We start from the raw sequence: 57,265 nt of genomic DNA, 5'->3' as shown, positions 1-57,265 counted from the left end.
GGCGAGGAGGAGTACCGCCCGGTCCACGACGCGCTGTGGAGCGCGGAGCGCCGCGTCGCCGAGATGGACGCGCTGGGCGTCGATGTCCAGGCCGTCTCCTCCACTCCGCTGCTGTTCGGCTACGCGGCGAGCGCGGAGCGGGGCGTCGAGTGGTGCGAGCTGATCAACTCCCGCATCCTGGAGTTCTGTTCGCAGGCCCCCGACCGGCTGCTGCCCGTGTGCCAGGTGCCGCTCCAGGACGCGGAGGCGGCATGCGAGGCGGCCTCCAAGGCGCACGCCGCAGGGCACAGGGGCGTGCACATCGGCAACCACATCGGGCTGCGCAACCTCGACGACGAGGGCGTGCTCGCCTTCCTCGCACACTGCGCCGAGATCGGCATGCCCGTACTCGTGCACCCGTGGGACATGCTCGGCGGGGAGCGGATGACCCGCCATATGCTGCCGTGGCTGGTCGGAATGCCCGCCGAGACGCAGCTGTCGATCCTCGGCATGATCCTGGCGGGCGCCTTCGAGCGGCTGCCGAAGTCGCTGAAGCTGTGCTTCTGTCACGGCGGCGGCAGCTTCGCCTTCCTGCTGGGCCGCGCCGACAACGCCTGGCACAACCGGGACATCGTGCGCGCCGACTCGCCGCACCCGCCGTCCTCGTACGTGCGCCGCTTCTACGTCGACTCCGCCGTGTTCGACCCCAAGGCGCTGCGGCTGCTGGTGGACGTGATGGGCGCCGACCGCGTGATGCTGGGCACCGACTTCCCCTTCCCGCTGGGCGAGATGGAGCCGGGTTCCGTCGTGCGCGAGTGCGCCGGGCTGACCGAGGCCGACAGGAAGCTGATGCTCGGCGGGAACGCCGCCGAGTTCTTCGCGATCCGTGGGGAGAGCTGATCCATGGCAGAGGCGGACATGACACAGGAGCGCACGGCACGGCAACGCGTGGCCATCATCGGTTCGGGCAACATCGGAACCGACCTGATGATCAAGGTGCTGCGGACGTCAGAGGTGCTGGAGATGGGCGCCATGGTCGGCATCGACCCGGACTCGGACGGCCTGGCACGGGCCCGCAGGATGGGCGTACCGACCACGCACGAGGGCGTCGAGGGCCTGCTCGCGATGGACGGGTTCGACGACATCGGCATCGTCTTCGACGCCACATCGGCGGGCGCGCACAAGCACCACGCCGAGGCGCTGCTGCCGCACGGCAAGCGGCTGATCGACCTGACACCCGCCGCGCTCGGCCCGTACGTCGTGCCCGCGGTGAACATCGAGGCGCACCTGGAGGCGCCCGACGTCAACATGGTCACCTGCGGCGGCCAGGCCACCGTGCCCGTCGTGGCGGCCGTCTCGGCCGTGACGCCGGTGCGCTACGCCGAGATCGTCGCGTCCATCTCCTCGCGCTCCGCCGGCCCGGGAACCCGCGCCAACATCGACGAGTTCACCGAGACCACCACCCGCGCGCTGGAGGAGGTCGGCGGCGCCAGGACCGGCAAGGCGATCATCGTCCTCAACCCCGCCGAACCGCCGCTGATCATGCGGGACACCGTCTACTGCGTCGTCGGCGCCGACGCCGATCCGGAGGCGGTACGCGAGTCGGTGACCAAGACGGTCGCCGACGTGGCCGCCTACGTACCGGGCTACCGCCTCAAGCAGGAGGTCCAGATACGCCCGCTGACGGCGGACGACCCCCTGGCCTCGCTGGGCACGCACAGCGGCGAGGGCTCCGGGGAAGTGGGGCCTGCCCAACTGGTGTCCGTGTTCCTGGAAGTGGAAGGCGCCGCGCACTACCTCCCCGCCTACGCGGGCAACCTCGACATCATGACGTCCGCCGCGCTGCGGGTAGCGGAAAGGCTGGCCACGCGATGACCTCTCCCCAGACACCGGACCAGGCCCCGGGCCAGACATCGGACCAGGCCCCGGACCAGACGCCGGGCCGGACATCGGGCGGCCGGACGCCGGATCGGACGCCGGAGCTGTACCTCCAGGACGTCACCCTGCGGGACGGCATGCACGCGATCCGGCACCAGTACACGACGGACCAGGTCCGCCGGATCGCGGGCGCGCTCGATGCCGCCGGGATCGACGCCATCGAGGTCGCGCACGGTGACGGCCTCGCGGGCTCCAGCGTCAACTACGGCGCCGGCGCGCACCTCGACGAGGAGTGGATCGCGGCGGCAGCCGAGGTCGTCACCCGCGCCAAGCTCACCACCCTCCTCCTCCCCGGCATCGGCACCGTCACCGAACTGCGCCGCGCCTACGACCTGGGCGTGCGCTCCGTACGCGTGGCAACCCACTGCACCGAGGCCGACATCTCAGCCCAACACATCGCGGCTGCGCGGGAGTTGGGCATGGACGTCGCCGGGTTCCTGATGATGTCCCACATGGCGCCGGCCCAGGAACTGGCCCGGCAGGCCAAGCTCATGGAGTCCTACGGCGCGCACTGCGTGTACGTCACCGACTCGGGCGGCCGGCTGACCATGGACGGCGTGCGTGACCGCGTACGTGCCTACCGCGACGAACTGGACGACGCCACGGGCATCGGCATCCACGCGCACCACAACCTCGGCCTGGGCGTGGCCAATTCGGTGGTCGCCGTGGAGAACGGCGTCACCCGCGTCGACGCCTCGCTGGCCGGGATGGGCGCGGGAGCGGGCAACTGCCCCCTGGAGGCGTTCACCGCCGTCGCCGACCTGATGGGCTGGAAGCACGGCGCCGACACGTTCCAACTCATGGACGCCGCCGACGACATCGTGCGTCCCCTCCAGGAACGCCCGGTACGCGTCGACCGCGAGACCCTCACGCTCGGCTACGCGGGCGTGTACTCCAGCTTCCTGCGGCACGCGGAGGACGCGGCGGCCCGCTACGGCCTGGACACCCGTTCCATCCTGGTCGAGGTGGGGCGCAGGGGCATGGTCGGCGGACAGGAAGACATGATCACCGACATCGCCCTCGACCTACGCGCCGCGGGGCACTGACGCGGGGAGCTGGCGGGAGGGCGCGGGAGGGAGGGCTTGGCCACGGGGCGCTGGTGCGGGGTGCTGACGCGGAGGGGGCGCGCGGCCGGTTGTGGGCGGCACGCGAGGTGCCGCAGCCGGTACACGTCCGTCCGCGCGGTGCACGCCGTCCACGGCGCTCAGGCGCGGGCGATCTCCATCTCGTGGTCGGAGTCGATGACGTGCCCGGTCGGTATGAAGCCGAACTTCCGGTAGAACCCGGCGGCGCGCGGATTGTTCTTGTGGACGAACAGCCGGACCCGGCCGACCAGGGGCTCTTCCAGGGACCAGGCCCACTCCATGCCGGCCCGGAAGAGCCGCTCGGTCAGGCCACCGCCGCGGTGTTCGGGGCGGACGAAAACGTTCACCAACTGCGCCTGCGGGGTGTGGACCGGGTTCCCGAAGAAGTCGTCCTCTCCCGCGCGTTCCACCAGAACCACCACGGTGCCGGCCCAGCGTCCCTCGGCGTCTTCCGCGATGAACTGCCGGGTGGAGCCTCCGAGTGAGGCGTCCTTCGTTCGTTCCTGCCAGTGGGAGTCGGGGCGCTCGGCCGCCCATTCCAGCGTGTCGAGGAACGCGACGGGCGCGGCCGGATCGGCCAGCGCGGCAAGCCTCAGCTCTTTGACCTGTGACCACTCATCGGCGTTCACAGGACGGATCTGGTAGGTCATCCGCCAATGCTCGCCGGGCCGCTCACCGCACCGCAACACGTTTTACGCGCCGCCGGACCCTCGCCCGAACGCCCTCACACCCCGAACGACCTCACATCCCGTAGGACCTCACACCTGTGGTCGGGCCTGGAGGAGGCGGGTGATGCCGTCCGGGCTGAAGGTGTCGCGGGCCGCGAGGGCGACGGCGCCCACCAGGCCAGGCTCCGAACCGGGTTCGGTGGTGGTGATGGTCAGCCTGCGGGTGGCAAGAGGCAGCGCGCGCTGGTAGACGACAGCGCGCACACCGGAGAGCAGTTCGTCGCGCTGCTCGCTCATGGGCCCTCCGAGCACCAGCGTGCGGGGGTTGTACATGTGCACCAGCATGGCGACGACTTCGCCGATCTCGGTCGCTGCCTGCCGTATGCGGTAGAGCGCCTTGGGGTCACCGTTGGCGAGGGCTTCGGCGAGCAGCCGTGAGCCGTCGCCCGCGCCCGAGTTCCCGGTGCGGAAGCCGAGGTCGCGCAGTACGGCACTGTGGGAGGCAACGGCCTCCACACAGCCGGTCTTACCGCAGCTGCACAGCGTGTCGGAGTGGCTGGAAGCCCGCAGATGGCCGATGTCGCCGGCCGCACCGTCCGCCCCGCGGTGGACGCGCCCCTCAGCGGTGATGATGCCGGCGCCGATGCCCGCGCCGATCTTGACGGCGAGGAGCGGAGGGTCGACGTCGTCGCGCTCGGCCTCGCCCAGCGCCATGAGGTTCACGTCGTTGTCCACCACGACGGGGGCGTGGAAGCGCTCTTGCAGATGGGCGCCGACCGGGTAGGCGTCCCAGCCGGGCATGATCGGCGGCCGTACGGCGCAACGGTGCTGGAAGTCCACGGGTCCCGGCAGCCCGACGACGACCTCGCGCACGGGAGCGCCGTCCCTGCCGTGCTCGCCGAGGAGTTCACGCAGCCGGGTGGTGACGGCGCCGAGCACGGCCGCCGGGCCGTCCTCGACCGGAACGGGGACGACGTCGCGGGCCAGGATCCGGCGGCTGAGGTCGGCGATGACGACCCGGGTCTCGCTGACGTCCACGTCCGCGACGGCGAGCGTGCCCGCAAGCGGGCTGATCGACAGAACTCTCGGCGGGCGGCCCCGCACCGAGGCTCCGACCTCGGTCTCGCTCAGGATGCCGCGCCGCAGGAGGTGGTCGACCTGCTGTCCGACGGTGGAGCGGGCCAGCGAGGTGCGGCGCGCGATCTCCGCGCGGCTGGTGGCCTCACCCGAGGCCACAGCGGCGAGGATCCGGCGCAGTGCGACGGTCGCTGAGTTCATGGCCGAACCGGTAGGGGGATCAAGGGCCTCATTGCCACCGTCTTTATGCACAACAGAAAACTAAAAGTGGCTTCTTGTGTTTGTCAACGGGCTGAACGAGGCTGGAATGCGTCGGTCGGCGGAGAACAATCGGCCGCCCGACGGAACGAAAGCAACAGGAAGGTCCCCACATGACCCGCGGGTGCAAGGGAGCAGCCATAGTCGGCACCGGCATGATCGCCGGTGTCCATGCCCAGGCGGTACGCGCCACGGGCGGGAGAGTGCGCGGGGTGGTCGCCTCGTCGCCCGAGCGCGGCACACAGGTGGCCAAGGAGTGGGAACTCCCGCGCGGTTACCCGGATCTCGAAGCGGCGCTGGCTGACGACAGCGTGGACATGGTCCACATCTGCACCCCGAACGGGCTGCACGCAGCGCAGGCCGAAGCAGCGCTGCGCGCGGGCAAGCATGTGATCTGCGAGAAGCCGCTCGCCACCTCCGCCGCTGACGCCGCCCACCTGGCGGCCGTGGCCGAGGAGACGCAACGCCTGCTGGCCGTGCCGTTCGTCTACCGTTACCACCCGCTCGTACGGGAGATACGGGCACGCGTACAGGCAGGCGAGTTCGGCGCCTGGCAGCTGCTGCACGGCAGCTACCTCCAGGACTGGATGCTCGACACCGATGCCGCGGGCTGGCGCACCGATCCCGAACGCGGCGGCCCTTCCCGCGCTTTCGCCGACATCGGCTCGCACTGGTGCGACCTGGTCGAATGGGTCGCAGGTGTGCGGTTCGCCGAGGTGTCGGCGCGGCTGGCGACCACGATCCCCGAACGCCCGGCCGGCGCGGCGCCCGACGCACCCCGCGTGCCCGTACGTACGGAGGACGCGGCGGCGGTGCTTCTGCGCACGGCGGAGGGGGTGTTGGGCACGCTCACCGTCTCGCAGGTCTCGGCGGGGCGGAAGAACCGCCTCTGGTTCGAACTCGACGGTGCCGAGGGCAGCGCCGTCTTCGACCAGGAACAGCCGGAGACCGTATGGCTCGGCACCTCCGAGGGAGCCACGGTGCTGGCGCGCGATCCCGGGCGCGGCAGCCCGGAACAGCGGCGGCTGTCGACGCTGCCCGCCGGGCACCCACAGGGTTACGCGGACTGTTTCCGCGCTTTCGTCGCCGACGCCTACGCGGCGGCCGGGGGCGCGAAGCCCGAGGGGCTGCCGGTCGCGGCCGACGGAGTGCGTTCGGCCCGGCTGGTCGAGGCGGCCCTGGACTCCTCCCGTTCGCTGGCGTGGACCGCGGTGGACACCGCGACCGGCGGGGCAACGGCAACGGCGACCACCACGCCCGCCACCGGCACCGGCACCGGCACCGGCACCGGCACCACAGTCGCCGGCACCGACATCGCAGCCGCCGGCACCACAGCCACCGATGCCGCCGCGACCGGCGCGGGACCCGCGACCTCGAAGGAGTACGTCTCATGAAGCTCGGAATGCTGACCGCCTGTCTGCCGCAGCTCTCTCTGGAACAGATCGCCGAATGGGCCGCGGCACGGGGGTACGAGGCCCTGGAAGTCGCCGTCTGGCCCGGTACGGGAGGGCGCGACTTCGAGGCGGCGCACCTGTCGGTTGCCGGGTTCGGACAGCGGGAGGCCGACGCCACGCGCGCGCTGTTCCAGCAACACGGCCTGGAACTCTCGGCGTTGGCGTACTACGAGAACAACCTGCACCCCGACCCGGAACGGCGCGAGGAGATCCGCACCCATCTGCGGCACGCGATCGACGCGGCGGCGGCGCTGGACGTGCCGTACGTGGGGACGTTCATCGGCCGCGACTGGAACCGCTCCGTCGCGCAGAACCTCGCCGAGGCCGAACGGGTCATCCCGCCGCTGGTCGAGTACGCCGGCGAACGCGGCGTGAAGCTCCTCATCGAGAACTGCGTCATGGAGGGCTGGCACCCCGACGGCTACCCGGGCAACCTCGCCTACTCGCCCGAGCTGTGGGAGTGGATGTTCTCCCTCGACCTCTACCTCAACTGGGACCCCTCGCACCTCACCTGGATCGGGATCGACCCGGTGGAGACCATCGCGCCCTACGCGGAGCGCATCGTGCACGCACAGGCCAAGGACGTGGAACTGCGCCCGCGCGACCGCACCCGCTGGGGCCACTTCGGACCGGCCGTCGACCGCAGCGGCAACCCCTGGGACATGGGCTGGTGGCGCTACCGCGTGCCGGGCCTCGGCCAGGTCGACTGGCCGCACGTGGTGGACAGGCTCTACGAGGCGGGCTTCACCGGAACGCTCTCCGTCGAGCACGAGGACCCCGTATGGGGCGGCGACGAGACCCGGGTCAAGCAGGGCCTGGACATCGCCTACCGCACACTGCGTCCGCTGCTCGTCGGCTGAAGACGGTATACACACGCCGCCTGCACGGCACGTGGCACCCGGCACGGGCTCCGGCACCGGAACCGGCACCGGCACCGGCACGCCGACTACGGCTCGCCGGTCGGCAGTCACCGATCTGCGGTCGGCAGTCACCAATCGACAGTTACCAGTCGACAGTTACCGATCGGCAGTCAGCGGTCGCCCGCATATCGCATACCAAATCCCGCACACCGCATCCGGCACACCGGATCCCGCACCCACATCCCGGCCCCGGCACATCGCATCCCCCATACCGCACACCGGATCCCGAATCCGGCACACCACATACCGCGCACCGCACACCGGTCCGGCACACCACATACCGCGCACCGCGCACCGGTCCGGCACACCGCATCCCACGCACCGCATACAGGATCCCGGATCCGGCACACCGCACACCGCACACCGCACACCGCACACCGCACACCGCACACCGCACCATGGAGCGCCAAGTGACCTTCTCCCCCTCCGCACCTGCCCGTGTCGGCATCATCGGCACCGGCAACATCTTCGACAGGTACGTCAACGGCATGGCGCGCTTCCCGCGCCTGCGGATAGCCGGTTGCGCCGACCTGGACCACTCCCGCGCGGTCAAGGCGGCGGCCGACCACGGGATCGCGGCGTACGACTCCGTCGAGGCGCTGCTCTCCGACCCCGACGTGGACATCGTCGTCAACATCACCCCGCCCGTCGCGCACGCCGCCGTCTCGGCGCAGGCGATCAGGGCGGGCAAGCACGTCTACGTCGAGAAGCCCGTCGCCGCGACCGTCGCCGAGGCGGCGCCGCTGACCGGACTGGCACGGGAGCACGGCGTCCTGTTCGGCTCGGCCCCCGACACTTTCCTCGGCAGCGCGGCCCAGACGGCGCGCAAGGCGCTCGACGACGGCGTCATCGGGGAGCCGGTGGGCGCGACGGCGTTCGTCACGCACAGCAAGGCCGAGACATGGCACCCGAATCCCGGCTTCCTCTTCGCCCCCGGTGGCGGCCCCGGGCTCGATCTGGGCCCGTACTACCTGACGAGCCTGGTCAATCTGCTCGGTCCGATCGCCACGGTCTCCGGGCTGAGCCGGGTCGGCGCCGCCGTTCGCGAGGTGACCAGCCCCGACCGCACGGTCGACCGTATACAGGTCACCACGCCCACCCACGCTGCGGCCGTCCTCGGCTTCGCCTCCGGCGTCATCGGCTCGCTGCAGATGAGCTTCGACGTCTGGAACCATCACCTGCCGTTCCTGGAGATCTACGGCACAGCGGGGACGTTGACGATCCCCGACCCGAACGGCTTCGACGGCGACGTGCAGGTACGGGGCAACCACGATTCCGAGTGGACCACGCTGCCGCCGGTCTTCCCGGCGTCGGGCTCCCTCGACATGGCCGTCCAGATGCTGCGCGGCAAGGGCGTCGACGACCTGGCGGGTGCCGTGGACGGGGCACCGCACCGCGCCACGGCCGAACTCGCCTTCCACGTACTGGAGGCGCTCGAAGCCGTGGAGACCTCCAGCACCACCCGCCAGGTCGTGGAACTCACCTCGACCGTGGAGCGCCCCGCGCCCGCGGCGCAGTAACCGGCCCACCCAGACGCGGTAGCCGGCCCGCCCCACAACAGGCCGGACGGCCCGGGGGCGGCACGCCAGGCAGCACGGCGAACCGCCAGGACAAGCGACACAGCACGACAGGCAACGCAGCACGCAGCCACGACAGCAATACAGCGCACAGCGCACAGCGCACAGCGCACAGCGCACAGCGCACAGCACATAACCGAGGAGCAGGACCGTATGAGCACCACCCGACCCAAGTTCGGCGTCGATCTGATCACCTTCTACAACCCGTCGTTCTGGGGCCTCCCCGACGAGGCGGCGATCCAGGAACTCTCCGACCGCGACCCCGACGCGATCTGGCGCAAGATCCTCGACTCGGCGGCAGCCGCCGGCATCACCAGCCTTGAGGTCACGTTCGGCCCGGCGAACGTGGACAGTATCCGCAGGGCCTTCGGCGGGGCCAAGGAGTTCAAGAAGGAACTCGACGGCCGGGGCATGGAGTTGAAGAGCGCCTTCTACCTGGAGGGCAGTTGGGACCCGGCGGCGGACCGCGGGGCGATAGCCGACAGCGCTGCCGCCTACGCCCGGTTCATCAAGGAGGCGGGCGGGGACGTCCTCGTGGCCTCCCCGCCGATGCGTACGACGTGGAACGCGCAGCCGCCGCAGTTCAACGACTTCGACTTCCTCAAGAACGTCGCGGACATCGCCCATGTGGTCGGCCACGCCAGTCTCCAGGAGGGCGTGACCACCGCGCTGCACACCGAGGCGCACTCCTCCTTCTGCACGGCACGCGATGTCGACCTGCTGATGGCCCTCACCGACCCGCTGTTCGTCAGCCTCTGCCCCGACACCGGGCACCTGGCGCTGTCAGGGGGCGAGCCCACGCACATCGTCTCGCGCCACCGGGAGCGCGTGGTCATCTCGCACTGGAAGGACGCCACGGGCCCCGCCCCGCTCCGGGTTCCCATCGACGAGACGATCCACGACACGCACCGCGAGTACTTCCGCAGGGTCGGCGCCGGCTCCATCGACTGGTTCTCCTGGGGCCGTCTGATGCGCGAGATCGGCTTCACCGAGCTGGCGCTGCTGGAGCTGGACGCGGTCGCCGACCCGGTTACGGAGATCACCGCGGCCCGCGAGTTCATCGAGCGGTCCCTGGCGCCCGTCTTCCCGTAGGCCCAGGCTCCACCCCGGAGGACCCGGCCCTCGCATAAAGGCCGGCCAGCCCCGGTCCTCCCGCGAGCCCTCGTCCTCCCGCAGGTCCCGGCCCCCGTACGAGGACACCCCCGTCCTCCCCCGAGGGCCCTCCTCCCCCGGAGGACACCCACCTCCTCGCGAGTCCCCCGCGAAGACGCCTTGTCCTCCTCGCGGGGGCAGCGACAGCACCTCCCGTGCCGGGCGGCGGTACACCCCACCGTCCCCGCGCTCTCCTCACAGTCGGCGCCCCCTCCCCTCTTTCCCCTCCTTCCACACCCCACGGCTCCCCTTCCGCTTTCCCCCGCGAGCCGTGCCGGGAGGGGCGCCGCGCCAGATTCCACCGTTGACGAGCCCGTGCCCGGCTCCCGCCGCGTACCCGCCGTCTCGGCCTGTCGAAAGGCGCATCCATGAGTGACAGAGTCGTCAACTCACCGGAGAAGTCCGGGGAACTTCCACCTCCGACCACCACCACCGCACCCACGCCCGCGTCGGCAACCACGCCCGCGTCCGCATCGACATCGGCATCGGCAACCACGCCCGCGGCCACATCCGTGGCAGGGCCGGGTGCCGAGCCCGCCCGTGCGAGCGCCGCCTTCATCGCGATCTACATCCTGGCGCTCTTCGGCAGTTACGTCGCGATCATCACGCCGTCCGTCGTCTCGCTGGCGCTGAAGATCCAGCAGATCGACCCCGACGGCAAGGTCGGCTCGCTCTCGCTGGTGCTCAGCGTGGGCGCGCTGTGCGCCGTGCTCGCGAACCCCCTGTTCGGAAAGCTCAGCGACCGCACGACCTCGCGGTTCGGTATGCGGCGCCCGTGGATGATCGCGGGCCTGATCGGCGGAGGTGCCGGGCTCGCGATGGTGGCGGGCGCGGTGAACACCGGCATGGTTCTCATCGGCTGGTGCGTGGCCCAGACCTTCTTCAACGCCCTGCTGGCCCCGCTCGTCGCGGTCCTCCCCGACCAGATACCGCCGCGCCAGCGCGGCGTGGTCGGCGGCCTGATGGGCATCTGCTACCCGGTCGGCCTGATCCTCGGTACGTGGATCGCGCAGCGTATGGCCGCCAGCGCGCCGCAGGCGATGATCCTGGCCCCGATGGTCATCGCCGCTGCGACCGTGCTGCTCCTGTGCGTGAAGCTCAAGGACCGGCGACTGGACCCGGCGGACCAGCAGCCGTGGAACCTACGGGAGTTCCTGCGTACCTTCTGGTTCAACCCCCGTAAGAACCCCGACTTCGGCTGGGCGATCCTCAGCATTCTGCTGGTCTCCACGGCGATCATGACGTTCGTGACCTACCAGGTCTACTACCTCTCGGACTATCTCCACATCGGCGAATCCCGGCTGCCGGCGCTGACGTTCGTCCTCACCCTCGTCGTCAACGGGACCAGCGCGCTCACCGCACTCGTGTCCGGCTGGCTGTCCGACCGCTACCACCGGCGGAAGTTCTCCATGGTCTTCGCCGCGGTGCTGGCCATCGCCGGTTTCGTCATACTCATCTCCACCCGCTCGCTGCCCGGCATGTTCGTCGGCGCGACGGTGCTCGGCCTGGGCAACGGCTTCTTCTACAGCGGGCACTACACCCTGCCCAGCTCCGTCCTCCCCAGCGAGCAGGACTCGGCGAAGGACATGGGTGTCGCCAACATCGCGGTCACGCTGCCCAGTTCACTCGTACCGATCTACGCGCCCACACTGCTCGGCCTCGGCGGCGGCGACAGCTACCCGGCACTCTTCGTCTCCGGAATCGTGCTCGCCCTGCTGGGCATTCCCGTGGTGAAGCGGGTACGGGGCGTGTCCTGACGGGGTCCACGGGTCCACGGGTCCACGTCGCACGGTCAGCGAGCACCGACAGCTCACAGTACCGTCGGTCGAGCCCCGACAGTCGAGCACCGACAGTCGAACACCGACAGCCGAGCACCGTCAGTCGAGGACGGCGGCGACCGCCTCGATCTCCACGAGCTGAGCCTCGTAGCCGAGCACGGTGACCCCCATCAGCGTGCTGGGCACCTCGTGGGTACCGAGCGCGTCGCGGTAGACCTCCCATGCGGTCACCAGGTCCTCCTGGCGGCTGGAGGCCACCAGCACGCGGGTGCTGATCAGGTCCTCCAGTGAGGCACCCGCCTCCTTCAGCGCCACCCGCATGTTCTCCACGGCCTTCGCCGCCTGCCCCGCGTAGTCGCCGACGGCTGCGGTCGAACCGTCGTCGTTCAAGGGGCAGGCGCCCGCCAGAAAGACCAGGCGTGCCTCGGCGGGCGCGGTCGCCGCGTAGGCGTACTCCGCCACGTCGGACAGCGACTGGGAACGGATCAGGGTCACGGCGCGCGCCACGGAATCTCCTGGGGTCACGGAAGCGGGGTTCCGTGAAGGGGTTCACGGAACAGGGGTAACGGACCAGCGAAGTCCCAGCACACAGCCGCTCCCGCCCCACCGCAACCCGTTTTCCGCACGGCAGGAGCATCAGGTCTCTCCGCCCGGCACGCGCCGCATTCCCGCCCGGCACGCGTCACATCTCCGCCCGGCACACGCCGCATCTCCGCCCGGCACACCTCACATCTCTCTCCACCCGGCACGCGCCGCGTTTCCACCGTGGCGGACCTCAGGCGGGCGCCAACTTCCGTATGCGGTCGGCGAGTTCATCGCGGTAGAACTCGATGAACCCCATCGGGTCGGGGCCCGCGTTGAGCAGCACCAGCCGGTCGAAGCCGGCGTCGGCGAAGGGCAGGGCTACCTCCATCGCACGTGCCGGGTCCGAGCCGCAGGCGAAGCGGTCGCGGATGTCGTCCTCGCGTACGGTGGCGGTCGCGGCCTCGAAGTTGACCGTGTTGGGCAGTTCGCTCATCACCTTCCAGCCGGTCACGGCCCACCGGAAGTCCTGCCATGCGGCGCGCACCGCGGTGGCCTCGTCGGGCGCCCACGCCATCGGCACCTCCGCGTACCTGGGCCCCTTGCCGCCCGCCTCGCGGTAGTGCCGCACGATCTCGGGCTTCTCCTCCGTCGCGAAGAGCCCGTCGCCCAGCTCGGCCGCGATCCGGGAGGAGACGGCGCCGCTGGCGGCGACGGCGAGCAGCGGTGCCCGCTCGGGCAGGTCGAAGACGCGCGCGTCCTCCAGCCGCAGATGACGCCCGTCGTAGGAGCGGTAACCGCCCTGCCACAGCAGCCTGATGATCTCCAGCGCCTCCCGGAACATCGCCTGCCGCTCCCGTACGCCGGGAACGCCCCTGCCCACGATGTGTTCGTTGAGCCGCTCGCCCGAGCCGACTCCGAGGACGAAGCGGCCGTCGGACAGCAGCGCGAGTGTCGCGGCGGCCTGGGCGATGACGGCGGGGTGGTAGCGGATGGTCGGGCAGGTCACGCCGGTGACCAGCTCGATGCGCTCGGTCTTCGCCGCGATGGCGGCCAGTACGGAGAACACGAACGACGAGTGTCCCTGGCGGTCCAGCCAGGGGTGGAAGTGGTCGCTCATCTCCACGAAGTCGAACCCGGCGGCCTCGGCCGCCACGGCCTGCCGGACGAGGTCGTCGGGACCGTACTGCTCGGCCATGAGCTTGTAGCCGATCTGCATGATCTCCTCGCTCTCTGCTCGCCTGCACGTCCTCCCGTCCACGGTGAACCTTTCTCCGCCGTCCCACACCTCCGGCCGCTCCCTGCCAGGTCGCCGCCGTGTGTGGGGCGGCCGAACATGGGAACCGGGGGAATGTCCGAGTGGCCCGATGCACCGGAGAGCCGGCAGCGCCGGAGGGCCGGCCGAGCGGAAACAGCGGAAGCCGGAGGGAAGGATTCCCATGCGCCACCTCAACGACCTGTCCGTGCTGGTCACTGGCGGCTCCCGGGGGCTGGGGCTGCTGCTCGCGCGACAGTGCGTCGAACGCGGCTGGAACGTCACCATCACCGCCCGTGACCAGGAGGAGCTGGACCGCGCCGCCGCCCTGCTGCGCCGCAGGGCCGGGCGGCGCGGTACGACGGTCGCGGCGCGCGTCTGCGACGTACGGGACAAGTACGCCGTCCGCGATGTGGTGGCGCGTACCGCCGAGGACCAGCGGGGCCTGGACGTGGTGCTGGGCAACGCCGGGATCATCCAGGTCGGCCCGGCCGAGGCGACCGGCGAGGAAGGGTTCCGCGGCGCGATGGAGACGATGTTCTTCGGCGCCCTGCACACCTCGCTGGAGTCCCTGCCGCATCTGCGCAAGAGCTCCGTCGGCGGGCGGCTGGGACTGATCGGGTCCGTCGGCGGGCTGCTGCCCGTACCGCATCTCCTGCCGTACGCGTGCGCGAAGTCCGCGATCGGCGCGCTGGCCGAGGGGCTGCGCGCCGAGCAGGCTGAGTACGGGGTCAGCGTGACGGCGGCGCACCCCGGGCTGATGCGGACCGGCTCGCACCTCCAGGCGGAGTTCGGCGGCGATGCCGCGCGCGAGTACGCGTGGTTCGCGACGCTGGCCGGGATGCCGCTGGTGACGATGAGCGCGCCGCGCGCAGCCGAGCGCATCGTCGACGCGGTCGAGCGCCGCAGGACGCGGGTGGTGCTGACCCCCGCCGCGCGGCTCGGTGCCACGGCGTACGGGATGGCGCCGACGCTGGTGACCCGCGCCAACTGCCTCGTCGCCCGGCTGCTGCCCGACTCGCAGGAGAAGGAGGGCGCCACCGTCAAGGGGCACGGCCTCGCGCAGGACGAGAACGCGGCACGTCCGCGCTGGCAGTCGGCGATCAGCGCGCTCAACGAGCGCGCCTCGCGCCGCTTCAACGAAACCGCACGACAGGGCACGTGAGGGATGGGCACCCGGTGAAGGACGGGCACCCCGTGGAGGAGCTGACATGAGGGCACTGACCTGGCAGGGAAAGCGCGACGTGCGCGTGGAGACCGTCCCCGACCCGGAGTTGAGGGAGCCGACCGATGTGCTCGTGCGTGTCACCTCCACCGGCATCTGCGGCTCCGACCTGCATCTGTACGAGGTGCTCGGGCCGTTCATGACGCCCGGTGATGTCCTCGGGCACGAGCCGATGGGCATCGTCGAGGAGGTCGGCTCCGCCGTGACCCGGCTGGCGCCCGGTGACCGCGTGGTGGTGCCGTTCAACGTCTCCTGCGGCACCTGCTGGATGTGCGAGCGCGGTCTGCACTCGCAGTGCGAGACCACGCAGGTCACCGAGCGCGGCACGGGCGCAGCGCTGTTCGGCTACAGCAAGCTGTACGGGCAGGTGCCGGGCGGGCAGGCGGAGTTCCTGCGCGTACCGTTCGGCGACACCCTGCCCGTCAAGGTGCCGCAGGGGCCGCCCGACGACAGGTTCGTCTACCTCTCCGACGTACTGCCCACCGCCTGGCAGGCCGTGGCCTACGCCAACATCCCGCGGGGCGGCAGCGTCACCGTGCTCGGCCTCGGCCCCATCGGTGACATGGCCGCCCGGATCGCACAGCACCAGGGCGCCGAGCTGGTCGTCGGCGTCGACCTGGTGCCCGAACGCCTCGCGCGCGCACGCGCACACGGTGTCCGCACCCTCGATCTGCGGGAACACGGCGACCATCTCCCTTCCGTCGTACGGGAGTTGACCGACGGGCGGGGAACCGACGCGGCGATCGACGCGGTCGGCATGGAGGCGCACGGCGCCCCGCTGGCCCGCGCGGCGCACCAGGCCGTCGGCCTGCTTCCCAGCGGCTTCGCCGAGAAGCTGATGGAACGCGCTGGTGTGGACCGGCTCGCCGCGCTGAGCGCCGCCATCGAGGTCGTACGGCGCGGCGGCACCGTCTCGATCTCCGGCGTCTACGGAGGCAGCCTCGACCCGCTGCCGATGATGACGATGTTCGACAAGCAGCTTCAGCTCCGCATGGGCCAGGCCAATGTGCGGCACTGGACCGACGAGATCCTCCCCCTCCTGACCGACGACGACCCGCTGGGCGTCGACGGCTTCGCCACCCACCATCTGCCCCTGGACGAGGGGCCGGCCGCGTACGGCACCTTCCAACGCAAGGAGGACGGCATGATCAAGACCGTCCTCAACCCGTGAGCCTGACCGTGTGCCTGGCCGTGGGCCGGGCGTGATCCGGGAGGGCCGGGAGGGCCGGGAGGAGAGGCCGGAGGGAGCGGAGCCGAGGGGGCCCGAGGGCGGCCGGACGGGCGCGGTCCGGGGCCCGCGCGACAGGTCAGCCCCAGCGGGCCAGGAGGGCGCCGCAGTAGGTGTCGACTCCCATGAAGGGAGCGGGCGGCACGGCGGGCTGGATGGTGCGTACCAGTTCGGGCAGCTGGGCCGCCCACCCGCCGAGGGGCAGCCACGCGGCGACATGGGCCTGTTCGCGGTCGGTACCCGGCCTGCCGTCGCCACCGACGTCGTGCCGCATCCGCCAGCTGCGCCCCTCGCGCGCGACGACGTGCCGGGAGAAGGCGGCGGCCACGGCCCGCATGTCGGCGTCGGTGAAGACGAGGGGGAGCCCGGGCGTGCGGTGGTAGAGCTGGAGGAAGTCGAGGTCGATGAGGGCGTGCGTCACATCCTCCGGCACGGTGACGGCGCCGTAGGAGGGCCGGTGGAGGGAGCCGTCGGTCGCGACGGAACCCGTGGCCGACCAGCCGTTGTAGACGCGCCCGAAGCGCGGCCAGTACGGCCATACGGCGACCCCGGTACGCACCACGAAGTCGTCCCGCAGGGCGCGCGCCATCGCCGCTGCCCGTTCGGCGTACGCCTCCTCGCCCGTGACGGCGGCCAGTTGGACCAGTGTGCGGCCCACGGCCAGGAACTCGTTGGTGGGCAGTTCGGCCCCCGCGAAGGAGACCGGTTCATCGCGCAGCCACCGGTAGCAGCCGCGTCCGCCCTCGACGGGCTGCCACTGTTCCTCGTGCGCGCCGACGGCCCGCCGTACGAGGTCGAGCCAGCCCTCCAGGCGTGCCCTGACCGAGGCCGGTACCGCGTCCTCGCGCTCCCGTGCGAGCCGCGCGAGCCCGGCGATCGGATAGGTGATCATCCCGGTCTGCGCGGCGAGCGCCACCCGCGCCGGCCGCACCGCGTACTGACCGGCGCGCACCCGCCGCCGCTCACCGCCTCTGTCACCCCGGGCACCTCTGCCACTGGCGCCCGCGCCACCCCCGCCGTCACCGGCGCCGGGCAGCGGTACGAGCCGCGCGGTGATGCCGCTGCGCTGCTCGTACGCCTCGTAGAGCAGGTGATCGGCGCGGCGTGGGTCGCGCGGGTCGAGGCTGAGCCCGTGCGCGGCGAAGGAAGGCCGGCCCTTGCCGGTGACGGTGAGCCCGAAGCGGCCGTCCTTCTCGGGCACGACACCGACGACGGCGTGCACCGAGCGGGGCGGACAGACCGTCACCTCCAGCGCGGCCCGGCCCTCCTCGTCCTCGACGACGGCCGTGGCAGCGGTGAACTTCCCCGCCGTGCTCCACACCGGCCCGCTGCGCCCCCTGTGGTCGGTGATCCCGCGCTCCTCGTCACGGGCTGCGAGCACCCCCTCGATCAGTTCGGCGAGCCGCACCGCGTACGCGGGGTCACCGGTCCGCTCCCCCATCAGCACATAGCCCTGCATACGCCAGGAGGTGCCCCAGCCGATCACCCCCGTCTCGTTGTCCTCGGGGACGCCGGGCCCTGAGACCCCGGTCAGCCCGTTCTCGACGTGGTGGAAGTACCGCGCTCCGGCCCGGAACGCCCGGGTGCGGACCTTGGAACGGGTCAGGACCTGAGTGATCATTTCGCGCATAACGGGATTATGCGCGGAAATACGCTCAGGACGAGGGCGCCCCGCGCAGGTCCTTGATCCGGCGGAACTTGCCCGCCGACCGTTCGATCGTGCCCGGGTCCACGACCTGTACGTCGACGGTGACGCCGATGCCGTCCTTGATGCCCTGGAGGATGGCGGCGGCCGAGCCACCGCGCAGGGCCGTGTCCGCTTCGGGGCGTGCCTCGACGAGCACGGTGAGGTGGTCCATCCGGCCGCGCCGGCTCAGCTGGAGCTGGAAGTGCGGCGCCACGGCAGGGACCCGCAGCACGATCTCCTCGATCTGGCTGGGGAAGACGTTGACCCCGCGCAGGATGAGCATGTCGTCGCTGCGTCCGGTGATCTTCTGGATGCGGCGGAACGAGGAGCGTGCCGTCCCCGGCAGCAGGCGCGTCAGATCGCGGGTGCGGTAGCGGATGACGGGCAGCGCCTCCTTGGTGAGCGTGGTCAGCACCAACTCGCCCTCTGCCGCCGCCTCTTCACCGAGCGGGTCCACGATCTCCGGGTAGATGTGGTCCTCCCACACATGCAGCCCGTCCTTGGTCTCCACGCACTCCTGTGCCACACCGGGGCCCATGACCTCGGACAGGCCGTAGATGTCCACGGCGTGCAGGTCGAGCCGGTCCTCGATCTCGCGGCGCATCTCCTCCGTCCACGGCTCGGCCCCGAAGATGCCGACACGCAGCGAGGTGGAACGCGGGTCGATGCCCTGCCGTTCGAACTCGTCCAGCAGCGTGAGCATGTAGGTCGGGGTGACCATGATGATCTCGGGCCGGAAGTCCTGGATGAGCTGGACCTGACGCGCCGTCATTCCGCTGGAGGCGGGAATCACGGTGCACCCCGCGCGCTCGGCGCCGTAGTGCGCACCGAGCCCTCCGGTGAACAGCCCGTAACCGTACGAGACATGGACCTTGTGCCCCGCGCGGCCCCCCGCGGCCCGTATGCAGCGCGCGACGAGTGCGGCCCACACGTCCAGGTCGCCCTGCGTGTAACCGACCACCGTGGGCCGCCCCGTCGAGCCGCTGGAGGCGTGGATACGGCGCACGCTCTCCATCGGCACACCGAACATCCCGAACGGGTACGTGTCGCGCAGGTCGGCCTTCGTCGTGAACGGGAAGCGCGCCAGGTCCTCCAGCGTGCGGCAGTCCTCCGGGCGCACACCCGCGGCGTCGAACTTCGCGCGGTACAGCTCCACGTCGTCGTACGCGTGCCGCAGCGTGGCCCGCAGCCGCGTGAGCTGGAGCTGACGCAGCTCATCGGGGCTCAACCGCTCCCCCTCGTCGAGCAGTTCACCGGGAAGGGGCTCGCCCAGCCTGCGTGCTGAACCGGCATCCGGGGTGACGACATCGGGGCTCATACTCTGGCTCTCCTTCACTGGGCCGGTGCGGCGGCTCACTGGGCCGGTACGGACTCACTAGGCCGGTACGGACTCTCCTGGCCGGTGCGCTCACCTGACCGGTGCGGACTCACCTGGCCGGTGCGGTGGGTGCTCACCTGGCCGGTGTGGTGCGGCTCCGGCCGCGGAACTCGGCGACGACCTGCTCGCCGCGCAGCACGGTCACGTCGTAGATGCCGCTGCGCCCGAACCGCGTGCGCTCGGCGGCCGTCGCACACAGCACGTCGCCCTCCCAGGCGGGCGCGACGAACGTGATGTCCGCGCCGGCGGCGACGGTCACGGGCCCGTGGCTGTTGCAGGCGCAGGCGAACGCCGTGTCGGCGAAGAGGAAGAGATAGCCGCCGTGCGCCGTACCGTGCCCGTTGACCATGGCACCGGTGACGGCCATCCGCAGCCTCGCGAACCCCTCGCCGCTCTCGACCAGTTCGATCCCGAGCGCGTTCGAGGCCCGGTCGGCCGCGAGCATCGCCTCCACAGGACCGTCGCCCGCCGCCCCCGCCTCCACACCGTCCCGCACCCTTATGCCTCCCGCCCGCCGACCGACCATTCGGTGAATCGTCAGTAATCCAGCCCCGCCGCGGGGCTGTCAAGAGATCACCCCGCACAGCCGTCTGCGCCGGGCGGTGCACGGTTCAGCGCACCCCCTCGGCCACCCGCCGACAGCGCCGCCACCATCAGTCGCTCCAGCGCCTCCCGCAGCGCACGTTCCGCGTCCCGGCCGTCCTCCGTCACGAGCATGAAGCCCAGTTCCCGTGCTACCAGGAGGCGTTCACCCAGACCATGTACTCGACCCGTGTACTCGACGGGCCGCCGCGTGCCGCCTCCCTTCGGCCGGTGCCCGGGAAGCCCAAGGGGCCTCCCGGGCACGCGCGTTCGCGCCGCCGTGGTGGGCCGGTTCAGCGGGTGAGCGGTGCGCCGGTTCAGCGGGTGAGGAGTGCGCGCAGGGCCTTGGCGACCTCGGCCGGGGCCTCCTCGGCCATGAAGTGGCCGTGGTTGACGGAGAGATGGCGCAGGTCCGGCGCCCAGGCACGCCACAGCGCCGTTGCTTCGTAGCCGAGGGCCGCGCCCCAGTCCTGCTGGAGGACGGTGACCGGCATCCGCAGGGTGTTACCTGCGTCGCGGTCCGCCTGGTCGTGTTCGACGTCGATGCCTGCTGAGGCGCGGTAGTCGGCGACGATCGAGGGGACGGCGGCGCGGCAGGCGTCCAGGTAGGCGGCGCGTACGTCGGCGGGGATCGCGTCGGGGTCGTTGGCCCAGATGTCGAGGAAGTGGCCGAAGAAAGCGTCGGCGCTGGCCTCGATCATCTGCTCGGGCAGCCCAGGCGGCTGCGCCATCAGATACAGGTGGAAACCGACGGCCGCCGTCGTGCCGTGCATGACGTCCCACATGTCGAGGGTGGGCAGCACATCGAGGCAGGCCAGATGCGTGATGGTCTCGGGGTGGTCGAGTCCGGCGCGGAAGGCGACGAGTGCACCCCTGTCGTGCCCGGCCAGCGCGAAGCGCTCGTACCCGAGGTGCCGGGCCATCGCCACGATGTCGTCGGCCATCGTGCGCTTGGAGTAGGTACCGGGCCCGTCCTCGGCCGGCTTGTCGCTGGCGCCGTAGCCGCGCAGGTCGGGGCAGATCACGGTGTGGTCGGCGGCGAGGTCGGCCGCGACGTGCCGCCACATCAGATGGGTCTGGGGGAAGCCGTGCAGCAGGACGACGGGGCTGCCGCTGCCTCCGAGTGACACGTTCAGGGACACGCCGTCCGCGACGGGGACGCTCCGTTGGTCGAAGCCGGTGAGCGCAGGTGTCATCGTTCGTTCTCTTTCCGTGGTGAAGCGGGTTGACCAGGTGCTTCCAGCGTGCTGGCCCCGGATGAGCAACAGGTCAGCGCCCTATACCGTGGCGGGGCGGGCGAGGGCCCGGGAGAGGTGGTCACGGGTGCGGGTCGAGTTCGGGGTGCTGGGGCCGGTGACGGCCTGGGACGGCGAGGGGAACCCGATCGCGCTGAAGGGGCCACGGCACCGCGCGGTGCTGGCGAGGCTGATCCTGGCGCGGCGCCGCGTCGTCCCCGTCGCCCGCCTGGTCGACGACCTGTGGGCCGAGGACCCTCCGGCGGGCGCCGTGAGCGCCGTACGCACCTTCGTCGGCGCGCTGCGGCGGGCACTGGAGCCGGAACGGGCACCGCACACCCCGGCCGGGCTGCTGGTCACGGAGGGCCCCGGATACGCGCTGCGCGCCGGCCCTGACGCGGTGGACGCCTGGCGCTTCGAGCGGGCCGTCGCCGCGACGCCGCCACCGGCTGAGGCGCTCGCACGGCTGGAGGAGGCCCTGGGCTGGTGGCGCGGCCCCGCTTACGCGGACTTCGCCGGGGAACCCTGGGCCCGTACCGAGCGCTCGCGGCTGGCCGAGCTGCGGCTGCGCGCCGTCGAACGGCACTCCGAGGCGCGGCTCGCCCTGGGGCTGGCGGCCGAGGCGGTACCCGACCTGGACGCGCATGTGGCCGAGCATCCCTGGCGCGAGGACGCCTGGCGACTGCTCGCGCTCGCGCTGTACCGCGCGGGGCGCCAGGGCGACGCGCTCGCGGTGCTGCGCAGGGCCCGGACGATGCTGGTCGAGGAACTGGGCCTGGACCCGGGACCCGGTCTGCGCCGCCTGGAGGCGGACGTCCTCGACCAGGCGCGACATCTGGAGCTGGAGCCGGGACCTGGCCAGGGTGGGGAGCCGGGCCCAGGCCGGGAGCCGAGTCCTGGCCCGGAGCCGAGTCCTGGCCGGGAGCCAGAGGACCCGGGGGACTCGGAGGGCCCGGGGGACGCCGCTGAACGGGTGTGGGCGCGGGCCGCCGCCGCGTACGACCGCACCGTCGCCTCCGGTGCGCGTGCACGGCTGGAGTCGACGGTGAGCCTGCTGCGCAACCTCGCGGTGACGGGGGCCGGCGGCCTGGAGGCGGCACGGCAGCACCGGCTGGCCGCGGTCACGGCGGCCGAGGAACTGGGCGATCCCGAGCTGACGGCCCGGGTGATCGGCACCTATGACGTGCCCGCGATCTGGACCCGTTCGGACGACCCCGAACAGGCAGCACACCTCGTGGCCGCTGCCGAACGGACCCTCGCCGCGCTGCCGCCGGGCGCCCACGAACCGGCGCGCGCCCGGCTGCTGGCGACGGTCGCCCTGGAGTCACGGGGCACGAACGCGGCGCGCGGGCTCCAGGCCGCACGGCAGGCGGAGGAGACCGCACGCGGTCTGGACGATCCCGCGCTGCTGGCTTTCGCGCTCAACGCCCTGTACATGCAGATGTTCCACCGCACGGGACTCGCGCCCGAACGGGACGCGATCGGGGCCGAACTGATCGCCCTCTCCCTGCGGCACGGACTGGTCGCGTACGAGATCGTCGGCCGCCTCATCCGCGTCCAGGCGCTCAGCGCCCTGGGTGACTTCGCCACGGCCGACGAGCACGCGCACGCGGCGGACCGCCTGGCGGCACGCCACGAACGCCCGCTGGTGAGCGTGTTCACGCAGCTGTACCGCGCCCTGCGCCTCGCCGCGACCAGCACCCCGCCGAAACCCGGCACCCCGCCAGGGCCAGGTACGCCAGCGCCACCGGCGCCAGGTACACCGCCGGGGCCGGGCACATCGCCGGGGCGGTACACCTCGCCCGCCGAGGCGGAGGCGGCGTATCTCGTCGCCGCCGCTCCGCTGTCCGTCTCGGGCATGCCCGGTCTGGAACACGGGCTGCTCCCGCTCGCCCTGCTCTCCCTCCGCCTCCTGCACGGTCTCCCCGCCCAGACGGAGACGACCGACTGGGGTCCGTACGAGCCATGGGCCCGCCCTCTCGTTCTACTGGCCCAGAACCGCGAAGCGGAGGCCGCCGCAACGCTGCGCGCCGTCCCCGATCCGCCCGGCGACCTGCTGCTGGAGGCACTGTGGTGCCTGACGGCGCGGGCGGCGCTCGCGGTCGGTGACCGCGAGGTGATGGAGCGGGCACATCGCGAACTCGCCCCGGCGGGAGGGGAGTTGGCGGGCGCGGGCAGCGGCGTGCTGACGCTGGGACCGGTCGCGGGGTACCTCCAGGCGCTGACCGCGGGCTGAAGTTCCCGTCACATGAACCTCCGTACGCCGTACGGCACTTCACGCGCGAGCCGGGGCCGAGCCGGAGCGGCGCCAGTGCCGGAGCCGCACCAGCGCCGGAGCCGGAGCAGTACCGGAGCCGAGGCCGGAGCAGGGCAGGGGTCGAAGGCAACCGTGCGGCCTGAGGCGGCGTCCGTGTGCGCGGGGCCGAAAATTTGTTCAGGCCAGGACCGATGAGTTTCCACCGCGGCCGTTGTCTACTTCTGTGCGAGACCGGAAACCGAGATAACGGGAGAAATCGCCATGCCCCAGCAAATGATCTTCGTCAACCTGCCCGTGAAGGACCTGGAGGTCTCCAAGAAGTTCTTCACGGAGCTGGGCTTCTCGTTCAACCCGCAGTTCACCGACGACAGCTGCGCCTGTCTCGTCATCAGCGACACCATCTTCTCGATGCTGCTGGACGAGAAGCGGTTCGCGGACTTCGCGACCAAGCCGCTTCCTGACCGCGCCGCCACCACGGGGGCACTGCTGTGCCTGAGCGCCGAGAGCCGCGAGAAGGTGGACGAGCTGGCGGATGCCGCGCTGGCTGCGGGCGGCAGCACGGCGAAGGAGCCGCAGGACCACGGGATGATGTACGGCCGCTCCTTCCTGGACCCGGACGGCCACCACTGGGAGGTCATGTGGATGGACCCGGCCGCCATAGAGGGCTGAGTCGTGGCCGTCACGCGGGGGGCCATGACGGACGAGCAGCGCAAGTCCGTCGCGCTGGAGTACCTGAAGGCTTTCGACAACGGCGGCACCACGAGCACGGGGGCGCCGATCCTCGATCTGTTCGCCGAGGACGCACAGGTGTACTTCCCCAAGTGGGGCCTGGCCGAAGGCAGTTCACAGATCGGCGCCCTGTTCGCGGAGGTCGGCGGAACGCTGCGCGGCATCAAGCACCACTACGCGTCGTTCAACTGGCACTTCACGGGCGGCGACACCCTCGTCGTCGAGGGCACCAGTCACGGCGAGCACCGCGACGGGCCCTGGCGGGCGGGGGTGCCCGAGTGGGGCGCGGGGCGGTGGTGCGACGTGTTCGAGATCCGCGACTTCCTCGTACAACGTCTCTTCATCTACCTCGACCCCGACTACGCGGGCCGCGACACGGCACGCTACCCGTGGCTGCCCGAACCACACTGAGGGACGACGGTTCAGGGGCAACGCTTCACGGAGAACGGTTCACGGACGCAGGGCTTCGTGAACGGGCGGGGCTTCCGGGGGACGTACGGAGTAGCCGGGGGACGTACACGGCCTCCCGAGAAGTACACGGCCCCGGGGACGTACGCGGCTTCCGCGGACGTACGGCTGAGGCGCCCGGCGCGAACTGCCGTGCGGGCAAAGGGCGTACGTGGCACCGCGCGACATGGCGGGCGTACGCGTGCGGCGTTCTGAGGCGCCCTTGCGCCGGGCGTCCGCATGTAGTCGGCTGAGCCCCATGGGGAAGAGGAGCGTTGCCACACTGATCGCCGCCGTTGTCGCGGGATCCCTTCTCACGGGCGCGCCGGGCCCGCGTGCCGAGGCCGCCGAAGCGGGCGCGGGTGGCGCGTCGCCGCCCGGCTCGCCCGCGGGCCCTGGGGTCGATCTCGACACGGTGACGATTCCGGAGCTGCAGGCCCGTATGGCGGACGGCGCACTGACCCCGACGGCGCTGACGCGGGCCTATCTGCGGCGGATCAAGGCCGTGGACCCGAAGATCAACGCGGTGTTGCGCACCGACCCGAAGGCCCTGCGCCAGGCGGCTGCCAGCGATGCCAGACACCGGAACGGCACGGTACGCGGCCCCCTGGACGGCATACCCGTACTCCTCAAGGACAACGTGAACACCCGGGACCTGCCGACGACGGCCGGGTCGCTGGCGCTGAAGGGGACCCCGCCGGACAGCGACGCGGAGCTGGTGACCCGGCTGCGGCACGCCGGCGCCGTGATCCTCGGCAAGGCCAACCTGTCCGAGTGGGCGAACTTCCGCGCGGCGAAGCCGACCTCGGGGTGGTCGGCCGTGGGCGGCCAGACCAAGAACCCGTACGTACTGGACCGGAACCCCTGCGGCTCGTCAGCGGGTTCGGGCGCGGCGCTCGCCGCCTCGCTCGCGCAGGTGGCCATCGGTACCGAGACGGACGGCTCGATCGTCTGCCCCGCCGGGATGAACGGGGTCGTCGGCCACAAGCCCAGCCTCGGGCTGGTCAGCCAGGACGGTGTGGTGCCGATCAGCGCCGAGCAGGACACGGCGGGGCCCATGGCGCGCAACGTGGTCGACACCGCGCTCACCCTGTCGGTGCTCAGCGGCGACACCGCGCTCGGCGGCGGGTCGGCCCTCGCCGACGGCGCCTCGCACCCCGGCAAGCTGCGCGGCAAGCGGATCGGCCTGTGGCGGCTGCCCTCGCTCGGCGACGAGGTGGACGCCGTGATGACCCGTACGGCCAAGAAGCTGCGGAGCGCGGGCGCGAAGGTCGTCGAGGTGACGCCTCCGTACCAGGACCGGCTGGCGGAGCTGGAGTTCCCGGCGCTGCTGAGCGAGTTCCACCGCGACATCAACGCCTACCTCGCCACCCGCCACGGGCCGCAGAACCTGGCCGAACTGGTCGAGTTCACCCGCACGCACCCCGGGGAGCAGACCTGCTTCGCCGGTCAGGAACTGTTCGAGCAGGCACTCGAAGCGCCTCCCACCACCGACCCCGAGTACCGGGCCAACCGCGCCGAGTTGAAGGACCTCTCCCGGCGTTCCATAGACGAGACCATGGCCAAGCACCACCTCGACGCCATCGCCTCACCGACGAACCCGCCTGCCTGGACGACCGACTGCGCCCGCGGCGACAACGACGTGATCCCCTCCTCCACCCCGGCGGCCGTGGCCGGATACCCGTCGCTGTCGGTGCCCGCCGGTTCCGTGGGCGAACTGCCCATCGGCCTGCTCCTGATGGCCGGAGACCGCCAGGACGGCGAACTGCTGTCCCTGGGAGCCGGAGTGGAACACCGCCTCGACGCCTGGCGCGCACCGCGCTACCTGCCGACCACGGGCACCAACGCCTCCCACTGAGAAGTACGCAAGGCCGCACAGCCTGCCGGCCCGCGCGGCGTCGCACGGGGCGCCGGACCTTCGTATCTGCCCAGCACCGGCTGCCGTGCCGGCCAGGCACTCCTCGCCGGCAGACGCAGGTGGCACGACCGCAGCTCCCCCGGCTCCCGCAGCGCGGCGCCGGCGCCCGGGCCGGTGCTGAGGTCTTCGGCCAGGCGTCTCGCCTCCCGTCCGGCCAGGGCCAGGACCACGACCAGGGCTAGGGCTAGGACCAAGGCCGGGACCTCAGCCTTGGCCTTCGCCTTGGCCTGACGCTCCTGGTCGGCGAGCGCGTTCATGGGCAGGCCCTCCGGAAAGTGGAGTCCGATGCGTGACGCTGCCGTCGGGTGAGCGTGCCCCGGGATTGTGCGGCGTTCGGGTGGGCCGCAGGCCATGGGTTCCGCGGCGCGGAAAACCAATGCACCTAGCCCATTTCCTTTCCGTGACACTGCCGTTGAGGCAGCCAGTGCCGGCTTTCCGCGCCCCGCCGCCGAACCGCCCCGCCGATCAGGCGATCAGGCGATCAGGCGGCGAGCTCCGCGTTCCGCGTCAGCGTCGGCGGCCGGTCGCCGGGCACGTCGGCGCGGGTCACCGAGGTGACTTCGGCTCCTCAACTCCTCAGCCGCGCAACCGAATTCCAGGAGCAGCCATGACAATCACTCTCCGGCCGGGAAGCACCGTGATGTTCACCGGCGATTCGATCACGGACTGCCGACGCCTGGAGAGCGTAGAGGGGCTCGGGTCCGGCTATCCGCTGCGCGTCGCGGGCGAGTGGGGGCTCCGGCATCCGGACCGGGCCGTGACCTGGCTGAATTCCGGGATCGCCGGCAACAAGGTGCGGGATCTGGAAGCCCGGTTGCAGGCGGACGTGCTCGAAGCGCGCCCGGATGTGGTGTCGGTCCTCGTCGGCGTCAACGACGTCACCTGGCACACGTTCGACCCGGACGGCCATGTGATCTCCGCGGAGGACTACGCGGCAGGTTACGACCGCCTGCTCGCACCCCTCGCGGGGACCGGGGCCGAACTGATCCTCATCGAGCCGTTCCTGCTGCCCATCGGCGGCACCATCGAGGTCGGCGGCATGCGCCTGGGCGCTGAGGAACGTAAGAAGTGGCGCGCGAGCCTGGACCCGAAGATCCAGGCCGTGCGCGAACTCGCCCACACATACGGCGCGCAACTGCTCGCCGCCGACGGGCTGTTCGCCAAGCTCGCCGCGACGACCGTGCCCGAGCACTGGGCAGCGGACGGCGTCCACCCGACACCGGCAGGTCACGCCGCACTCGCGGCGGCCTGGCTGCGCCTGGTCGAGTAGCGGGCCGGGGGGACGGGCTCTGTCCGGCCGCGGTGGCCTCGGGCCTGGGGCAGGGGGGGCAGGGGCGTCAATCCGGGCGTCGGTCCCGGTCACCGGCCCTGGTCTCCGGGCCTGGTCACCGGCCCCGGTCACCGCCCGGGCTCGGACGCGGGAGGCACGGGCCGCGTGACGTACGCGTGCAGGAGTCCGGAGGCGCGGAGCATCGTGGTGGTGCGGTGGGTGAGTGCCGCGCGGCGCTCGGCGAGGACGGCGCCCAGCGCCTCGGTGCCGCCGGAGTCGCGCAGTTCCCCGAGTACGGGGCGGATGTGCGCGAAGAGGTACCGGCTCTGGCGCAGCAGCTGGACGATGCGTGCCTCGCGGATCTCGTCGGGGCCGAACACGCGGTAGCCGGTGACGGGTTCGCGCCGGAGCGTGAGGAGGCCGGCCGACTCCCAGACGCGGAGGGCCGAGGTGCGGACGCCGAGCCGGGCCGCGACCTCGCCGATGCGCAGTCCCGCACGCGGGACCGGCGGCCCTGTGTCCGCGCCCTGTTCGGCGAGAGCCGTGAGCGCCTCGCTCGCTGCCTGGAGGGAAAGGCGCTGCTCGTGGAGCGCGGCGTGGCCGGCGTTCACGAGCGCGAGGGCGCCCGGAACGTCGTCGGCGTGCACCGCGCGCATGATGCCCCGCGCAGCGTCGGGGCCGTGCCCTGCGGCCAGCGCACGGTAGGTGAGCAGCGCCTCGCGGTGCCTGACGCCGTACACGCGGTAGCCGGAAGCGGTACGGGGCACGGGCGGCAGGACGCCCGCCTCCTCGTAGTTGCGTACCTGCTGGGTGGAGATGCCCGCCGCTCGCGCCAGGTCGACCGGTCGCAGGCGGGTTTCCTCACGGCTCATCGGGTTCCCCTGACGTGGTGCGCTGGGTGGCTTCCGCTCGGGGGAGCCTAGCGCGTTGCCCGACCGTCGGCTTGAAGGTATCCATATGACGAATCCCCGCACGTCAGCGCCGTATCTCGGCAAACCCTCAACAGGAGCTTCAATGGAAAGATTGAAGGCATGGAATCCGACAACGACGCCATCCACATCCGGGGCGCGCGCCTGCACAACCTTCGGAACGTCACCGTCGACATCCCCCGCAACCAACTGGTGGTCCTGACCGGGCTGTCGGGGTCGGGGAAGTCCTCACTCGCCTTCGACACCCTCCACAGGGAGGGGCAGCGGCAGTATCTGGAGTCGCTGGGCATGGTCACCGGGTTCGTCAGCAAGCCGGCCGTCGACGGCATCACGGGGCTCTCTCCCTCGATCAGCGTCGATCAGCATCTGACCAACAACAGCCCCCGCTCGACCGTCGGTACGGTCACCGAGGTCTTCACCTATCTGCGGCTGCTGTGGGCACGCGTGGGGCACCGCCCGTGTCCCGCCTGCGGTAAGCGCATCCCGCCCGCGCACGCGGTGGACGGCGAGGGCAGCACGGACGAGGCGGACGAGACGGCACGCGGGCCCGCGCTGCCGTGCCCGCACTGCGCGGCGCCCGTGCCCGGAACGCTGATGGGCGACTTCTCCTTCAACAAGCCCGAGGGCGCCTGCCCCACCTGTACGGGCCTGGGTGTCGCCTTCCACGCCGACGCGCAGCGCCTCATCGACCACGAACTCGGCGTCTCCGAGGGTGCCGTGCTCGGCTGGCATCCCGTCGTCACCGAACGCAACATCCCCGTACTGCGCGCCGCAGCACGCCACTACGGCCTCACGTTCGATCCCGGTACCCCGGTGAAGGCGCTCGGAGAAGCGCAGCGGGACCTGCTGCTGCACGGCGTCCACAGCCCGGAGTTCCGCCGCCACGTCCCCCCGGGCGAGCCGCCGGCGAAGGTCGCCGAGGGCCGGTTCGAAGGCGTGCTCACCACCGTGCTGCGCCGCTACGCCGAGCGGATCGAGGACACCGAGTACCGCGAGAAGACGGAACGGCGCTACCTGGTGAAGCGGACATGCCCCGACTGCGGGGGAACCCGGCTGCGGCCCGAGAGCCGCGCGTTCACCGTCGCCGGGCTGACCCTGGTCGAGGCGGCGCGACTCTCCCTGGACGACCTGGCGCGCTGGCTGGACACGCTGCACGGTCTCCTCGACGCCAAGGAGTGGAGCATCGCCGAACCCGTCGTCGACGACCTGGACGAACGCGTGCGCCGCCTGGTCGACGTAGGGGTCGGCTATCTGACGGCGCAGCAGGCCACCCCCAGCCTCTCGGCAGGCGAGACCCAGCGGCTGCGGCTCGCGGCGCTCCTCGGCTCAGGGCTCACGGGTGTGCTGTACGTACTGGACGAGCCCACCATCGGCCTGCACGCCGCCGACACCGGACGGCTGACCGGCGTGCTGCGCCGGCTGCGCGACCTGGGCAACACGGTCCTCGTCGTCGAGCACAGCCTCGATGTGCTGCGCGCGGCCGATCACGTCATCGACTTCGGGCCGGGTGCGGGACGCGACGGCGGACGCGTCGTCGCACAGGGCACCCCGGCGCAGGTGGCCGCGACCGAGGGTTCGCTCACCGGCGACCATCTCGCGGGCCGCCTGCGCATGCCCGTGGCGCCCGCGCACCGGGGAGAGGGGCACGCGCTCGTCGTACGCGGGGCCAGGGCGCACAACCTCAAGGACGTCACCGTGCGGCTGCCGCTGGGCCGCCTCGTCACGGTGACGGGCCCCTCGGGCTCGGGCAAGTCGTCGCTGCTGCTCGACACGGTGGACCGCGCGGCACGGCGGCGCTTCCACGGCGCGGGCGAAGCGCCCGGCGCGCACGACCGGATAGACGGCTGGGAGCACCTCGACAAGGTCGTCACGATCGACCAGCAGCCGATCAGCCGCCTGCCGCGCTCGAACGCGGCGACGTACTCCGATGCCTTCACCCCCATCCGCGAGGCGTTCGCCGCGACCGGGGAGGCACGCCAACGGGGCCTCGGCCCGGGGCACTTCTCGTTCAACGTGGCAGGCGGGCGCTGTGAGCGCTGCTGCGGCTCGGGCGTCCTCACCGTCGACATGCACTTCCTGCCGGGTGTCGAGGTGCGCTGCCCCGCCTGCCAGGGGCGCCGGTTCCGCCGCGAGGCGCTGGAAGTGCGGTACGGCGGGCACGACATCGCCGAGGTGCTGGAGCTGACGGTGCGCGAGGCGCTCGCCGTCTTCGCGGAGCTGCCCCGCGCCGAGGCGCGGCTGCGGTGCATGGACGACGTGGGGCTCGGCTATCTGCGGCTCGGGCAGCCCGCGACCACGCTCTCCGGCGGCGAGGCCCAACGGATCAAGCTGGCGAAGGAGTTGGGGCAGCGGACCACCGGGCGCACCCTCTACCTCCTGGACGAGCCGACCACCGGCCTGCACGCAGCCGACACGGCACGGCTCCTCCGTGTGCTGCGGCGGCTTGTCGACGCGGGGAACAGCGTGGTCACCATCGAGCACGACCTCGATGTGGCCCGCGCCTCCGACTGGCTGATCGACCTGGGCCCGGCGGGCGGCGCCGCGGGCGGGCGCGTGATGGCGGAGGGTACGCCGGACGAGATCGCGCGGGTGGCCACGTCCCCTACGGGCGCCTTCCTGCGCTGAGGCGTCCCGCCCGGGCGCAGCAACCTCGCCGCCGCGCCCCGCCCGCCGCGACCGGCCGTCGCGCCCGGCCGGGGGATTTTCGGGGGTGCGCGGGTGCGGCCGTCGCGCCCCCGAGTCCCGTACGGCGCACGATGCGGTCACCGGCTCCCTCCCAGCCTGCGAGGTCCCATGCTCCGCTCCCGTAAGGTCACCGCCGCCGTCACCACGCTCCCTCCCTTCACCGCCCGTATGGCCCGTACCGCCGCCACCGCCCGCACCGCCGGGACCGGGCTCGCCCTCGCCCTCACCCTCGGCCTCGCCCCGCCCGTCGCGCACGCCGCTTCCCCGGGAAACGGATCCCCCGCGCCCGGACCACAGGCACCCGGACCGCGTGGCACGGACACGAGTACGGACACGGACACGCGGCAGGACCGGCACACCGCACCGCGGGGCGGAAGCGGGCACACGAAGTCCGAGGTCCACCGCTTCCTCGCCTCGTTCTACGGCGCCCATGGACCGTCGCCCCAGCAGCGTGAGCGGCACGTGTCCGGCTTCCTCAAGGCCAAGCAGGCGCGGAACCCGGAGCAGGACGTCATCCTGTGCGCGCGGAACACCCCTCGCGCCATCGGAGTCGGCCCCGTCACGGTCGGTGGGCCCTCCGGGTTCGGCTGGGCACCCGTCACCGCGTACTGGGCCGATGGCACGACCAGCACCTCGACCGCCTACGTGGCGCTGGACTCCCAGCCGATCGAGCTGCACGACGTGATGTGCGCCAACTGACCGTCGGTGTACGTCGCTTGAGCCTCGCGCATCCGGCCACCCCGCGGTGCCGCGCGCTCACCCCCGCAGCGCCGCCGGCCGCTCACCGGCGAGCCGGCCGGCGCGGCGGTGCGGTCCCGGCCCGGCGGTGAGGACCGCCTCCCCCAGCACCTCCGGCGTGCGTGCGTCCAGGACTCCCGCTGTCCCGCCTTCGTCGATTCGTCCGTTTCCCGTACGCCGGTACGATGATCTCGCGCCCGGCCATCGGCCCGGCCGCCCCGGGACAGGAGCCTGAACAGGAAACTGGGCAGGAGGCGGCGAGGCAGCACCGGTAGCGACGGGGCAGGACCGGAGGGCACGAAGCAGGGGGGAAGAAGTGAGCACGGCAGCAGCGCTGTTGAGCCTCCAGGGGGTCAGCCGCAGCTTCGGTGAACGCGAGGCGCTCCGGCCCCTCGATCTGGCGGTGGCCCCCGGCGAACGGGTCGCGCTGCTGGGCAGCAACGGTTCGGGGAAGTCCACGCTGCTGCGCATCGCGTGTGGCCGCGACCGGCCGACGACAGGCACGGTGACGTTCGACGGAGCCCCGATGTCCGAGGACGACATCCGCGTACGCGCACGTGTCGCCGTGGTGGGCGACGCGCTCACCTCGTACCCGGACCTCACGGTGCGCCAGCACCTGGAGCTGGTCGCCGTCGCGCACTCCGTCGCCGAGCCCGAGGCCGGTATCGCCGAACTCCTGCGCGCACAGTCCCTGTCCGAGCACGCGGACGCCGTACCCGGCACCCTCTCCTCGGGCCAGACGCAGGCCATGCTGCTCGCCTCCGCCCTGCTGCGCCCCCGCGATCTGCTCCTCCTCGACGAGCCCGAACAGCGCCTCGACCCCCGCGCCCGCGACCGTCTCGCGGAGCTGATCAGCGCCGAGGGCGAGCGCGGTACGGCGGTCCTGTTCGCCACCCACCACCGCGAACTGGCCCGCACCTGCGCCCACCGCGCCCTCCTCCTGGACGAGGGCGCACTCGCAGCCGAGGGAACTCCGGCAGAGGTCCTGGCCACCCTCGACCCCCTGTCCGGCACATGACCGGCCTCGCCTCCGACGCGGCCCGCGCGGAAGCCGGGGCCGAGGCCGACGCCCGAGCCGGGAGCGAGGCGCGGGCCGGGAGCGAGGCGCGGGCCGGGAGCGAGGCGCGGGCCGGGAGCGAGGCGCGGGCCGCGACGCGCCGTACTCTCACGTGGCTCAGGGAGCGGCGGGGGGCCGGCAGGACGCGCAGGCTGGGGTACCGCGTGTACGTCACCACCGTGCTGGTGGCGGGGTGGTACGGGCTGTATGCCGTCGGTGCCTTCGCCGCCGTACGGCAGGGTGCCCCGCTCGCCGGTCACGCCGCGCTGATCGCGCGGGTGCTGCCCTCCGGCCTGGTGCTGCTCGGACTCGCGGCGCTGTTCCTGACCGCGCGGGACGCGCTGTGGCGGGGGCCCGTCACGCCGCCGAGGGCCGATGCGGACTGGCTGCTCGCCCTTCCGGTCCTGCGCGGGCCGCTGCTGCGGCCGTGGTTCGCGCTGTCCGTGTGCGCGTGGACGCTGGCCGCTGTGCTGCTGGGGTTCGCCGGTGCGATGCTGCTCGCCGCCGCCGGGCTCGCGGGAATCGGGGCGCTCACGCTCGCGTGCCTGGTGCCCGCCGTGTGCGTGGGGCTGCTGGCTGTGGCGTGCGCCGTGGTGGTCGAGGGCTCGCGCCGTGCAGCCGCACTCGTGCACCGTTGCACGCCGCTCGCCGGACTGGCGCTGCTCCTGCTCGCGGGGCAGGCCGCGCTCGCCGGTGCGGGGTACCGTCAACTGCCCCTGGAACACGTGCTGTTGTGGTCGGGGCCGTGGGGCTGGGCCGCTCAGCCCGTACTCGCGGCGACGGGGCGTTCCACACCGCTGTGGCAGGGCGCGCTGGCGCTCCTCGTCGCCACGACGGGCGCGGCGCTGGTACACGGCGTCCGCCGCGTGCCCCTCCTGCCTGCGGCCACGCTGCGCGCGCGGGCCCGCGCCGCGAGCGGGGTGGTCGCGGGGCTGCTGGCCGCCGACCTGCGCTCGGCCAAGCTCTCCGCCTCGGGCGCCGGTGGTGCCGGCGCCCTGGACCCCGTGGGCGCCGTGGCCGTGCGGGGCGGTGCGGCAGGAGCCGGTGCAAGGAGAGCGGCACGGCTGCGCCCGCCGCGCTCCCCCGCCCTCCTCGTGCTCTGGCGGGACACCGTGGCACTGTTCGCCGCGCCCCGGCGTCCGGCTCTCGCGGTGGCGCTGCTGCTCCCGGCTGGCGCGTGCGCGCTGCTCGCCGCCGAGACCTCGGGCGTACGTGCCTTCGGCGCCACGCTGGTGGCGGCCACCTGGGGATGCGCCGCCGCCTCCCGCCTGTTGGAGCCCGCGCGGCTGGACGCTGACGACGTGCGCCGTACGGCCTGGTCGCCCCGGCCGCCAGCGCGCCTGGCGCTGGACCATGCGGTGCTGCCCTCGCTCCTCCTGGCCGCCGCCGGTGCGCTCCTCTCCCTGCCGGTTGCCGTTCTGGCGCACCCCGCGGCCCCGTTGGCCGCGCTCGTCGCCGCACCGGTGCTGGTCACGTCCTGTCTCCTCAACACCTACCGTCCGCCGCCGCCCGTCGCGCTGCTCTTCGGCGGCGCGGCACTCGCCGACTTCGGCCCGTTCTTCACCGTCGTATGGAACGTCATAGGCCCCCTCACCGGGATCTTCACCCTGGCCGTCATCTGGTCACTGCCCACGCTCTGGCTCCCCCTCTCCCTCACCTGCGCGCTCACGGCGGCCCTGCTGGTCTGGCTCCACAGGCGGGCGAGCGGTCGGGAATGAGCGGCGCGCGGGGCCGGGTGCCGCGCCGCGCGCGAGTGTGCCGGTGCCCTGACCCCCGGCTCTCCGGGCCCGCTGCCTAGGATGAAGCGGGCCGGAGAACGACCGTTCTTCCCGGTGAGCCGACGCGGCATCCCGCGCTGACGAGAGGCATCCCATGGCAGCACGTCCGCCCTTTCCGCCGTTCGACAAGGAAACAGCGCGCCAGAAGGTGCAGGCGGCCGAGGACGCGTGGAACACGCGTGACCCGGAAAAGGTCGCGCAGGCGTACACGGAGGACTCGGTCTGGCGGAACAGGGACCTGTTCCTGACCGGACGCGAGGAGATCATCGCGTTCCTGCGCGACAAGTGGTCACGGGAGCTGGACTACGCGCTGCGCAAGGAGTTGTGGACGTTCGGGGGCGAGCGGATCGCGGTGCGCTTCCAGTACGAGCACCACGACGCGGCCGGTCAGTGGTGGCGCAGCTACGGCAACGAGCTGTGGGAGTTCGCGGAGGACGGGCTGATGCGCCGCCGCGAGGCCAGCATCAACGATCTGCGGATCGCGGAGGAGGACCGCCGCATCTTCCGCCACCGCTCCCCCACGACGGACCTCCCCCTGGACGCGCGCCCCGGCGCGTAGTGCCCGGCCCCGGTTGCCTGCGGGGCAAGGGCGCCCGGGCAAGCGGGAGTTCAGCTGGCCGGCCCTCCGTCTCCCCGCATCCGGCAGCGGATTGTGAGGGTCCGGTGGCGGTTGCGCGGGGGCGCGGTGGCCTTCGGAATGACGGGTCCGCAGCGACCTGCATATGCCCGTGGCCCACGAACTGATGCGCCGTCACTCGTCGTTCGGGTGTCCGAAGCCCACGTGCGAACGATGATCAAATGGGGCTATGCTGCAACGGGCTCGGAGAGTTGGGGCATCCCCCCAGGCCACCCATGACCTGCTGCCGCCCGGGTCCGCGCCGCGCGTGAGAACCCGCCTGCGGCCCTGTCGAGGTGCCAAGCATCCCTTGTCCTTACGTAATCTTTCGATGATTTGAGGATGCTGATGGTTCGTAGTGAATCGTCACCCGGAGGAAAACGGTCCGGTTCCATCGCCGCGTGGTCCATACCCGCCGTCGTCACGGCGGCGGCAACGATCGTCGCCGCGACGACGGTCATGCCGGAAGCACGGACCGCCGTCATCTGGTGCGGCGTGATCGCGACGGTCGCCGTCGCACTGGTCACGGCCGAAGCCGTCCGCCGGGGACGCGCGCTGGAAGCCCTGCGGGCATCCAGCAGCGAACACATAGCCGCCCTCCAGTGGCATCTGGAACACCAGGAGGCCAGCACGGTGCGGCTCGCCAGGGAGCGGCTTCCCGAGGCGGTCGCCCGGCTTCAGGAAGGCGAGTTCGCCGAGGACGTGCTGCTGTCGACGGCCGCCGAAGGGCAGGGGCTCAGCCCCCAGTTCCACGCCGCGCACGAGGCGTTGCTGCGCTCCGTCGTGGAGGCCGTCCAGGCGGAGGAGAACATGCGCGACTCCGCCCAGCGCGGCGTCGTGAACATCGCCCGCCGCGTGCAGGCCATCGTCCACCAGCAGGCAACCGACCTGCGGGGCATGGAGGACCGGCACGGCCAGCGGCCCGAGTTCTTCGCCGATCTGCTCCGGCTCGACCACGGCACGGCCCTGATCGGCCGCCTCGCCGACAGCATCGCCGTACTCGGCGGGGCACGTCCCGGCCGCCAGTGGAGCAAGGCCGTACCCCTCTACAGCGTGCTGCGCGGCGCCATGTCGCGGATCATCGACTACCAGCGGGTCGAGCTGCACTCCGTCGCCGAGGTCGCCGTCGTCGGCCCCGCCGTCGAGCCCCTCATCCACGCGCTCGCCGAGCTGCTGGACAACGCCACGCGCTACTCGCCGCCCAAGGCCCGCGTCCATCTGACCGCGAGCGAGGTCCACATGGGCATCGCCATCGAGATCGAGGACGGCGGCGTCGGGCTGAGCGAGGAGGCACGGGCACGCGCCGAGCGCATGCTCAAGGAAGCACGCGCCGGGATCGACCTCAACGACCTCGGCGAGGCGCCCCGGCTGGGGCTCGCCGTCGTCGGCCGCGTCGCCCAGGCTTACGACTTCCAGGTTTCGCTGCCGCCCTCCGCCTACGGCGGCGTCCGCGCGGTGCTGTGCGTGCCGAAGAACCTGCTCACCACCGCCCCCGCCTCGGGAAGGGCACACGGCATCGGCGCAGCCTCCGGCCCCCGGCCGGCTCCCCAGAACGGCGCGGCCCAGGCCGGTTCCGACGCCGCGCTCAGCAGCGGTATCCCAGCGCCGCGCTCCTCCTCGGACGCGTACGCGCCGTCCACGGCACCGGCGGCTTCCACAGCGCGCGGCGCCGCCCCGTACACCGCGCCCGGCCGGACGGACGGGCCCGCAGCACAGCCCGCCGGCGGCGCACGGTCCCGGCAGGCCCCCGGATACGCGGGGCACGCAGAGGGCACAGAGAGCGCGGAGGACACAGAGGATCCGATTCCTACCGTGACCGAGCGCACCCCCAGCGGCCTGCCCCAAAGGCGCCGCCGTGCGCCGAACATGCCGTCCCGTACGGGCCAGGGGGACCCGCGCGCGGGAGCGCCCCAGCCGGGACCTGCCGCCGTGGCATCGGAGGAACCGATGCCGGGCGTATGGATGGCCGAACTACAGAGCGGGCTCTCCGGCGCAAAGCCGAAGCAGGCACCTTCCCGCGGTAGTAGCGACACGTCAGACAAGGATGACTAGCCGATGGATCAGCGCGCTGACATGGACTGGATGCTTAAGGATCTCGCGGAGAGCGTCCCGCAGACCCGTCACATCGTGGTGTTGTCCTCGGACGGTTTGTGCATGGCCCGCTATGACACCGACATGGACGCCGCCGACCGGCTGGCCGCGATCGGCTCCGGCCTCCAGAGCCTCTCCGTAGCGGTCGCGACCGAGTTCCCGCACAGCGACGGGCGCATGCGGATGGTCGTCATCGAGGTCAGCGGCGGCTTCATGTATCTGATGGCGGCGGGAGCCGGGGCGCACCTGGCGGTACTCGCCGACGAAGGCGTCGACGCGGGACTGGTCGGCCAGTGCATGCGCGACCTCGTGGCCCGTATCGGCGCCCACCTCACCAGCCCGCCCCGGAACGACGGACCGGTTGTATGAACGACTCCGACGAGGAGTGGGACGAAGGTACGCCCGAGCGGCTGTACGTGATCACGGGCGGCCGGGTCGACTCCAGCGACCGGGCCGGTCTTGACCTGGTGACGCTGATCGTCGCCCGCCAGGATCCGCAGGTCGGCATGCAGCCCGAACTGGCCTCCATCCTGCGGGTGTGCCGGTCGCCGCTCTCGGTTGCCGAGATCTCCGCCTACCTGGTTCTGCCCCCGAGTCTGATCAGCGTGCTGCTCACCGATCTGCTGGCCGACGGACGGGTCGAGGCCCGCACGCCCGACCCGTCGCTCCCCGACATTGCACTGATAGAGGCGGTAATCCATGGACTGCAAAAGCTCTGAGACGGTCGTGGGCCCTCGGAGCGAGGACCGGCTCCCGGCCTCCGCTGCCGCCGCGGTCAAGATCGTGATCGTGGGCGGGTTCGGCGTCGGCAAGACCACGCTGGTCAGGTCCGTCAGTGAGATCAGGCCGCTGACGACCGAAGAGACGATGACGCAGGCGAGCGCGGGCGTCGACGACACGGCCGGGGTCGAACGCAAGACGGCGACCACCGTCGCGATGGACTTCGGCCGCATCAGCCTCAGCGACGAGCTGGTGCTGTACCTCTTCGGCACCCCGGGCCAGCAGCGCTTCTGGTTCCTGTGGAACGGCCTGTTCGACGGCGCGCTGGGCGCCGTCGTACTCGTGGACACCCGGCGCCTGGAGGTCAGCTTCGATGTGATCGGGCGCCTGGAGGAGGCGGGGGTGCCGTTCGTCGTCGCCGTCAACACCTTCCCGGACGCGACCTCGTACCCCACAGAGGAACTGCGCGCCGCCCTGGACCTGCCCGAGAAGGTACCGATCGTGGAGTGCGACGCACGGCTCCGCGAGTCCAGCCGCGACGTGCTGATCTCGCTCATGCGCTATCTGCGGTCCCACGCGCTCGCTCCTGAACCGATGTGACGGCGGGTGCCTGTACGCGGCCCGTTCCCCGCGTACAGGCGCCCTCGCCCGCATACCCGACGCATCCGGTGTCCCGCGTACGCTGCCGCCGCCCCTCCCCGGCGTGCCCTTCACGAGCGGCGCGCGGCCGGGGGCGGCGCGGTGCCGTGAGCCGCGTCTGGGCCGCGTCGGGGTCGCCTCGGGAGGGGCGGCGGGAACCGCACCGGGTGACATTCCGCGCGTCCTCCCTTAGCCAGGCGTATGTCGGGATATGCAGACTTCATGTCCACTCTTCCCGATAAAAGCGTGACCGAGCGACGTTGGCTGATCCTCGGCATCCTGTCCGGCAGTCTGCTGCTGATCGCGATGGACACCACGATCCTCAACGTCGCGTTCCCTTCCCTCGTCTCGGACCTCCAGCCGGACTCCGTGGAACAGCTGTGGATCATCGACGCGTACTCGCTCGCGCTGTCCGGCCTGTTGGTGACGGCCGGTGCGCTGGGCGACAGGAGTGGGCGCAAGCGGCTGCTGCTCGGGGGGTTCGCGCTGTTCGCGCTGGCCTCGCTGGGTGCCGTGCTCGCCACCGAGGCATGGCACGTCATCGCGGCGCGCGCGCTGCTGGGCGTGGGCGGCGCTGCGATCATGCCGGCGACCCTGTCGATCCTGCGGTACGTCTTCACCGACGCGAAGGAACGCGCGTTCGCCTATGCCGTATGGAGCGCCGTCATGGGCGGCGGCCTGGCGCTGGGCCCCGTCGTGGGCGGGCTGCTGGTCGAGGACTTCGGCTGGCACGCCGCCTTCCTGCTCAACATTCCCGTGGCAGCGGCCGTGATCGCGCTCGGCGCGTGGCTGCTGCCCGAGTCGTACTCCCCGCGCACGGGCCGCTGGGACTGGTGGGGTGTGGCGCTGTCCGTCGTCGGCATGGTCGCCCTCGCCGGTGGCATCAAGCAGCTCGGCAAGGCCGGGATCACGGCGCCGCTGCCCTGGGTGATGCTCGCCGTCGGCGCCGTCCTGCTCACCGTCTTCGCACGCAGGCAACTGCGCCTGGAACACCCGATCCTGGAGATGCGGCTCTTCGCCGACCGCGCCTTCGCGCTGTCGACCGTCGTCATCTTCCTGGGCATGGTCGGCCTCGGTGCCATGCTCTTCCTGCTGACGCAGTGGTTCCAGTACGCCGAGGAGTACTCCCCGCTTGAGGCAGGCGTACGGCTGCTGCCCGCGCCGCTCGCGCTCACGGTGACCTCGGTCATCACACCCAAGCTCATGCACGCCATTCCCGTACGCCATGTGATGGGCAGCGGACTGGTGTTGATGGCCATCGGGCTCGGGCTGCCGTGGACCGTCCAGCACGCGGCGGACGGCACACTGGGCTACCCCACCATGGCCGTCGCCCTCGCCCTTCTCGGCTTCGGCTCCGGCATCGCCACGACCGTCGCCTCGGTCACCCTCATGGCCGTCACGCCCCAGCACAACGTGGGTGGCGCAGCCGCCATCGACGAGACCTGCTACGAACTGGGGGCCGCGCTGGGCGTCGCGGCCCTCGGCTCCCTCGCAGCGGCCCTCTACCGCTCGGGGCTCCCGGCCGGCGTTCCCGCCTCCGCACGCGACTCCATCGGCGAAGCAGCGCACGCGGCCAAGGAGTTGGGCGGCAGAGCGGGCGGCGAACTCCTCACCAAGGTCTCCGACGCCTACACCCACGGCATGACCCCCGCCTTCCTCACCGGCGGCGCGCTCGCGCTCGTCGCCGCGGCCATGGCCTGGGCCTGGGTGCCGCCCACCGTCCGCCCCACCGACAACCCGCACTAAGGTCCCTACGGCAGCAACGTGCCACGCCGGCGGGCCCGTTCGTGCGGGCGTGTCAGCTCCAGCGGACGGGCGTGTCAGCTCCAGTAGATCAGCCGGCCCTGCGTGGTGAGGCCCAGGAAGAAGGCGATCACGACTCTGTGTCCTTCGCAGGGTTCGACCGCGTGCATGTTGGCCGGATTGAAGAGCAGTGCGGCGCCGGGGGCCGGACGGGCGCGCAGGTGCTGGCAGTTGTCCACCACGGTGGGCAGATAGCCGACGGCTTCCCTGTGCGCCTCGTCGGCCGGGTGCCAGCGGCGGCGCCACACCGTGGTGTGCCCGCCGCTCTCGGGTGCGCGGACCCACGCGTTGAAGGCGAGTTGCGCGGTGACCTGCTGGTCGAAGATGCCGTCCGGGTACTCGCGTACCAGCTCGTCGAGATGGATCAGCGCACCGTTCGTGATCCCCCGTACGGTGCCGCCGAACACCGGGCGTCCGCCGATGGTCGCGGGTTCCGGGCGGGTGCCCCATGCCGCGGCGAGACGCTCCAGCGCCTCGGTGACGGGGTCGGTACGGAGCGCCGCCTGGTCCCGCACGCCGCGTGCGCGGTCGGCCGCGCTCCAGTAGGAGCGCTCGTCCAGGCCGCCGCAGCCCGTTCTGTAGTCGTTGAGCAGCGGCCCGAACCTGAAGGCGCGCAGCGGTACGCGCGCGGGGTCGTTCCGGTCCGGCGGGAGCGCGTGCACGGCGTCGAGCGCGCGCTCGCACGCGTCGCGGCCGAAGAACCCCGAGGCCCGTACGGCACCCGCCGTACCCGCTGCGAGCGTGGCGACGTGGCGCTCCGTGAACGCGTCGGTCTCCTCCAGCGCGAACAGCGGATCGGGGTCCGACGAGACCGAGGGGACAGATGAGATGTCGGCCATCACCGTTCTCCTCCACCGCCCCCGCAGCGCTTCTCCAGGCCCCGTGTCCGCTCCCGGCCCCCGGGCCCGTGCCGGTCCCCCGCTGAAGCTCCCGTTCCACAGTGGCACAGGGCGTCCACGCGCGCAGTGCGAGCGGGCAGCGGCCCCACGACGCGGGACACAGGCACCGCCCGGCCCATGTACGTGTCCGGAACAGGCCCTAGGATGAACGTGCTGTTCGTGTTGTCGGGCAGCTGTTGAAATTTCGAACAGGGTGGGGTGGACATGGGGCGTCTCGTGCCCGCGGTGGTCCGGGCATTCGACATATTGGAGCTGTTTCTCGACGGGGGCGGCGCGCTGTCGGCACCCGATATCGTGCGGCGCCTGGAGCTGCCGCGCACGACGGTGCACGAGCTGGTGAACACGCTGGTGGCACGGGCGTATCTCGTACCCGTCTCCGACCAGCCGGGGCACTACCGGCTCGGGGTGCGCGCCTATCAGCTGGGCAGCAGGTACGCGGAGCAGCTGGACCTCGCGGCCGAGGGGCAGCAGGTGGCGCGGTCCGTGGCGGAAACGTGCGACGAGACCGTACACGTGGCGATCCTGGAGGACACGGACGTCATCTACGTCGCCAAGGTCGACTCCACACACGCGGTGCGCATGGTCTCGGCAGCGGGCCGGCGGCTGCCGGCGCACTGCACAGCCGTGGGCAAGATGCTGCTCGCCTCGCTTCCCGACGAGGAGCTGACCGAGCGGATTCCGGACGGCACGAAGCTGGTCGCGATGACGCCCAACAGCCTCACGGACCCCGCCACGCTACGCTCGGCGCTCGCCGGCATCAGAGAGAGGGGCCTGGCCGTGGAGGAGAGCGAGTCGAACCCGGACGTGAGCTGTGTGGCGGCACCGGTCCGGGACCGTTCGGGGCGCGTGGTCGCCGCGCTGTCCATCGCCGTTCCCATGATCCGCTGGAGCGAGGAGCGCCGCACCGGACTGGAACCGCTGGTCGAACGCGGCGCGGCCCGGCTCTCCGAGCGGCTCGGCCACCGGGGGGTGTCATGAGCGCGCACGGCAGGAACGGGATCGAGGTCGCGGTCCGTGAACACGCCGCGCTCGGTGAGGGGCCGACATGGGACCCGGCAGCCGGGCGGCTGCTGTGGGTGGACATCCTCGGCGCACGCGTGCACACGTACGATCCCGCGACAGGCCACCGCACCGTCATGGCGACGGAGCAGCACGTGGGTGCGGCGAAGCCGCGCGTGGGCGGCGGCCTGGTGGTCAACCTCCGCGACGGCGTGGGCAGTTACGACCCCGACGGCACCTTCGGCTGGCTGCTGCGCGACCCGGTGCCAGGACGCCGCGGCAACGACGCGGCCGTGGCGCCCGACGGTTCGCTGTGGGCGGGCACGATGTACTACGACGAGACGCCGGGCGGCGCGGCGCTGACGCGCGTGGCACCCGACGGCACGGCGCACACCGTCCTCGGGCAGGTCACCGTCAGCAACGGCACCGGCTGGAGCCCGGACGGGTCGCGCGCGTACTACGTCGACACCCCGACGCGCCGTATCGACGTGCTCGACCTGGGCGAGGACGGACTGCCGGTGGACCGGCGCCCGTTGGCCACCGTGGAGGAGGGCGCGGGCTTCCCCGACGGCCTCACCGTCGACGCGGACGGCTGCGTATGGGTCGCCCTGTGGGACGGCGCGGCCCTCCGCCGCTACACCCCTGCCGGGGTGCTCGACCGCGTACTCCCGCTCCCCGTCGCCCGCCCCACCGCGTGCGCCTTCGGCGGCACCCACCTCCGCGACCTCTACATCACCTCGGCCCGCACCGGCCAGGCAGCCCCGCACCCCTTGTCCGGCTCCCTACTGGTGCTACCCGACGCGGGAACGGGCCTCCCCCAACCGGCCTTCGCGGGCTGAACGATTCGTCATGCGTACCCCGCGTGGGGGCTGCGCTTGCCAGCCCTGCGCCTCCGGCGCAGACCTCCCAACCGCTGCAATGCAGGGGGGCGGACAAGGGCGCCCCGAAGGGGCGCGGGGAACTGCGCGACCAGCCACGACGCGCGGACAGCCCGCAACGCACAGGAAGAGGCACCCCCTGGCCGGCAGACGAGGCGGGCAGCCCGCAACGCACAGCAAGGGACACCCCCTGCCCGGCAGACAGACAGGGGGCGCCCCCGCATAGGCGCGAACGGCATAGGCGCGAACGGCATAGGCGCGAGCCGCAAAGGCGTTAGCGCCCAGCCTTCCGCTTGTTCCACACGTCGAAGCCGACGGCAGCCAACAGCACAAGCCCCTTGATGACCTGCTGGTAGTCCGTGCCGATGCCGACGAGTGACATGCCGTTGTTGAGGACGCCGAGGACGAGCCCGCCGATGACCGCGCCCATGACCGTTCCGACGCCGCCACTCATGGACGCGCCGCCGATGAACGACGCGGCGATGGCCTCCAGTTCGAAGTTGAGCCCGGCCTGCGGAGTACCCGCGTTGAGCCGCGCAGCGTACACGCAGCCGGCCAGCGCGGCGAGCACACCCATGTTGACGAAGACGAGGAAGGTGACGCGCTTGTCCTTGACCCCGGACAGCTTCGCCGCCGCCTTGTTGCCGCCAAGAGCGTAAACGTGCCGACCGAAGACGGCGTTGCGCATGACGTAGCCGAGTCCGATGAGCAGCACGCACATCACCAGCATCACGATGGGCACGCCGTGGAAGCTGGCGAGGGTCAGCGTGAAGGCGGCGACGGCCGCGGTGATGGCCACGCACTTGGTGACCCACAGCCCGGTGGGCAGCACGTCGAGCGAGAAGGACAACTGGCGCTTGCGGTCGCGGTATTCACGCACCAGCAGGATGACGAGCGCGACCAGACCGATCACCAGGGTGGGGTTGTGGTACTGGGTGTAGGGGCCCATCTCGGGAATGAAGCCCTTGGCGAGGTCCTGAAAGCCGCTGGGGAACGGGGAGAGCGACTGCCCCTCCAGCACGATCTGCGTGAGGCCGCGGAAGAGCAGCATCCCGGCGAGCGTGACGATGAACGACGGGATGCCGACGTAGGCGATGAAGAAGCCCTGCCAGGCCCCGGCGACGGCCCCGATGAGCAGCGCGCACACGAGCGCGAGCACCCATGGCATGTCGTGCTTGACCATCATCACGGCGGACATGGCGCCGACGAAGGCGACGAGGGAGCCGACCGACAGGTCGATGTGCCCGGCGATGATGACGATCATCATGCCCATGGCGAGGATAAGGATGTAGCCGTTCTGCTGGATCAGGTTGGAGACGTTGTTCGGCAGCAGCAGCGTGCCGTCGGTCCATATCTGGAAGAGCACGACGATGGAGAGCAGCGCGATCAGCATGCCGTACTGCCGCATGTTGGCGCGCATTCCGCTGACGAGCAGGGCCCAGGCGCTGCGGGCCGCTTCGGGCAGCGGGCCTCCTTGGCCCGGGGAGCCCGGGGAGTCCTGTGGGGCGGGGGGTGTGGGTGAGGTGGAGGTGGTCATGGCGGGGCCTCAGCTTCTGGTCATGGTCATCTGGCGCATCAGGACTTCCTGGGTGGCGTCGGCACGCGCGACCTCACCGGTGAGCCGGGACTCGGCCATGGTGTAGATGCGGTCGCACATGCCGAGCAGCTCCGGCAGTTCGGAGGAGATGAAGAGCACGGCTTTGCCCTGCGCGGCGAGCTGGTCGATGACGGTGTAGATCTCGAACTTCGCACCGACGTCGATGCCGCGGGTCGGCTCGTCCAGGATCAGCACGTCGGGATCGGCGTGTATCCACTTGCTCAGCACGACCTTCTGCTGGTTGCCGCCGGAGAGCCGGACGACCTGTTCCTCGACGGACGGCGCCTTGATGTTCATGGAGGTTCGGTACTTCTCGGCGACGGACCGCTCGTGGTGTTCGTCCACGACGCCGCGCCGGGTCATGCCGGACAGGGAGGCGAGGGAGACGTTGCGGTTGATGGTGTCGATGAGGTTGAGGCCGTACTGCTTGCGGTCCTCCGTGACATAGGCGAGGCCCGCGCTGATCGCGTCGGGGACCGTCTTGAGCGGCGCCTCGCGCCCGTTCACGCGCGCTGTTCCCGCCTCGTAGCGGCCGTAGGAGCGGCCGAACAGTGACATGGCCAGTTCGGTGCGGCCCGCGCCCATGAGGCCCGCGATGCCGACGATCTCGCCGCGCCGTACGGTGAGCGACACGTCGTCGACGACCTTGCGCTGGTGGTCGACGGGGTGCCGTACGGTCCAGCCGTTCACTTCGAGCGCGGTCTCGTGCGCGCCCTCGTAGGTGGTGCGCTCGGGGAAGCGGTGTTCCAGGTCGCGGCCGACCATCGCCTTGATGATCCGCTCCTCGGACAACTCGGGCTCAGCTTCCGCACTGTGACGAACCGTCAGGGTCTCGACGCTGCGCCCGTCACGCAGGACGGTCACCGTGTCGGCCACCCGCCGGATCTCGCCGAGCTTGTGCGAGATGACGATGCAGGCGACCCCCTGGTCGCGCAGCTCCATGATCAGGCCGAGGAGCTGGGCGCTGTCCTCGTCGTTGAGCGCCGCGGTCGGCTCGTCCAGGATGAGCAGCTTCACCTCCTTGGAGAGCGCCTTGGCGATCTCCACAAGCTGCTGCTTGCCCACGCCGATGTCGGCGACGGGTGTCTGCGGCTTCTCGCGCAGCCCCACTCTCTCCAGCAGTTCGCCCGCGCTGCGCAGGGTGGCGTTCCAGTCGACGCGGTAGCGCCCGCTGGTGCGCTCGTTGCCGAGGAAGATGTTCTCCGCGATCGACAGGAACGGCACGAGCGCGAGTTCCTGGTGGATGATCACGATGCCGGCGCGCTCGCTGGCCCTGATGTCGCGGAAGGTGACGGGCTCGCCCTCGAACAGGATCTCGCCCTCGTAGCTGCCGTGCGGGTGCACCCCGCTGAGCACCTTCATCAGCGTTGACTTGCCCGCGCCGTTCTCCCCGCAGACGGCGTGGATCTCGCCGGGCCGCACCGTCAGATCCACCTCGGACAGCGCCGTGACGCCGGGGAACGACTTGGTGATGCCGCGCATGTCGAGTACGGGCCGCTCCGGCGCCGCTGCCGCGCTCACTTGAGCTGCCCCTTCTTGAAGTAGCCCTCGTCGACGAGGAGTTGGGTGTTCTTCTTGTCGATGGATACGGGCTTGAGAAGGAAGGAGGGCACGGTCTTCTCGCCGTTGTCGTAGTCGGTCGTGTTGTTGACCTTCGGCTTCTTGCCCGTCAGTACGGCGTCGCCCATCGCCACGGCCTGCCGGGCGAGCTTGCGGGTGTCCTTGAAGACGGTCTGCGTCTGATCGCCCGCGACGATCGACTTGACCGAGGCCAGCTCGGCGTCCTGGCCCGTGACCAGCGGCAGCGGCTGGCGCTTGGTGCCGTAACCGGCGCTCTTGAGCGCGGAGATGATGCCGATCGATATCCCGTCGTACGGGGAGAGCACGGCATCGACCTCGGCGCTGCCGTAGTGCTTGCTGATGAGGTCGTCCATGCGCTTCTGCGCCGTACCGCCGTCCCAGCGCAGGGTGGTGGCCTGGTTCATCTTCGTCTGCTTGCTGCGCACGACGAGCTGACCGGATTCGAGGAACGGCTTGAGGGTCTTCATCGCGCCGTTCCAGAAGAACTTGGTGTTGTTGTCGTCGGGCGAGCCCGCGAACAGCTCGATGTTGAAGTGCTCGTTCGCGTCGTCGTCGGGGCGCTTCAGCTTCAGCCGGTCCAGGAGGTACTGGGCCTGGAGTTCGCCGACGCGTTCGTTGTCGAACGAGGCGTAGTAGTCGACGTTCTTGGTGCCGAGGATGAGCCGGTCGTAGGAGATGACGGGCACGCCCGCGTCGTGCGCCTTCTCCAGGACGTCCGTGAGGGCCGCTCCGTCGATGGCGGCGATCACCAGGAGCCGGTGGCCCTGGGTGATCATGTTCTCGACCTGCGCGACCTGGTTCTCGACCTTGTCGTCGCCGTACTGGAGGTCGGTCTTGTAGCCGGCCTCCCTGAACTGCTTGGCCATGTTCTTGCCGTCGGCTATCCACCGCTCGGAGGACTTGGTGGGCATCGCGAGGCCGATGGTGCCGCCCTTGCCCTTCTCGGGCTGGTAGCGGCTGCCGCCACGGGCCTCCTGGCCGCAGGCGGTCAGCAGAAGGGCGCACGTGGTCACGGCGGCTGCCGCCATGGCGGCACGGCGCGTGGCCGTGGCGCGGCGTGTGGGAGAGGGCATGTCAGTCAGTTCCCTTCAGGGGGAAGCGGGTGAGGGGTCCTGGCAGCCGGGCACCGAGCGGCGACATGGCCCCGTCGGCTCCGTGCCGTGCCAGCAGGTCCAGCACCAAGCGGCCTCTGCGGACACGTTCACGTGCCGTGGCCAGCACGGTGTCGCGCAGATGGTGCCCGGACGGGTAGAGGGCGGGTGACCTCGCCAGGCCGAACTTCAGGTAGAGCGGGGCCCCACGCCGGATCAGCTCGGCGGTCTCGTACATCCGCACATAGCCGCCGAGGTCGTCGGGCGCCTCGACATACATGTCCATCGGGGCCGCACTGACCCTGCGGATCTCCGTGAGGTGCGCGAGCGTCAGATCACTGGGCACATTCACCGAGTCGGCGCCCAGGCGCTCGTAGACGGCGTAGGAGGCAGGGTTGACGGGCCCGGTCAGCGCGGAGACCTTCAGCGTCGTGCCCGCGGGGATGATGCCGGCGGCGCGCGCCCTGTGCAGGGTCCACAGAACGCCCTCGTCTGCCACGAGCAGGCAGCTGACGCCCGACTCCGTGGCGCGCAGCGCGTCCTCGACACAGCCGGCCACCGCGTCGTGGCCCCGTGCGCGCAGTCCGGCGCCGCCCGAGTCCGTACGCGTGGAGGCACCGATGTCCCAGGTGCCGCGCGGGCCGGTGAACAGGCACAGCTCGACGCCGCTCTCCCTGGTCGCCGCGACCATCTCGCCGAGTTCGGCGTCGGTGAGCATCCAGACGCCGCTGCCCTGGCTGATCCGGTGCAGCGGCACATCCAGCCGTGCCGCCTCGGCCAGCACGACGGACAGCGCCTCGGGCCCCTCGACGGACGGCACTTCGGTACGCCAGCGGCCCCCGTCCGGGAACGCGTGCGCCGAGGCGTCGGCGGGAGAGGGCTCGGGCGTGCCGAGCCCCAGCGCGGCGAGCGCGGGTTCGCCGGGGCGGCGGGGCGTGGTGGTGGGTGCGGGCATGGGACTCCTCGCGGTCGGACGCGCCAGCGATGGCGGTGGTACTGGACGCAGCGGTGGCTACGTGCCGGTGGTCGCGTGCGGTGGTGCGTACGTGGGTGCGCTTACGTGCATGCGCCAACGTGCGTGCGCTTCGGTACGGGTGCTGCGGTACGGGTGCTGCGGTAGGGGGTGCTGCGTGTGCGCTTCGGTACGGGTGCCGGCTTGCGTGCCGGGGGTCGGCTCGACCGTGCCGGCGGTCGGTCGCCGTGGGCCTACGGCCGGAGCAGTACCTTGCCGACGCCGGGGGCGCCGACCAGTTCCATGGCCCGGGGGAATTCGCTGAGTCGCAGTTCGTGGGTGACCAGGGGCAAGGGGTCCAGGAGCCCGGCGGAGAAGGCACGTACGGCGTGGGCCCAGGCGGCGGGAGCCGCGCCGAAGACCGTGCGCACCTCCGTCTGCCGCATGACGAGCGTGGCCGGGTCGAGCCCGTGCGCGCCGGGCGCGGGCAGCCCCGTGAGGACGAGCCTCCCGCCCCTGCGCAGCAGCGAGGCCGAGGTACGTGCCGCCGTTGCCGAACCCCCGGCCTCGATCACCAGGTCGAAGTCGCCGTAGGGCACGCGGGCGCCGCTCCCCGGCGTGCCCTCGCCGCCCATACCGCCCGCGCCGCCCGCGCTGTCCGTGCCGCCCTGCGTCTCGGACTCGGTGCGGTAATGGGTGGCGCCGAACTTGTGGGCGCGATCGGCGAGTTCGCTGTGCGGGCCGACGGAGAGCAGTTCGGCGGGCGAGGCGGCGGACAGCAGCCGCAGCGCGAGCATCGCGAGAGTGCCGGCGCCGACGACGGCCGCACGGTCACCCGGGCGCGGTTCCGCCTTGAGCACGGCGGCGGCCACGCACGCGGCGGGCTCCAGCAGCGCGGCTGCGGTGAGGTCCACCCCGTCGGGCAGTACGTGCAGCAGCCGTGCGGGGAGGGTGAGGGTGGGGGCCATGGCACCCGGTGCGGTGAACCCCGTCTCGTCGTATCCCGCGGTGCACAGCGTGGTGTCCCCCGCGTGGCAGCGGGCGCACACCTGGCAGTTGCGGAAGCCCTCACCGACCGTTCCGCGCCCGACGAGCGCGCCGGGCACCCCCTCGCCGACCGCCTCGACGGTCCCGGACCACTCATGTCCCGGGGTGAGGGGGTAACGGACGTAGCCGGGCGCCCTGTTGCCCTCGTACACCTCGCGGTCGCTGCCGCAGACGCCTGCCGCGTGCACCCTGACCAGTGCCTCGCCGTGGCCCGGCGGGCGCGGGGTGTGCGGCGCCAGCCGGAAGGCACCCGGCCCGTCGAGTACGACCGCGCTGGTCACGCCGCCCCTCCCCCGGGCCTGCGGGTCTCCCAGCCCTCTGCCCACAGGTCGAAGTGCGCACCGGTCTGCGGGAACTCGGCCGCGGCTTCGGTGTCCAGCTCGACACCGAGCCCTGGCGCCTCGGAGATCTCGAAGCAGCCCGTGGCCGGGTCGACGCGTGGCGCGTTCTTGACCACCTTCTGGATCTCCGCGTCGGCGAAATCGTTGAAGTGCTCCAGCACCTTGAAGTTCGGTGTGGTGAAGCCCAGTTGCAGCGAGGCGGCGGTGAGCACCGAGCCGCCGACGTTGTGCGGGGCCACGAGCACGTGGTGGGTCTCGGCTGTCGCCGCGAGCTTGCGTGCCTCCAGGATCCCGCCGATGTGCCCCACGTCGGGCTGGATGATGTCGGCGGCCTGGCTCTCGAACAGCTCACGGAACTCGGCCCTGTCGTGGATGCGCTCACCCGTGGCGACGGGCAGGTCCACCTTCTCCGCGACCTTCGCCAGCGCCTTGCTGTTCTCCGGCGGTACGGGCTCCTCCAGCCAGGCGGGCCGGTAGGGCGCCATCTCGCGGGCCAGCCGTACGGCGGTGGCGGGCGCGAACCTGCCGTGCATCTCCAGCATCAGCTCGGCCTCGGGCCCGATCGCGTCGCGTACGGCCTCGATGAGGGAGACGGCGTAGAGCGTGTCGCGGTGCGAGAGTTCGAGGTGTCCCGTGCCGAAGGGGTCGATCTTCAGGGCGCGGTAGCCGCGCGCGACGACGTCCTTGGCTGCCTGGTGGTAGGACTCCGGAGTGCGCTCGGTGGTGTACCAGCCGTTCGCGTAGGCCGGAATCCTGTCGGTGACCCTGCCCCCCAGGAGCTGCCACACGGGGACGCCGAGCGCCTTGCCCTTGATGTCCCAGCAGGCCATCTCCACACAGGCGATGCCGGACATCACGATCTCTCCCGCGCGCCCGAAGTCCCCGTACTTCATGCGGCGTACGAGGTCCTCGATCGCGAAGGGGTCGGAACCGGTGATGTGGTTGTCCGCCGCCTCCCGTAGATATCCGAGGAGCGCCTCGGTGTGGCCGAGCATCCGGGTCTCCCCCACACCCGTGAGCCCTTCGTCGGTGTGGACCTGGACGTAGGTGAGGTTCCTCCATGGGGTTCCGACCACATGAGTACTGATTCGGGTGATGCGCACGACGCCGACTCCCTGCGTGTTCGAGATTTCGACACACGTTCGAAATGGTGTCGTGACAGTAGGGACGCGGGTGACCGGGTGTCAATGGGCAGGACACGTACGGGAGTCGCGCGCGTCGCCCAGCGCCTCCCTCCTCAGCAAAGCCCTCGCTCTCCCGCACACCCTCGGCGCAGCACCTCAGCCCGCACCCTCAGCCCGCACCCTCGGCGCGGCACCTCAGCTCCCGCACTCAGCGCAGCCCCAGGGCCGGCAGCCAGTCGCGGGCCGCGTCCGCTTCAGCCGTGAGCAGCGCGCTCCAGGCACCGGAGGCGCCGGTGAGGAGCGAGGTGCGCTCTCCCGCCAGGGCTTCGAGGTCGGTGAGGCGTGTGCGCAGGTACGCGAGGAGGCGGGAGCGCAGCACCGTGGCAGCCGGCAGGCCCGCGTGGCGGTGGAAGGCGTCGGCGACGGCCAGCACACCGGAGGCGCCGTGGCACAGCGCGAGGCGGTCGCCAAGGTGGGTGCCCAGGAGATGGAAATCCGTGTCGTACCGCTCGGCCAGAGAGGTGAACGCCTCTGCTGCGAACGTGGCGCCCGCCCGGTCGCCGACCGCGTCGGCCGCGTCCCACAGCGCCCAGCTGACACCCGGCGTCCCGTAGCACCACGCCTGGCGTGCCCGTGCGCCCGGTACCGCGAGCCGCCCGTCGGCGCCCGCGCCGTCCCAGGTGACCACTCCGCGTGCGTCGGTGAACGCCTCCTCCACCAGCCAGGCGCCGAGCTTGCGCAGGGCTCCGGCCGCGTCCGCCGGCGCCTGCCCCGGGCGGCGCACGGCGGCGGTGAGCGCGGCGAGTACCCCGGCGACGCCGTGCGCCATACCGGTGTTGACGCAGCCGTCCAGCCAGTCCAGGTGCGGGTGCCCCGCGTACGAGGCACGCAGGCCCGGAAGACCGTCACCCGCACTGAGCCGCACCAACCTCCGTACCAGCGGGGCCAGTTCGCCCGGCTGGGGGCCCTGGCCTGTGCACAGGGCGAGCAGGGTGCCGGAGGGGCCGAGGGCGAGGTCGTAGTCGGGGAAGGTGACACCGGGCGCCTTCGGGTCCGGCGGGCGGGGGCGCGCCTCGGCCACGCGTCGGGTCAGGCGCGCGGCCAGCTGTTCCCCGACGGGGGCCAGCGCCGGGTGGATCCGCGCTGCCATGCGCAGCCCGACGAGGGTCCCGGCGAGCCCGCTGTCGTAGAGCCCCGGATGACCGCGGCCCCGCCCGGCGGAACGGGCCCACACGGTGGCGGCGCGCTCGACCGTCTCCTGTGCCCGCCGGTCCCGGGAGACGGAGGTCACCACGGCGCACAGGACGGGTACACCCGGGTCGCCGGGGTCGGCGCCGCGGGTGCCCGTGGCCGCCGCGCCATACTGTCCGTCGGGATCGTCATCGGCCCAGGAAGCGAGCAACCGCACGGCGTGCTCCGTGAGTTGGGTGCTTCCGTCTTCCGTCAGGCTGTGGGGGTGTCCGTGTCCTGGCCGCATCCGTCCTCCGGTGGTCGGTCACGCTGCTGTGGCCGGTCAGGCGCTGTGGCCGGTCAGCGCTGTGGCTGTCCCGCAGGGGCGCCGCGCAGTGCCGGCTCGCACAGTGGTCGTCAGGCTGGACCGGTCGCGCTGCGGTCATCACGCTGTCGCGCTGTGCCCGTTCACGCTGTGCCTGTTCACGAAGAGCCGCCCGGGCGGGGCCGGGCGGCTCGGTTCTGCGTGGGCCAAGCGGTCAGCTGCAGATCGTCGACTGGCAGACGATGACCGTGCACAGCGTGCTGTCCGAGAAGCCCTCCTCCTGCTCGCTCTCGGTGACCCGGGTGTCGAGGTCGGCGATCAGGGTGTCGAGTTCGGTCTTCATCGCGTCGGACATGATGTTTCCCTTCGTTGTTTTCTCTAATGGGTGGGATCCACCCCGGTGGCACGCGCGGCAGCCGCGTGTGCCCCGGGGAGGTCGGTTGTGCCGCCGAGTGCGGCGGCTGCGCGCGCTGCGAGTTCGCCGGTGGCGCGGTCGTGCGGCATGCGCAGCAGCACCTGCGCGGCGAGGCCGGCGCCCGTGCCCGGTTCAGTACCCGTCGGGGCGCTGCCGCCTTTACCGGCCTGCCCGTCGCGCCCCTCGGCCCCCGTACGTACGCCGTCCGCCGCGCGCCCGTTCCGGCCGTCGCGCAGGAGCAGTTCGTGTGGTCCAGGCAGCGCCTCTTCCAGGAGCGGACCGGTGTCGGACGTACCGCCGTACAGCCGCTCCAGCAGGTGCACGGCGGGCAGCGATTCGAGGTCGACGGGCACCGGCTTCCCTTCGGGTGTCGCGCGCGCGAAGCAGAAACGGGGCAGCCCGTACGCCCTGCGCAGCGAGGCGAGCGCGATGACCTTCGCCTCCTCCGGTGCTTCCGGCCGCCACATCCGCGCCCGCGGAACGCGCCACTGCGCAGGGCTGACGACCAGGTCCCCGCCGACGGTCACCCGTGGCACACGTGCGGCGCGCGGGAAGGCGGCGGCGAGCCCGTCGAGGCGGAAGACGTACCCGGTGCCCGGGTGCCCGGCCACGCGGAGCAGCCGCTGCACGGTGTCCCAGGGCGGTACGGCGGTACGGGTGGCGTGGACGACGGGCAGCACGCGTACACCGTCCACCTCCGCGATCAGGGAGCCGCCGGAGCGGCGCAGCGTGACGCGGTCCAGCGGCACGTGGCGCACGGCGGGCCCGGCCGCTCCGGCGCCCGTCCGCAGGGCGCCGCGCGGAGCGGAACGCGCGGTCTCGGCGACCACCGTCCGCCCGTAGTACAGCTCCGTGTTGGGGTCACCGGTGCACCAGGATGTGGTGACGGGTCTGCGTACGGCGTTCGCCGCGCGGGCGGCCAGCGGGGGGACGAGCAGTTCGAGGAAGCGGGCGCCCGACTCCCGTTCCACGGCGGCGAGGAAGGCACGGTAGGCGGAGACATTGCCGTACGTGCCGTAGAGGGCGTCAAGCGCTTCGGCGAACCGCGCGTCGACCATCCCGGCGGGCGAGACCGACTCCAGTACGGCAACGGGCTGTTTCCCGGCCCCGTCCTGGCGGCACAGAGGGCGCAGCAGGCAGTCCAACGGCCAGGCGGGGAGGGCGGTTTCGGCGGGTGGTGCGCCCAGCGCGTCCAGCAGGCCGGGGCCGAGGTCGACATGGTCCTCGTCCAGGTGCGCCGCGAGGTGCGCGAGCAGCCGCGCGTAACCGGAGCCCGGCACCCCGGCGGGGCGCCAGCCCGCGTGTCTCACGGGGCCCCCTGCCCGGTCACGCGAGGCCGAGCCGACCGCCTGACCGCGCGACGGGTCATGCGAGGCCGAGCCGTCCGGCCGACCGCGCGAAGGGGAGGCGCCCTCCTCGGACTCCTCCGGCGGGAGCAGCGCGGACACCAGGTCGCCCAGCGGCAGAGGGCTTTCACCGATGAGTGCGGCGCCAGGGAGCTGGTCCCAGCGTGCCCGCGTCCCTGCTGTGCTGGTGCCCGTTGCGGCGTGGGGCTCGCACAGCGCGTGGACGCGGGCCGCGAGGCGCACCCCGCGTGCGACGCGGTCCACCGCGCCGGCGGGGACGGTGGCGGCACAGGTGCGGTAGCTGTCGACGTACCACGCGGCCGGGTCGGCGGAGTCCGGCACCAGCTGCGGGGTGCGCCGCCAGGCACGGACGCGCTCGGGCCCGGTCCACGGGAGGAGCCGCCCGCGCGGGCTCCCGCACACCTGGAGCACGCCGAGCCGCAGCAGATGCCCGAGAAGACCGCGCAGCACGGCGGTCCGCGGGGCCGCTTCCTGGCCGCCGTTCCCCAACGGTGTGCGCGCGGCGAGGAGCCGCTCCGTCTCGGCCAGCGTCCTGGGCCCGTCGGCGAGCACGGTGAGCACGGCGTCGAGCACCTGGGTGCGGCGCAGCGTCAGGTGGCGCAGCGTGGTGGGGGCAGCCGGGTCGACGACGGCGCAGCGCAACTGTGGTGTACCGGCCGCGGCGTCGGCCGTGCGGAAGAGCAGCGGGGTCAGGGCGACCGGGGTCTCAGGCGACAGCTTCGCCGGATCGAGTGCGGCGTGCCCCGCGGCGAGAAGGTGAACGTTCTCGACGGCCTGCGCCGCCAGGTCGCCGACCGTGGCGCCGACGAGCAGCGGCTCCCCCGCCCTCTCGGCCCCGTGCTGCCCGTGGGCGGCCTCCGCGTATCCGTACGGGGCCTCGACGGGCACCGCGCTCAGCTGTCCCGTCCAGCCGCGCGGCGTGGTCTTCATGGCGGATCTGCCGATCGCGCGCCACAGCGCGGCCCCGGCTTTGCGCAGCGGCTTGTCCGTCCAGCTCGCGCCCCGCGCGAGGCGGCGTTCGGTGTCGGGGACGAGGCGCGGCGAGACGGAGTCGACGAAGGAGCGCAGCACGGCGCTGGAGTGCACGAGGTCCAGCGCGAGGAGGCACACGCGGTCGCGTTCGGCGGCGACTTGGCGGGCGAAAGCGTGCTGCGCGGTCCTCAACACGGCTGCTGAAGCGGCCAGTTGGGCGAGATCGGCCGCGAGTTCGGGGTGCAGTGCGCGCAGCCGTCCCGTCGGTGCGAGGCCGGCCGAGCCGGGCGCGGGAACGTCTCCGGCGAACAGCCGGCGCCGCAGCGCGAGTACGGCTCTGCGCTCGGCCGTCGACAGCCGGCCGTCGGGCACGGCCTCCGCTCCCAGCCGGTCACTGAGCGCGGCGGCGAGTTCCCTCTGTTCGCCGCGCAGCCCTGCCAGCTCCGCTGCTCTGGCGAACAGCGCCTGGTTGCCCGCCCCTTCCCACATCCGCACGGGTACACCGGCGAGCCGCACCAGCGCGGTGCCGCCCAGCCATCCCCCGTCCCGCTCCGCCGTCACCTCAGCACCCCCTGTCATCCCAGCTCCCCGTCGTCTCCGCTCCCCCGTCGCCTCAGCGCAGCCGTTTCAGCGCCCCGTCACCTCAGTGCCTCCCGTCGGCCAGCGCGTCGGTGAGGAGCGACTGCCTGGCGTGCGAGAGCCGGGCGCGGTTCCAGTGGAAGACGGTGAAGTACGCGGCTGCCGTGCGCGGCCCCGTGGTCGCGCTCCCGGACTCGAAGTACGCGGTACGCCAGCGCTCCGCCGCCTCGCGCAGCGCCCTGCCCTGCTCCCGTACGTCCTGGACGCAGGTGCTGGGCAGCGCCTCGTACATCTCGGAGGGGCTCAGCCGCCAGTAGGCCGCGATGCCCTGTGCGGCACGCCGCACATCGGGGTCGGTACGCGTGCCGAGGCCGCGCCCCGCCTCGCTGCGCAGCGTCTCCCACACGCCCCTGTGCTCCCAGCCGACGATGCCGAGCCCGGCGTGGACCTCGCGCAGCAGCAGGAGGGAGAGCCGCCAGTCGGCGGGCGCCTCCGCACCGCGCGCGGGACGCGTGTGCTGGTCGAGCCAGGCGAACGAGTCGACCGTGAACAACTCGTGTACGTGCTCCATGGAGTCCGAGCCACCGAAGAGATAGGTCTCGGGTTCATAGGGAACCCGCACCGGTGGCCCGTACATCAACCGCCCGGGAAGGCTTGCGCACAGCTGCTCGGCGGCGCCGCACCGCGTCTGCAGGCGCACGCGCAGACCCGGTTCCTTGTGCATGAAGAAAAACCCGTCGACGCGCCCCGTCCGACGGGCCCTGCCGACCGTCGCGGAAAGGTGCGCATACAACTCGGGCAGCGCTCCACGGCGTGCCGGAACATTATGCTGCGTCCACGAACTCCCCGCTCTGCTACGGGTGTTGAGCGCGGCGAGCCCGGCCGTGAGAAACGTCTCCCGGATCTCCCGATACGCCGGGTCCTCGGCATCAGCCGCTTCCGCAGCCGCCACAGCGTCCGCCGATCCCGTGACACCGGGGAAGACGGCGGGATGCGCTGCACCTTCACCACTTTCCGCGCGTACATCCTTGCAGCAGTCGGCCAGCAAACGCTCGACGTTCAGCAATTCCTGACTCCCCCTCCGGAAAAGGCAGAATCGGCACGGGCCCCATTCCCTCTTGTAAAAGGGAATTCCCGCTCTCCGGCCTCCGGAAAGGCTCACCAGTATTTGTCATACGATAAACAGAGGTGCGCCGGGTGTCCTCCTTGATCCGGCCGTCCTCCATGGCGAACTCGTCGATGGTGCTGGTGCC

Annotated in this window: 48 protein-coding genes and 1 pseudogene (1 of these 49 cut by a window edge); 27 read left to right on the top strand and 22 right to left on the bottom strand. The window is 71.8% G+C overall.

Going from position 1 to position 57,265, the window contains the following annotated elements; genetic code table 11:
• The 3 genes in view from NMN56_RS03285 to dmpG are tightly spaced (at most 3 nt apart) and all read left to right on the top strand, a layout consistent with a single transcriptional unit that may run on beyond the window.
• Nucleotides 1-879 carry the 3' portion of an amidohydrolase family protein gene (locus NMN56_RS03285; protein WP_274042203.1) on the top strand. Its footprint begins 126 nt before the window's first position, so the window shows 879 of its 1,005 coding nt (coding positions 127-1,005); its start codon lies beyond the left edge, outside the window; it ends in the stop codon at nt 877-879.
• Between the two features lie 3 nt (nt 880-882).
• On the top strand, nt 883-1,854 hold the full coding sequence (locus NMN56_RS03280) for an acetaldehyde dehydrogenase (acetylating) (RefSeq protein ID WP_274042202.1): 972 nt from the start codon (nt 883-885) through the stop codon (nt 1,852-1,854).
• Nucleotides 1,851-2,963 carry a 4-hydroxy-2-oxovalerate aldolase gene (gene dmpG / locus NMN56_RS03275; RefSeq protein ID WP_274042201.1) on the top strand — a complete coding sequence of 371 codons (1,113 nt, stop codon included), beginning with the start codon at nt 1,851-1,853 and terminating at the stop codon, nt 2,961-2,963. The genes NMN56_RS03280 and dmpG overlap by 4 nt, the downstream gene beginning before the upstream one ends.
• Before the next feature lie 158 nt (nt 2,964-3,121).
• On the opposite strand, the gene NMN56_RS03270 is transcribed toward dmpG, so the two are convergent.
• Complete coding sequence (locus tag NMN56_RS03270) at nt 3,122-3,652, bottom strand: GNAT family N-acetyltransferase (protein ID WP_274042200.1); 531 nt, start codon at nt 3,650-3,652, stop codon at nt 3,122-3,124.
• A 108-nt stretch (nt 3,653-3,760) separates the two neighbouring features.
• Nucleotides 3,761-4,948, bottom strand: a complete 1,188-nt coding sequence (locus tag NMN56_RS03265) for an ROK family transcriptional regulator (protein WP_274042199.1) — start codon at nt 4,946-4,948, stop codon at nt 3,761-3,763.
• Between the two features lie 170 nt (nt 4,949-5,118).
• Here NMN56_RS03265 and NMN56_RS03260 point away from each other — a divergent pair, with 170 nt between their 5' ends.
• The 5 genes from NMN56_RS03260 (at nt 5,119) to NMN56_RS03240 (ending at nt 11,865) form a co-directional block, all read left to right on the top strand.
• Complete coding sequence (locus NMN56_RS03260; protein WP_274042198.1) at nt 5,119-6,399, top strand: Gfo/Idh/MocA family protein; 1,281 nt, start codon at nt 5,119-5,121, stop codon at nt 6,397-6,399.
• Nucleotides 6,396-7,319, top strand: coding sequence for a sugar phosphate isomerase/epimerase family protein (locus NMN56_RS03255; RefSeq protein ID WP_274042196.1), 924 nt, complete (start codon nt 6,396-6,398; stop codon nt 7,317-7,319). Before NMN56_RS03260 ends, NMN56_RS03255 begins: the two co-directional genes overlap by 4 nt.
• A 470-nt stretch (nt 7,320-7,789) precedes the next feature.
• Entirely contained in the window at nt 7,790-8,899 is a 1,110-nt protein-coding gene (locus NMN56_RS03250) for a Gfo/Idh/MocA family protein (RefSeq protein WP_274042195.1), read from the top strand.
• Nucleotides 8,900-9,109: 210 nt separating this feature from the next.
• A complete protein-coding gene (locus NMN56_RS03245; protein WP_274042194.1) occupies nt 9,110-10,048 on the top strand; it encodes a sugar phosphate isomerase/epimerase family protein in 939 nt (312 codons plus the stop codon).
• A 428-nt stretch (nt 10,049-10,476) separates the two neighbouring features.
• On the top strand, nt 10,477-11,865 hold the full coding sequence (locus NMN56_RS03240; protein WP_274042193.1) for an MFS transporter: 1,389 nt from the start codon (nt 10,477-10,479) through the stop codon (nt 11,863-11,865).
• A gap of 120 nt (nt 11,866-11,985) precedes the next feature.
• Here NMN56_RS03240 and NMN56_RS03235 read toward each other — a convergent pair whose 3' ends face one another.
• Complete coding sequence (locus tag NMN56_RS03235) at nt 11,986-12,393, bottom strand: RidA family protein (RefSeq protein ID WP_274042192.1); 408 nt, start codon at nt 12,391-12,393, stop codon at nt 11,986-11,988.
• Between the two features lie 268 nt (nt 12,394-12,661).
• A complete protein-coding gene (locus NMN56_RS03230; RefSeq protein ID WP_274042294.1) occupies nt 12,662-13,627 on the bottom strand; it encodes a TIGR03557 family F420-dependent LLM class oxidoreductase in 966 nt (321 codons plus the stop codon).
• A 220-nt stretch (nt 13,628-13,847) separates the two neighbouring features.
• Between NMN56_RS03230 and NMN56_RS03225 the strand changes: the two genes are divergently transcribed.
• Entirely contained in the window at nt 13,848-14,828 is a 981-nt protein-coding gene (locus NMN56_RS03225; RefSeq protein ID WP_274042191.1) for an SDR family NAD(P)-dependent oxidoreductase, read from the top strand.
• Nucleotides 14,829-14,874: 46 nt separating this feature from the next.
• Nucleotides 14,875-16,059: a zinc-dependent alcohol dehydrogenase gene (locus NMN56_RS03220; RefSeq protein WP_274042190.1), complete on the top strand. Its 1,185-nt coding sequence runs from the start codon at nt 14,875-14,877 to the stop codon at nt 16,057-16,059.
• Nucleotides 16,060-16,195: 136 nt separating this feature from the next.
• On the opposite strand, the gene NMN56_RS03215 is transcribed toward NMN56_RS03220, so the two are convergent.
• The 5 genes from NMN56_RS03215 to NMN56_RS03195 form a co-directional block, all read right to left on the bottom strand.
• Nucleotides 16,196-17,746, bottom strand: coding sequence for a hypothetical protein (locus NMN56_RS03215; RefSeq protein WP_274042189.1), 1,551 nt, complete (start codon nt 17,744-17,746; stop codon nt 16,196-16,198).
• Between the two features lie 25 nt (nt 17,747-17,771).
• Nucleotides 17,772-19,121: a phenylacetate--CoA ligase PaaK gene (paaK, locus tag NMN56_RS03210; protein ID WP_274042188.1), complete on the bottom strand. Its 1,350-nt coding sequence runs from the start codon at nt 19,119-19,121 to the stop codon at nt 17,772-17,774.
• A 133-nt stretch (nt 19,122-19,254) separates the two neighbouring features.
• On the bottom strand, nt 19,255-19,626 hold the full coding sequence (paaI, locus tag NMN56_RS03205) for a hydroxyphenylacetyl-CoA thioesterase PaaI (RefSeq protein ID WP_274042293.1): 372 nt from the start codon (nt 19,624-19,626) through the stop codon (nt 19,255-19,257).
• Between the two features lie 128 nt (nt 19,627-19,754).
• Nucleotides 19,755-19,898, bottom strand: a complete 144-nt coding sequence (locus NMN56_RS03200) for a hypothetical protein (protein ID WP_274042187.1) — start codon at nt 19,896-19,898, stop codon at nt 19,755-19,757.
• Nucleotides 19,899-20,080: 182 nt separating this feature from the next.
• Nucleotides 20,081-20,959 (bottom strand): alpha/beta fold hydrolase, encoded by an 879-nt coding sequence (locus tag NMN56_RS03195; RefSeq protein ID WP_274042186.1) that lies wholly within the window; start codon nt 20,957-20,959, stop codon nt 20,081-20,083.
• Between the two features lie 127 nt (nt 20,960-21,086).
• Between NMN56_RS03195 and NMN56_RS03190 the strand changes: the two genes are divergently transcribed.
• The 5 genes from NMN56_RS03190 (at nt 21,087) to NMN56_RS03170 (ending at nt 27,619) form a co-directional block, all read left to right on the top strand.
• A complete protein-coding gene (locus NMN56_RS03190) occupies nt 21,087-23,234 on the top strand; it encodes an AfsR/SARP family transcriptional regulator (RefSeq protein ID WP_274042185.1) in 2,148 nt (715 codons plus the stop codon).
• A 282-nt stretch (nt 23,235-23,516) separates the two neighbouring features.
• A complete protein-coding gene (locus NMN56_RS03185; RefSeq protein ID WP_274042184.1) occupies nt 23,517-23,924 on the top strand; it encodes a VOC family protein in 408 nt (135 codons plus the stop codon).
• A gap of 24 nt (nt 23,925-23,948) precedes the next feature.
• Nucleotides 23,949-24,395 carry a nuclear transport factor 2 family protein gene (locus tag NMN56_RS03180; RefSeq protein WP_274042183.1) on the top strand — a complete coding sequence of 149 codons (447 nt, stop codon included), beginning with the start codon at nt 23,949-23,951 and terminating at the stop codon, nt 24,393-24,395.
• A 295-nt stretch (nt 24,396-24,690) separates the two neighbouring features.
• Nucleotides 24,691-26,289: an amidase family protein gene (locus tag NMN56_RS03175; RefSeq protein WP_274042182.1), complete on the top strand. Its 1,599-nt coding sequence runs from the start codon at nt 24,691-24,693 to the stop codon at nt 26,287-26,289.
• 667 nt (nt 26,290-26,956) lie between these two features.
• Complete coding sequence (locus tag NMN56_RS03170; RefSeq protein WP_274042181.1) at nt 26,957-27,619, top strand: SGNH/GDSL hydrolase family protein; 663 nt, start codon at nt 26,957-26,959, stop codon at nt 27,617-27,619.
• A 128-nt stretch (nt 27,620-27,747) separates the two neighbouring features.
• Here NMN56_RS03170 and NMN56_RS03165 read toward each other — a convergent pair whose 3' ends face one another.
• Nucleotides 27,748-28,491, bottom strand: a complete 744-nt coding sequence (locus NMN56_RS03165) for a MerR family transcriptional regulator (RefSeq protein WP_274042180.1) — start codon at nt 28,489-28,491, stop codon at nt 27,748-27,750.
• Between the two features lie 159 nt (nt 28,492-28,650).
• Here NMN56_RS03165 and uvrA point away from each other — a divergent pair, with 159 nt between their 5' ends.
• From uvrA to NMN56_RS03115, 10 genes are all read left to right on the top strand, one after another.
• Nucleotides 28,651-31,173: an excinuclease ABC subunit UvrA gene (gene uvrA / locus NMN56_RS03160; RefSeq protein ID WP_274042179.1), complete on the top strand. Its 2,523-nt coding sequence runs from the start codon at nt 28,651-28,653 to the stop codon at nt 31,171-31,173.
• A gap of 168 nt (nt 31,174-31,341) precedes the next feature.
• Nucleotides 31,342-31,932 (top strand): hypothetical protein, encoded by a 591-nt coding sequence (locus NMN56_RS03155; RefSeq protein WP_274042178.1) that lies wholly within the window; start codon nt 31,342-31,344, stop codon nt 31,930-31,932.
• Nucleotides 31,933-32,287: 355 nt separating this feature from the next.
• Nucleotides 32,288-32,989, top strand: a complete 702-nt coding sequence (locus tag NMN56_RS03150) for an ATP-binding cassette domain-containing protein (protein WP_274042177.1) — start codon at nt 32,288-32,290, stop codon at nt 32,987-32,989.
• On the top strand, nt 32,986-34,746 hold the full coding sequence (locus tag NMN56_RS03145; RefSeq protein WP_274042176.1) for a hypothetical protein: 1,761 nt from the start codon (nt 32,986-32,988) through the stop codon (nt 34,744-34,746). Before NMN56_RS03150 ends, NMN56_RS03145 begins: the two co-directional genes overlap by 4 nt.
• A 154-nt stretch (nt 34,747-34,900) precedes the next feature.
• Complete coding sequence (locus tag NMN56_RS03140) at nt 34,901-35,365, top strand: nuclear transport factor 2 family protein (protein WP_274042175.1); 465 nt, start codon at nt 34,901-34,903, stop codon at nt 35,363-35,365.
• 405 nt (nt 35,366-35,770) lie between these two features.
• The gene (locus tag NMN56_RS03135) at nt 35,771-37,474 is read left to right on the top strand and encodes a sensor histidine kinase (RefSeq protein ID WP_274042174.1); all 1,704 of its coding nucleotides are present in this window, start codon (nt 35,771-35,773) and stop codon (nt 37,472-37,474) included.
• Between the two features lie 3 nt (nt 37,475-37,477).
• Nucleotides 37,478-37,882, top strand: coding sequence for a roadblock/LC7 domain-containing protein (locus NMN56_RS03130; protein WP_274042173.1), 405 nt, complete (start codon nt 37,478-37,480; stop codon nt 37,880-37,882).
• On the top strand, nt 37,879-38,232 hold the full coding sequence (locus tag NMN56_RS03125; RefSeq protein WP_274042172.1) for a DUF742 domain-containing protein: 354 nt from the start codon (nt 37,879-37,881) through the stop codon (nt 38,230-38,232). Before NMN56_RS03130 ends, NMN56_RS03125 begins: the two co-directional genes overlap by 4 nt.
• The gene (locus NMN56_RS03120) at nt 38,213-38,833 is read left to right on the top strand and encodes a GTP-binding protein (protein WP_274042171.1); all 621 of its coding nucleotides are present in this window, start codon (nt 38,213-38,215) and stop codon (nt 38,831-38,833) included. Before NMN56_RS03125 ends, NMN56_RS03120 begins: the two co-directional genes overlap by 20 nt.
• 285 nt (nt 38,834-39,118) lie before the next feature.
• Nucleotides 39,119-40,618, top strand: a complete 1,500-nt coding sequence (locus NMN56_RS03115; RefSeq protein ID WP_274042170.1) for an MFS transporter — start codon at nt 39,119-39,121, stop codon at nt 40,616-40,618.
• A gap of 74 nt (nt 40,619-40,692) precedes the next feature.
• Here the strand turns inward: NMN56_RS03115 and NMN56_RS03110 are convergent, their stop codons facing one another.
• On the bottom strand, nt 40,693-41,514 hold the full coding sequence (locus NMN56_RS03110; protein ID WP_274042169.1) for a 2OG-Fe(II)-dependent halogenase WelO5 family protein: 822 nt from the start codon (nt 41,512-41,514) through the stop codon (nt 40,693-40,695).
• Between the two features lie 264 nt (nt 41,515-41,778).
• Here NMN56_RS03110 and NMN56_RS03105 point away from each other — a divergent pair, with 264 nt between their 5' ends.
• A complete protein-coding gene (locus tag NMN56_RS03105) occupies nt 41,779-42,552 on the top strand; it encodes an IclR family transcriptional regulator (RefSeq protein ID WP_274042168.1) in 774 nt (257 codons plus the stop codon).
• Nucleotides 42,549-43,412, top strand: coding sequence for an SMP-30/gluconolactonase/LRE family protein (locus tag NMN56_RS03100; RefSeq protein WP_274042167.1), 864 nt, complete (start codon nt 42,549-42,551; stop codon nt 43,410-43,412). The genes NMN56_RS03105 and NMN56_RS03100 overlap by 4 nt, the downstream gene beginning before the upstream one ends.
• Before the next feature lie 313 nt (nt 43,413-43,725).
• Here the strand turns inward: NMN56_RS03100 and mmsB are convergent, their stop codons facing one another.
• The 11 genes and pseudogenes from mmsB to NMN56_RS03045 all read right to left on the bottom strand — a co-directional run.
• Nucleotides 43,726-44,988 (bottom strand): multiple monosaccharide ABC transporter permease, encoded by a 1,263-nt coding sequence (gene mmsB / locus NMN56_RS03095; RefSeq protein ID WP_274042166.1) that lies wholly within the window; start codon nt 44,986-44,988, stop codon nt 43,726-43,728.
• Between the two features lie 9 nt (nt 44,989-44,997).
• On the bottom strand, nt 44,998-46,569 hold the full coding sequence (gene mmsA, locus NMN56_RS03090; RefSeq protein WP_430542453.1) for a multiple monosaccharide ABC transporter ATP-binding protein: 1,572 nt from the start codon (nt 46,567-46,569) through the stop codon (nt 44,998-45,000).
• Nucleotides 46,566-47,702, bottom strand: a complete 1,137-nt coding sequence (gene chvE, locus NMN56_RS03085) for a multiple monosaccharide ABC transporter substrate-binding protein (protein ID WP_430542452.1) — start codon at nt 47,700-47,702, stop codon at nt 46,566-46,568. Before chvE ends, mmsA begins: the two co-directional genes overlap by 4 nt.
• A gap of 1 nt (nt 47,703) precedes the next feature.
• Complete coding sequence (locus NMN56_RS03080) at nt 47,704-48,675, bottom strand: hypothetical protein (protein ID WP_274042165.1); 972 nt, start codon at nt 48,673-48,675, stop codon at nt 47,704-47,706.
• Between the two features lie 251 nt (nt 48,676-48,926).
• Nucleotides 48,927-50,000, bottom strand: a complete 1,074-nt coding sequence (locus tag NMN56_RS03075) for a zinc-dependent alcohol dehydrogenase (protein ID WP_274042164.1) — start codon at nt 49,998-50,000, stop codon at nt 48,927-48,929.
• Nucleotides 49,997-51,163 (bottom strand): mandelate racemase/muconate lactonizing enzyme family protein, encoded by a 1,167-nt coding sequence (locus NMN56_RS03070; protein ID WP_274042163.1) that lies wholly within the window; start codon nt 51,161-51,163, stop codon nt 49,997-49,999. The genes NMN56_RS03075 and NMN56_RS03070 overlap by 4 nt, the downstream gene beginning before the upstream one ends.
• 229 nt (nt 51,164-51,392) lie before the next feature.
• Nucleotides 51,393-52,592 (bottom strand): lanthionine synthetase LanC family protein, encoded by a 1,200-nt coding sequence (locus NMN56_RS03065; protein ID WP_274042162.1) that lies wholly within the window; start codon nt 52,590-52,592, stop codon nt 51,393-51,395.
• A gap of 301 nt (nt 52,593-52,893) precedes the next feature.
• Nucleotides 52,894-53,034 carry a hypothetical protein gene (locus NMN56_RS03060; RefSeq protein ID WP_274042161.1) on the bottom strand — a complete coding sequence of 47 codons (141 nt, stop codon included), beginning with the start codon at nt 53,032-53,034 and terminating at the stop codon, nt 52,894-52,896.
• A gap of 23 nt (nt 53,035-53,057) precedes the next feature.
• The gene (locus tag NMN56_RS03055; protein WP_274042160.1) at nt 53,058-56,012 is read right to left on the bottom strand and encodes a lantibiotic dehydratase; all 2,955 of its coding nucleotides are present in this window, start codon (nt 56,010-56,012) and stop codon (nt 53,058-53,060) included.
• Nucleotides 56,013-56,076: 64 nt separating this feature from the next.
• Nucleotides 56,077-56,964, bottom strand: coding sequence for a thiopeptide-type bacteriocin biosynthesis protein (locus NMN56_RS03050; protein WP_280842730.1), 888 nt, complete (start codon nt 56,962-56,964; stop codon nt 56,077-56,079).
• A 52-nt stretch (nt 56,965-57,016) separates the two neighbouring features.
• Nucleotides 57,017-57,265: pseudogene (locus NMN56_RS03045) on the bottom strand (hypothetical protein); the annotation flags it as partial.

Origin of the sequence: Streptomyces iconiensis, assembly GCF_028657195.3 — a bacterium.
In the GTDB taxonomy this organism is placed as follows: Bacteria; Actinomycetota; Actinomycetes; order Streptomycetales; family Streptomycetaceae; genus Streptomyces; species Streptomyces iconiensis.
This window is presented reverse-complemented; position numbering and strand designations above follow the sequence as displayed.

What these genes read in the sequence shown, in the direction of transcription:
- NMN56_RS03280 (WP_274042202.1), top strand. Translation starts at nt 883, where the DNA reads ATGGCAGAGGCGGACATGACACAGGAGCGCACGGCACGGCAACGCGTG.
- NMN56_RS03260 (WP_274042198.1), top strand. Translation starts at nt 5,119, where the DNA reads ATGACCCGCGGGTGCAAGGGAGCAGCCATAGTCGGCACCGGCATGATC.
- NMN56_RS03110 (WP_274042169.1), bottom strand. Translation starts at nt 41,514, where the DNA reads ATGGCCGACATCTCATCTGTCCCCTCGGTCTCGTCGGACCCCGATCCG.
- NMN56_RS03225 (WP_274042191.1), top strand. Translation starts at nt 13,848, where the DNA reads ATGCGCCACCTCAACGACCTGTCCGTGCTGGTCACTGGCGGCTCCCGG.
- NMN56_RS03125 (WP_274042172.1), top strand. Translation starts at nt 37,879, where the DNA reads ATGAACGACTCCGACGAGGAGTGGGACGAAGGTACGCCCGAGCGGCTG.
- NMN56_RS03145 (WP_274042176.1), top strand. Translation starts at nt 32,986, where the DNA reads ATGACCGGCCTCGCCTCCGACGCGGCCCGCGCGGAAGCCGGGGCCGAG.
- NMN56_RS03200 (WP_274042187.1), bottom strand. Translation starts at nt 19,898, where the DNA reads ATGCTCGTGACGGAGGACGGCCGGGACGCGGAACGTGCGCTGCGGGAG.
- NMN56_RS03220 (WP_274042190.1), top strand. Translation starts at nt 14,875, where the DNA reads ATGAGGGCACTGACCTGGCAGGGAAAGCGCGACGTGCGCGTGGAGACC.
- paaK (WP_274042188.1), bottom strand. Translation starts at nt 19,121, where the DNA reads ATGAGCCCCGATGTCGTCACCCCGGATGCCGGTTCAGCACGCAGGCTG.
- NMN56_RS03195 (WP_274042186.1), bottom strand. Translation starts at nt 20,959, where the DNA reads ATGACACCTGCGCTCACCGGCTTCGACCAACGGAGCGTCCCCGTCGCG.
- NMN56_RS03270 (WP_274042200.1), bottom strand. Translation starts at nt 3,652, where the DNA reads ATGACCTACCAGATCCGTCCTGTGAACGCCGATGAGTGGTCACAGGTC.
- chvE (WP_430542452.1), bottom strand. Translation starts at nt 47,702, where the DNA reads ATGCCCTCTCCCACACGCCGCGCCACGGCCACGCGCCGTGCCGCCATG.
- dmpG (WP_274042201.1), top strand. Translation starts at nt 1,851, where the DNA reads ATGACCTCTCCCCAGACACCGGACCAGGCCCCGGGCCAGACATCGGAC.
- NMN56_RS03080 (WP_274042165.1), bottom strand. Translation starts at nt 48,675, where the DNA reads ATGCCCGCACCCACCACCACGCCCCGCCGCCCCGGCGAACCCGCGCTC.
- paaI (WP_274042293.1), bottom strand. Translation starts at nt 19,626, where the DNA reads ATGCTCGCGGCCGACCGGGCCTCGAACGCGCTCGGGATCGAACTGGTC.
- NMN56_RS03105 (WP_274042168.1), top strand. Translation starts at nt 41,779, where the DNA reads ATGGGGCGTCTCGTGCCCGCGGTGGTCCGGGCATTCGACATATTGGAG.
- NMN56_RS03100 (WP_274042167.1), top strand. Translation starts at nt 42,549, where the DNA reads ATGAGCGCGCACGGCAGGAACGGGATCGAGGTCGCGGTCCGTGAACAC.
- NMN56_RS03055 (WP_274042160.1), bottom strand. Translation starts at nt 56,012, where the DNA reads ATGACAGGGGGTGCTGAGGTGACGGCGGAGCGGGACGGGGGATGGCTG.
- NMN56_RS03180 (WP_274042183.1), top strand. Translation starts at nt 23,949, where the DNA reads ATGACGGACGAGCAGCGCAAGTCCGTCGCGCTGGAGTACCTGAAGGCT.
- NMN56_RS03120 (WP_274042171.1), top strand. Translation starts at nt 38,213, where the DNA reads ATGGACTGCAAAAGCTCTGAGACGGTCGTGGGCCCTCGGAGCGAGGAC.
- mmsB (WP_274042166.1), bottom strand. Translation starts at nt 44,988, where the DNA reads ATGACCACCTCCACCTCACCCACACCCCCCGCCCCACAGGACTCCCCG.
- NMN56_RS03215 (WP_274042189.1), bottom strand. Translation starts at nt 17,746, where the DNA reads ATGCGCGAAATGATCACTCAGGTCCTGACCCGTTCCAAGGTCCGCACC.
- NMN56_RS03240 (WP_274042193.1), top strand. Translation starts at nt 10,477, where the DNA reads ATGAGTGACAGAGTCGTCAACTCACCGGAGAAGTCCGGGGAACTTCCA.
- NMN56_RS03255 (WP_274042196.1), top strand. Translation starts at nt 6,396, where the DNA reads ATGAAGCTCGGAATGCTGACCGCCTGTCTGCCGCAGCTCTCTCTGGAA.
- NMN56_RS03170 (WP_274042181.1), top strand. Translation starts at nt 26,957, where the DNA reads ATGACAATCACTCTCCGGCCGGGAAGCACCGTGATGTTCACCGGCGAT.
- NMN56_RS03165 (WP_274042180.1), bottom strand. Translation starts at nt 28,491, where the DNA reads ATGAGCCGTGAGGAAACCCGCCTGCGACCGGTCGACCTGGCGCGAGCG.
- uvrA (WP_274042179.1), top strand. Translation starts at nt 28,651, where the DNA reads ATGGAATCCGACAACGACGCCATCCACATCCGGGGCGCGCGCCTGCAC.
- NMN56_RS03265 (WP_274042199.1), bottom strand. Translation starts at nt 4,948, where the DNA reads ATGAACTCAGCGACCGTCGCACTGCGCCGGATCCTCGCCGCTGTGGCC.
- NMN56_RS03175 (WP_274042182.1), top strand. Translation starts at nt 24,691, where the DNA reads ATGGGGAAGAGGAGCGTTGCCACACTGATCGCCGCCGTTGTCGCGGGA.
- NMN56_RS03060 (WP_274042161.1), bottom strand. Translation starts at nt 53,034, where the DNA reads ATGTCCGACGCGATGAAGACCGAACTCGACACCCTGATCGCCGACCTC.
- NMN56_RS03230 (WP_274042294.1), bottom strand. Translation starts at nt 13,627, where the DNA reads ATGCAGATCGGCTACAAGCTCATGGCCGAGCAGTACGGTCCCGACGAC.
- NMN56_RS03135 (WP_274042174.1), top strand. Translation starts at nt 35,771, where the DNA reads ATGGTTCGTAGTGAATCGTCACCCGGAGGAAAACGGTCCGGTTCCATC.
- NMN56_RS03245 (WP_274042194.1), top strand. Translation starts at nt 9,110, where the DNA reads ATGAGCACCACCCGACCCAAGTTCGGCGTCGATCTGATCACCTTCTAC.
- NMN56_RS03185 (WP_274042184.1), top strand. Translation starts at nt 23,517, where the DNA reads ATGCCCCAGCAAATGATCTTCGTCAACCTGCCCGTGAAGGACCTGGAG.
- NMN56_RS03140 (WP_274042175.1), top strand. Translation starts at nt 34,901, where the DNA reads ATGGCAGCACGTCCGCCCTTTCCGCCGTTCGACAAGGAAACAGCGCGC.
- NMN56_RS03130 (WP_274042173.1), top strand. Translation starts at nt 37,478, where the DNA reads ATGGATCAGCGCGCTGACATGGACTGGATGCTTAAGGATCTCGCGGAG.
- NMN56_RS03155 (WP_274042178.1), top strand. Translation starts at nt 31,342, where the DNA reads ATGCTCCGCTCCCGTAAGGTCACCGCCGCCGTCACCACGCTCCCTCCC.